We start from the raw sequence: 53715 nt of genomic DNA on the forward strand, positions 1-53715 counted from the left end.
TATCCCCTCATCTCCCTGTACTATCTTATTGGTTTTTCGAAATCAACTTGCCCAATAGAAATATCTCCAGATAACACTTTTGTCTCAAACTCATCTATAGTTTCATTTAACTTAATTACTATGTCTGAAATAATCTCGCTATCTAGGTACATAGACATTGGGAATATTAAAAACGCTGTATGATTTATATCCCCAGGATAAATTTTATACTCAGGTACTATACTTATCAAAGGAACTACTTTTCCAGCATTAACTTCATCCCAACAATACTGCATAAATGCTTTTGCTATACTTTCATAGCTTCCATTATATTTTTTCTCTATTCTATTAAAATCAATATCAAATACAATTTCCCATCCTAAAGACTTATTTAATATGGATATTTTTTCACTTTCTTCTAATTTAGTTTTTAATTCTTCACTTATATCTTTTAATTTAATTAAGTAATCTTGAAAGCCTGTTCTTCCCAATCTATTCATAGCTATCCAAGAGTTTACTATACCTGTTGCAGGTCTTGAATTTTCAAAAGTATATCTATATGCTCTAAAGTTACCAAATTCATAGTCATCTTCTCCATATGAGTACTTCCCATCATTTAGATAGTCAAAATTATCATCTGTCTTTGATATAAACATACTTGTTGAATAAGGGCATAAACCGTTTTTATGCATATCAACTCCGAAAGAATCGAAGTTAGAAACCCCTTCTATTCGTTTAACTACTTCCATAATTTTATTCCTAATTTTTTCATTTGGAATTTTTTCATTTAGTTCAGATTCACTAACTCCTATAAAATTCATCCATAGCCATCCTATAACACTATCTAAATGAAAATATGGGAAATAGTCTTGATTACTATTTTCAAACAGCTCTTTTACATTTTTATATACACTCACTGTATCATCACAGGCAAAGTTAATAGTAGTTCCTCCTGCACATATAATTGCAGCTACCTTTTTCCCATTTTTATGTTGTTCTTCTATGGTTTCTAATAAATTTTTAATATTCATCTTCCAACCATCTTCTGATTTTATCCTTATACAATTGTCTGATCCTAATCCTAATATTGAGCATACATGTTCAACACAATAATGTGAAGATTCATTAGTTAATACTACTAGATTTTTATCTATTCCCTTATTTCTAGAATCTGGATCTATTTTTGATATTGCAGACTTTACAGCATATAAAAGTGTTAATTTTCCACCGTTACAAGCTACTCCATGAGCATCGTTCCATCCAGCTAATTTACCTAACATCCTAGCAATTTTTTGTTCAAATAATAATACTTTTCCCCCAAATGAATCCATTAAACTATTTGTATTATATAATTGAGTAATTGTAGATGCTGCCACAGTATCTATTAATGGCGATGGCACCATATTAAATAAAGAATATGGTGATTGAGTTCTAATACTACCTTCAAATAACTCTGCTAAATTTTCAAATACTTCTTCTGAAGATGCTCCTTTCTCAGGTATAGCTACTTCATCTAATATTTCGTTATATGAAAATGTATTAACTTTAAATTTAGGATTTAAATCTTTGTTATTTAAATGTTCATGTATTGCTGAAATTTTTTGTAATAACACATCAAAATTACTTTCATTTGATTTTAAGAACTCCTTTTCTAGCTCCATGGAATTTAATAGTGATGCTGACCCCATATCATTTTCTTCCCTAATTAAAATTGTTGATTCCAATGTTATTCCCCCTATTCGTTGTTTATTCTTAAAATATTTTTTCCCTTTCACTGTAATGGTAGTCCCTTTTACCTTCAATTGTCTACCAATAAATTATATTTTTTTTATAAAAAAATAAATTTATATATTTAATTTAATTTTAAAACAAATAATATAGACATAAAATTGTATGGCGGACGAAGAAACCTCCAAGATAAACCAATTTTAGAAAACACACTATTTGATATGGCATCAATTACTAAAACATATACAATGCTAATTATCTATAAACTATTCGAACTAAAAATAATAAGTCCAAAGGCTAGTGAAATTAAAGAGTTATATTATAAGGGAGCATATACAAAAGATGCTGTAGAATGTGATGTTGTTGGAATAGTTGATAATAATGAAATAATATTAGATATAAATGGTGAGTTACATAGCATACATCCAGATTATTTATTAGATATGCAGAAAAAAGAAAGATTTATTATTAGAGCATTATAACATTAAAAAAGGACAAGCTCATAATGCATTACAGGATGTTTTGGATTTATTAGAGTTATTAAAAGTTGTAAAGCCAGAAAGATGGTCAGCTTTAAGTACATCAAGATCACTTCCAAAGAAGGATAATAAAGAAGATAAGGGTGACAGTAAAAGCACAGCAAAGTCTAATAATTTTAGAAAGTTTGCAAAGGATAAGAACAAGGTTGCAGAAGAAAAGGAAATGATTGAGTTTGCTAAAAATAATTTAATAAAGGATATATTTAATAAAAAGAAAATAGTTTTTACTGGTGACATGTCTAAAAGTAGAGCAGAAATGAGAGCTACGGCTATAAGATATGGAGCAGAATCTCCAACAAGTATAAGTGGGAAAACAAATATCCTTGTTATAGGTGAAGAGGCAGGTAAGAGTAAATTAGAAAAGGCTAAGCAACTTGGAATAGAAATAATTAACGAAGAAGAGTTTTGGAATATTATTAATAAAGAAACAGCCATGGAATAGAATAAAATTTTAATTATATAATTGTTGGAAAAGTAGTGCTCATAAAGAATAAGGTTTTGAGAACTACTTTTAGGTTTAAATGAATTATTGATTTTCTTAATTAATCTTTTATCAAAGTTAGCTTTTACTACAATAGATATTATTATAATTAAATTACATATTTTATTATACTATCTGGAAATACCTCTCTTATGTTTGAAATAAAAAATTCTTTCATTTCAGATAGTTCTTCTTTAGAATATACATATTTACCATATCCAAATTGGCCATATTTAAATTTTCTATCTTCATCATTCATAGGCAAAGTTGTTTCAGGAAATATTTCAAGTATTCTATTTTTAGCTTTAGTTGTATATCTATGAGATATAACTTCAAATATAATAGGATCATTAAAATCACTAGGTAATTTATTTTTTATACTTTCAATTAAAGATCTATATTCATTTTGCCAATTATCATAAAGAAAAACTGGGGCAATTATAAATCCAATTTTGTATCCAGCTTTAGCAACCTTTACAGCAGCTTCAATTCGTGCATTGCTAGATGCAGTATAGTGCTCATAAGTATCTATTACTTTAGGGGTATTTATACTAAATCTAATTTCAGTATGATTATTATGCTTTGCATCTAATAGAGTATCTACATCATTATATTTAGTTACAAATCTAAATCTCCCATGTTCTTCTTTTCCCATAAATTCTATTGTTTTTCTTAAAGCATTAGTATATGGTTCAAGGGGAATTGGGTCAGAAGTTGCTGCGCCTTCAAATATAGTTATTGCTGGCAATCTTTCTTCTATATATTGTTTTGCTTTATTTAATATATCATCAATATTAGTAAAAACTCTTACAAATGGTTTATCGCCTAATTGTGTATTTAAATAACAATATTCACATCTACCCATACATCCACTAACTAATGGTAATTGATAATTAGCAGAAGGTTTACAAGTTTGGAACTTTAAAGTTTTACGTTCACCTACAACTAATGTTTGTTTTCCAGATCTATATTGATCAAATAAATTATCACCAGGTATATGAGTTTTAATTTTGTTAGAAGTAGCATTTATAATTTCAATATTAGGATTATCTTTTATTTTATTATAAATATTTTCACCAACTTCAGTATCTAAGGAACCTTTTTCAAATATAACTCTTTTAGGAATAAACATTGTTTTACCTCTTATTGTATTATAATTTTATTTTTAGTTTTTATTAAAATTTAATTTAAAATACTTATATATTTAAACAAAATTTAAGTTCTTCTGCAGTTAAATTTCCAAGATAAATATTATTTAAATATTTACTCAAAAATTCATAGGCATTTTTCATATCATAAAGAGAAGTTTCAGGTGTATCCATCTTATATCTAGGAAAATATCTAGATAAGTGTAAAGTTATATTCTTATCAACAGACCCTAAAAACTCACCTAATTCCCTTAATGTTATATCATCTGTATTTTCATTAGGAATTAAAAGAGTAGTTACCTCAACATGGCAGCCCATTTCAGATGCAATTTTAATAGTATTTTCAACATCTTTTAATGCTCCAAAACAAAGCTTTTTATAATATTTATCATTACCTTTAAGATCAATATTTAATGCATCAACATAAGGTAATAGCTTTATTAATGGTTCTTCAGAAATAAATCCATTAGTAACAAGAACAGTTTTATGGTCTTTATTTATTTCCTTAATTGCTTTACAAACATCATAAACATATTCATACCAAATACTAGGCTCATTATAAGTAAAAGCAAGACCTAAATTATTATTAATCACCATCATCAATTTCTTTAAAGCGCTCAACTTTAAATCTCTCTAAAGAATAATTTTCATTTGGCATAATACCGCCTTTTTCCATAGCAATTGCAACTTGTTTATCAGCAGTATCTATTCCTTCTAGATTAGGTAATAACAAACCTCTTCTATGTCCACAAGATACTATAACACCATATTTTTTAGAATCTAATTCTTCAAAGGTAGTTTTTTCTGGTGGATATAAAAGGTCAACAGATATATCTATATCCATAAGTTCTTCTTTTCTAAGGGGTGAAAATCTTGGATCATTTAAAGCTGCACTAATAGAATTATTTATTATTTCTTCAGCAATAGAATTTGTAGTAGGTTCAGTTGTTCCAATACATCCTCTTAAATCACCATTAATTTTAAGGGAAACAAATACGCCTTTTTTATCATTTAACAATTTAGATATATCATCATAATTGCTATTAATTAGCTCATCTACAGTTAATAGCCTACCATTATTAAAGTAGTAATTAAGATTTAATCTTGCAAGACGAGTATAAACATTACCTTCTTTTATCCTTCTTTCATTTTCCTTATTTTTATCTTTTAGAAGTTCACTATATAAATCAGCATTTTTATTAGAAGATGGAGTAAATTCCATAATTCCATAACCAACTCCAAAAGGACCTTCATAACTTAATAATTTAGATGATATAGTATTGTCATTTATAGCACCAGCTAATATATAAAGTGATCTTAAGCCACATTCACCAGCTTCGCATATTAAATGTTTATCTAAAGTAAATAAGCTTTTTAAATCACCTTTTTCTAAAGTACTAATTAACTCTTTGTCAAATTCTGCACCAAGTGGTGTATAAGGATAAGGGCCATCTTTTGTTAATCTATGAGATAAGTCTCCAGAGGCTATGAAAACAGCTTTTTTATTAGTATCAAGAACAGCTTTATTTATACATTTACCAAAGTTCATAAGCTCTAAAGGAGAAAGCATTCCATAGGTGATATGAACTAGTTTGTAGTTCTTGTTATTGTCTACAAAATATAAAGGAACCATGGCACCATGGTCAAGTTCTAAATCTATATTATATAAATTTTCAGTATTTTCATCTAATGATGCAGTAGGAATGTCTTCCATAGATGCATTTTTTATAATTTGAGATGTAAGTTCTTTATCTATTTGAAAATCTAATTTAACATTTGGTGCATTAAATATTTTTCACTATAGATTTTTTATTATTAAAACTAAATTTTTAGAAATAATATATAAAGAAGACTAAGGAAGAGGGGAGATAAATGGAAAATAAAAGGAAAAATAATTTAGGAACAGAGCCAATAAGCAAATTATTAAATAATTTTGCAATTCCAAGTATAATAGCAATGCTTGTTAGTGCATTATACAATATTGTGGATCAGTTTTTTATTGGAAGAAGTGTCGGTGAGCTTGGAAATGCTGCAACTAATATAACATTTCCTTTAACTACATCATGTATCGCTATAGCGTTATTATTAGGAATCGGAGCAGCGTCAGCTTTTAATTTAACATTAGGAGAGGGGAATAGGGAAAAGGCATTATATTATATAGGAAATTCAGCTTTTTTATTATTTGCTTCTGGAGTAGTATTATGTGTCATAATTGAGATTTTTTTAGAACCTATGCTTATATTTTTTGGTTCTCCCGCTAATGTTTTAGGTTATGCTAAAAACTATACAAGGGTAACTGCAATTGGTTTTCCATTTTTAATATTTTCTACAGGTGGAGGACATTTGATAAGAGCTGATGGAAGCCCTAAATATAGTATGCTCTGTAATTTATCAGGGGCTATAATTAATATTATCTTAGATCCTATATTTATATTTGGCTTAAATATGGGAATGGTGGGAGCAGGTTTAGCTACAATTATAGGACAAATTTTTGGTGCAGCATTAGCTTTAAGATATATTTTTAAATATAAAACAGGAAAGATAGAAAAGAAGCATTTAATACCAAAATGGAATTTTGCTAGTAAAATAATTTCTTTAGGAGCAGCACCATGTTTTAATCAGCTTGCTATGATGATTGTACAAATTGTAATGAATAAGTCTTTAACATATTATGGTGCATTATCTGTCTATGGAGAATCAATACCATTAGCATGTGCAGGAATTATTGCTAAGGTAAATCAGATTTATATGTCAATAGTCATTGGTCTTTCACAAGGCCTTCAACCTATAGTAAGTTTCAATTATGGAGCAGGGAAATATGATAGAGTAAAGAAAGCATATTCTACAGCTATAAGTTATGGTGTAATAGTATCAGTAATAGCATTTCTTGTATTTCAATTTTTGCCAAGACAGATAGTATCCATTTTTGGTTCAGGGTCAGAGACTTATTATACTTTTGCAGTAAAATATTTTAGGATATTTTTATTTTTCACATTTTTAAATTGTTTCCAACCTATATCATCAAACTTTTTTACTGCTATAGGGAAGCCAAAGAAGGGGATATTTCTATCATTAACAAGGCAAATATTATTTTTACTTCCTTTAATAGTTATTTTACCAATGGTTATTGGTATTGATGGAATAATGTATTCAGGTCCTATTGCTGACTTTATAGCAGGCGTTGTATCTATGGTAATGATATATATTGAATTTAAAAATATAGGTAGTAATATGGGATTTGAAAGGAAAATAGTATAATTAAGAATCTTCATAGAAAAATTTAAAAGTAGTATCTATGACCTAAGTGGTAGATACTACTTTAAATTAGAGAGTTGGAACGCTTTTTATTTAATTTTGAGCGTCTTTTAGTGCATAATTTACTGTAGTTTTAGATTTATTTAAAGATTTTTTATTTATTGCTTTAGCAATACGCATTGCAGCGTATGTTAAAAACACTAAACTATATATTAAAACGTTTAATATATACTGTGAGTTACCAGCTTTGGCTAATGGAGTCATTATAAGCATTACATGTACATAAATTAATCCATAAAAAATATAAGCAAGTCTTTGAAGTTTCTTCCAAGATTTGTACTTCATTTTCTTTCTTATACTTGGGAAAGATGTAATCATAAGTGGAAGCATAATAACTATTAAAATTACACTTATAATTGCTGCTAAAAGCATATTTATTGACATTGATTTTGGGTTTGTAAATAATGTTACAAAATGATATCTACCAAAAACAATATTATGAGCAAGGGTAAGAATACTTGCTATAATAGATAACTCTGCCCTAATTGGCATTAAAATTTTCATTAATTTACTACCATTTTTTAATGCGCCTGTATACATAACTATTACAAAAATTGAAGTAGCAAAGGCGCTTTTTGTAAATAGAGGAAGTATATAAGTATTAGCAAAATGTGATAAATTTGAAAGAACCCCGCTATATGAAGCTATAACTAAAGCTATTGATATAAGTGCAGATATTACATAACAAAGTTTTGAGTGCTTTTTTATAAAATTACGGCCTATAAAAATAATAAATATTGTTATTATAATAGAAATTAAAAAGTTCATAATTACCTCCTAAATTTTTTAAATATCAACTTATAACATAAAAAAGTATATATAAAAGAAAAAATGAAATCAATAATTATTCTCAATTAAACAAATATAGTTAAAAAAAATATAAATATCGTTAAAGTGGCATTAAATGTAAGCTCCCCGGAGGTGGTTACATTTTTTAGAAATTTATAGTATAATAAAGGAAAATTATTAAGTAAAGGAGAAGCAAAGGATGATAGAAGTAAAAGATTTAACTGTAGGAAGTTTTGAAGGTGCTATTAATCTTATATATGAAGATAAATCTTCAAATAATAAAATAGTTGAAGGTTTGAAAGCTAAAAAAGTATTTGAAGGAAAAAGCGGACAAATATTTTATAGAACTACTGAAGAACTAAATTATGAAATTTTTGTAGGGCTTGGAAAATTTGATGAGTTAGAAAGAACAGATTTAGTAAATGCAGTAGCTAGGGGAATTAAACAAGCAGAAAAATTAAAAATAGAAGATTTAAGTATTAATTTTATAAAAGCTAATGGTTTATGTACTGGTGGAGTTACTAAGTCTATAGTACAAGGGGTAAAGTTAGCAAGTTATAAGTTTGATAAATATAAGCAAGGTAAAGAATCTTATGAACCAAAGGTAACTATAGTAGGTGGACCAAAAGAAAAGTTTGCAAAGATGAGAGAGAAAATAAAAGAGGCAAGCAATGTTGCTGATGGTATTATTTTAGCTCGTGATCTTGTAAATGAACCTGCTAATGTATTATATCCAGAAACTTTAGCAGAGAGAGCTGTAGAAGTAGGAAAAGAAAGCGGATTTGAAGTAGAAGTTTTTGATGAAAAGCAAATAGAAGAGTTAGGAATGAAAGCATTCTTAGAAGTTGGAAAAGGATCAGTGCATAAGCCAAGATTAATTGTTATGAGGTATATGGGTAATGCTAATAGTGATGAAAGAGTGGGACTTGTAGGTAAGGGTCTTACTTTTGATACTGGTGGATATTCTCTTAAGCCATCAACTTCTATGGATACTATGAAAAGTGATATGGGTGGAGCTGCAGCTGTTATCGGAACAATGAAAGCTCTTGCTAAAAATAAGGTAGAAAAAAATGTAGTTGCAGTAGTAGCAGCTTGTGAAAATGCTATTTCAGGTGGAAGCTATAAGCCAGGAGATATTATTGGTTCTATGGCAGGTAAAACTATTGAAGTTTTAAATACAGATGCAGAGGGTAGATTAACTTTAGTTGATGCTATAACTTATATTATTGAAAAGGAAAAAGTAGATAAGGTAGTAGATGTAGCAACTCTTACAGGAGCAGTATTAGTAGCCCTTGGATCTGAAATAACAGGAGTATTAAGTAATGATGATGCTTTTTATGAAGAGTTATTAGTTGCAGCAAATAGAACAGGAGAAAAATTCTGGAGATTACCTAATGATAAGTGCTTTAAAAAGTTATATAAGGGTGATTTTGCAGATCTTAAAAATACTGGTGGACGTTATGGTGGAACAATTACTGCAGGTATGTTTATTGAGGAGTTTGTACAAGATAAGCCTTGGTTACATTTAGATATTGCAGGAACTTCTTGGACTGATGGTGGAAATGATACTACACCAAAGGGAGGAACAGGAGCGCCAGTTGCAACTTTATATGAATTAGTTGTTAAGCATAAGTGTAAACATAAATAAAAATAAATTAAAAAAGAAGTCAAATTAATTTTGGCTTCTTTTTTAATAAATGAAAAGATATCTTTTCATTACTAAAATAAGAGTACATTAATTTCCGGTTAAAAGAAGTACATTTGTATTAATTTACAATTAAGTTTATTAATAATTATGAACATATAAGTACATATTTTAACATCCACAAAGCCTTAAATATATAATTACTTAAAAATATAATAAATATATAAAGTTTTTATTATATTTTTTAAAGAAGAGAGGAATTTTTATGGAAAGTTTCACGTTAAGAGAAGCAACAAAAGGAGACTCGACAATTATTGCAGAACTGGTATATAAAACAGAAGATGATCCTGAGCACGTCTGGGGTTATGGCAGTAAGGATGAAATAATTCATAGAATAAAATGGCTAGTAGAAAGTGAAGATTCTAGGTATTCATATAAGAATGTTGAAGTTGCAGAACTAGAGGGTAAGATTTGTGGAGCTATAATATTAATAAAAGGAAAAGATTTATCAAAGCTAGATTTAATAACAATTATAAAGTTAATTAAGTATATTAAAGGAATAAAAAATAAAATTAGATTTTTAAAAGATGTTATTTTAGAATTAGGGCTTAATGAGTGTGAGAAAAATGAGTTTTATATTGCTAATTTAGCTACTTTAGAAGAGTATAGAGGTAAGGGAATTGGAAAAGCTCTTATAAAATTAGCTGAAGAAAGTGCTAAAAAAGCAGGATATAAAAGTTGCTCTTTGTTAGCAAAAGATGCTGGTGTTAAAAGTTTTTATGAAAAGTTAAACTTTGTATTTGAAGAAGAAGAACCGTATTATTCTCATACTTTATATAGAATGATTAAAGTTATTTAATTTAATAGATAGTACTTTTTGAAATAGTGATTATATAGTGAAATAGTGATTATATAGTGAAATAAATAATCGCTATTTTTATATTGCAAATATAAATAAAAATGTAATATAATTGTAATTATTTATATATAAAGACAGAATTTTAGTATCAGAGGATGTAGAAATGAGAGTGTGTAAAGAAATTTTGGATAAAATGCCTATAGCTATGTTATATGTAAAATGTAGTTTTGGGAAAAATGAAGATTTAAATATGGAAATTGAATATGTTAATGATAAAATGCTTCTATTATTGGGTATGGATTACAAAGAAGTGATATATAAAGATTTTTTTGATGTTTTATCAGAGTATAAGGAAGATAAAGATTTTATTAAAATATTAAAGAATCCTAGTGGTAAGAATTCAAATTATACTAAGTACATTAAACAATTAAAGGATTTTATTAATATAATTATACAAAAAGAAGATGATAATCATTTTTCATTATACTTTGAAAATTGTATTGATAAACGTTTCTTAGAAGATATTCAGAGAAAAGATCAAATTTTCTTTATTAAGGATATAAAAAATAGATATGTTTATGCCAGTGAAAATTTTAAAGTGCTGTCTGGATGTGATAATGAAGATATTTATGGATTAGACGATATTAAAATATTTGGACAAGATAAAGGGAGAAAATATGCAAAATGTTGTGAAACATTTATAGAATCAAAAAAATTTTATCGCAGAGAAATTTGTAAATTAAAAGATAAGCTTTATTCACTTCATAGATATGCATTATATAATAATAATGAAGTAATTGGAGTTATAGGAATTCTTGAAGATATAATTGGGAAAATGGAAAAAATAAATGATGGCAATACGTTATCTTATATAACTAATAATATATCTGAGTATATAATTCTCAAGGATAGTCATGGAGTTTATTTAGATTGCAACAATAGTTTTTTAAAAGATTTAAGTCTTAATAGAGAAGAAGTTATAGGTAAAAAAATTAGGGATATTCCTAAATTAAATAATGTGGCTAAAAATACTACTAGCACAGATTTAGAGGTTGTTAATACAGGGCGTAAAAAAATATACAATGAGAAAGTTTTAATTAATGGAAAACATGTAGAGTTTGAAATAATTAAAGAACCGTTTATGGATAGTTATGGTAATTTAGTTGGCGTTATTGATACAGTAAGAGATATTTCTCATAGGAGTGAAATTGAAAGATTAAGGCTAGAGTTTTTTGCAAATTTATCACATGAGTTAAGAACTCCTTTAAATCTAATTTTTGGTTCATTACAAACTATAGACTTACTAGAGAAAGATTTATTAAATAATAATAGTAGATTAAAAAAGTATATTGAAATAATAAGTCAAAATTCCAAACGTCTATTAAAATTAGTTAATAATCTAATAGACTCAACTAAATTTGATTGTGAATATTATGAATATGAGCCTAAAAATTATGATATAGTACATTTTATAGAAAATATAGCTATGTCTGTTGCTGAATTTGCTAAACAAAATGATATCACTTTAACTTTCGATACAAATGTTGAAGAAAAAGTTATGGCCTTTGATTTGGAGAAGTTAGAGAGAACAATGCTTAACTTACTTTCTAATAGTATTAAGTATAATAATTCACCAGGAAAGATAGATGTTATATTAAAAGATTGTAATGAAACGTTTAATATAACTGTAAAGGATAGTGGAATTGGAATTCCAAATGATAAGTTGAAAGTTATTTTTGAAAGATTTAAGCAGGTAGAAAATAGGCTTAGAAAAAGAAGTGAGGGAAGTGGCATAGGTTTATCTCTTGTAAAAGATCTAATTAAAATACAAGGTGGTATAATAGAAGTTAAAAGTGAAGTTGGTGTTGGAAGTGAATTTACTATAAGGTTACCAGTTAAAGTTGTAAGTGATAATGGAGAGAGTAAAGAATCAAATTATAGAGATTTATCTGATAGTATGGTAACAAGAATGAATATAGAGTTTTCAGATATTTATATTTAAATATAAAATTTATTATTGAACAGTATAGAAGAATGGAATATGGTAGTTAGATATGAGTAAGCAATATTCAGAGTCATTAAGAATTGGAATTTTATTAGCATTAGCAGGTGGTTTTTTAGATGCATATACTTATTTATGCAGGGGAAAGGTATTTGCCAATGCTCAAACAGGAAATATGGTTATGCTAGGCATTAGTTTTTTAGAAGGTAATACTACTAATGTAATAAAATATATAATACCTATTATTGCTTTTGCAATTGGTGTTTTATTAGCTGAAATTATAAGGCATAGGTTATTAGAACATGAAAAAATTCATTGGAGACAAGCAGTATTAGCAATAGAGATAGTTTTGCTTATATTTGTAGCATTTATACCATATGATTATATTGCAAATACTTTAATTTCGTTAATTTGTGCAATGCAGGTAGAAAGTTTTAGAAAATTTCATGGGAATGCTTATGCCACTACAATGTGTACAGGTAATTTAAGAAGTGGAACAGAAAAATTAGTTATTTTTATAAAAAATAAAGATAGAAAGCATTTGAAAATAGCCCTTCAATATTATTTTATAATATTTATTTTTTGCTTTGGAGCTTTTATAGGCGGGATTTTTTCAAGAAATATAGGAAGAAAGGCTATATTAATTTCATGTATTCCACTAGTATTATCATTAGTTATAATGAGCTATAAAAGGGAATAAATTATTTAAATTATAATTAATTATTAACTTGAAAGTAGTAACAATTTGTAACCTTTAAGAATATTAATATATAAATAAATATTATAAAGTAGTACTTAAGCTAAGTGTAGCTAGAGTACTACTTTTGTACTTTTAAAACACAAAACTTACATAAAGTACGACTAAATTTTATTTTATTTGGAAATACTGATAAAAGCAGAAAGGGTAGAGAATGGAGGTCGTGGTAATGAAACAAAAGTGTGAGAAGTGTGAGAAATGTGGTAAAGATGCTATCTTTTTTGATGCTAATTTACAATTATGGTTGTGTGAGGATTGCGTTAAGAGGGAGTACAAAACCTTTGATTTAGAGGAGTTTATAGAGAAAAATGATAAAGATAGATATAGTGAAGAACTTAATAATATATTAATTGCTATGGAGAAATTATGTAACTCTATAAGTGAATCAAATAATAGAAGAATTGAAAGGCAATTTAAAAATAAACCATACTCAAAAGATTTAGATAAGTTACTATCTGCTATGACAAAAGAGAGATTGGGTAAGATTGCTGAAACTTTAGGTATTAGAAAAGTTTATAAATATAAAAAACAAGAATTAAAGGAGATGTTATTATCATCTTATAAAGATCTTATATTAGAAAAGTTTAAGCTTTTAGATGAAAAAGCATTTAAATCCTTAAGAAAATATTGTAAAAACAATGGAGAAAGAGTTATAGATAATATACCTAGTAATGAAGCAATTTATGTAGATTATTTTGTTGAACTTGGAGCCATATTTCCATTTGAAAATAAGGAAGGCAATAAAATGTTTTTAATGCCAACAGTAACTCAAGAACTTGTTAAATTATTAGAAGATTTTCAAATAAGACTTAAAATTAAAAATAATACTAAGATAATAAACTTGTATAGAGGTATGATTAGGGCTTATGGTTTATTGGAAGTATATAAAATTATTGAATTTATAAAGCAATATTTAGTAGAAGAATATGATTATCAGGAGTTAGTTGATATTTTAGAGGAAAGTTCTAAATATAGTGATGAATATATTGTTGAAGGTGCATTTGTATTCAATTCTAATATAGATAATTATGTTAGTCTTTATAATGATATTAATAGGAAAATGAAAAATAGTGATTACAGGAAGTTCTCTGAAGGTGAATTATTATCTTTATCTAAGAGTAATTGGGAAGTTGATAATAACTATGCAAGGGATTTTAAACGAAGATTCTTAAATTATTTTATTATGTCAGAAGAGGAAATAGATGAGTTTTTAAAGTTTTTATATGCCATAGCTCAGGAGAAAAGTTTAGATGAAATTTTAAATGAAATAAGAGGAATGATTCAAGAGGAAGAAGCAAAGGAAATAGGTGTAGATATAATTGAGAAATATGTTGTTAATGTACCTATTTGGACTAAAAAGGGAAGATGTATAAAGGAATTAAAAATTAAATAGTTATTTTAAAAACAGTAATTATTATATATGTATAATTACTGTTTTTTTATGAGTTTTATTTAATATGAATATAAGCATTAAACTGGATTATTAATGTTTATATTCATATTAAATTTAATTATTTTAAATATAGATAATATATTTAGAAAATATATTGACTTGTAGTTAACTTTAGGTAGTAAAATAATATATGTGGGGTATATGGAAAATTTATGAAATTTAAATACTAACACAAAATCTAAGGTATGAAGTGGGCAGGTTGTAGTTTATATTTATTTAGTTTACTTTTATATCATAAAAATGAGGTGAATATAAAGTGGAACAAAAAAAATTAGGTTTTGGACTTATGAGATTACCATTAAAGGATGCTAACAATCAAGAAAGTATTGATATGGAACAGCTAAATAAAATGGTTGACACTTTTATAGAAAGAGGATTCACATATTTTGATACTGCTTATATGTATCATTCCTTTAAAAGTGAAATTGCACTTAGAGAAGCTTTAGTAAAACGTCATAAAAGAGATACTTTTACAGTAGCAACTAAAATGCCAACAATGTTTTTAAAAAAAGAAGAGGATATGGAAAGAATTTTTAATGAACAGTTAGAAAAATGTGGTGTAGAGTATTTTGATTATTATTTACTTCATAATCTTGGAGTTGAACATTATGCTATTGCTAAAAAGTTAGGTTGTTTTGAATTTATAAATCAAAAGAAAGCTGAAGGAAAAGTCAAGAAGATAGGTTTTTCATTTCATTCAACAGCTGATGTTTTAGAAGAAATATTAAATGATCATCCAGAGGTAGACTTTGTTCAATTACAAATTAACTATATTGATTGGGAAGATGAGGGCATTCAATCTAGAAAATGTTATGAAGTAGCAAGAAAGCATAAGAAAGACATAATTGTTATGGAACCTGTTAAGGGAGGAACTTTAGCAAAAGTACCTGAAGATGCAGAGAAGTTATTTAAAGAGTATAGTCCTAATATGTCAATTCCATCTTGGGCAATTAGATTTGTGGCTAGCCAAGATGGTGTAATTATGGTTTTGAGTGGTATGTCTAATATGGAGCAATTATTAGATAATACAGGATATATGCAAGATTTTAAACCCTATTCTACTGAAGAGTATAATATAGTAAATAAAGTTGTTGAAATTATTAATGGGTCAACTTCAATTCCTTGTACAGCTTGTGAGTATTGTGTAGATGGATGTCCTAAGAATATTCCTATTCCAAAGTATTTTGCTTTGTTTAATGCAGAAAATCAATCTTTAAAAACAGGTTTTTCAACTCAAAAGGTTTATTATGATAATTATGCTAAGCTTTTTGGTAAGGCATCAGATTGTATAAGTTGTAAGAAGTGTGAAAAGAGTTGTCCTCAGCATATAAAGATAACTTCAAAATTAAAGGATGTTGCAAGGATGTTTGAAGGGTAATTTTTTGAAAGGTAATTTTATGCATAGATTTTATGCATAGATTTTATGGAGGGAAGCAGTATGGGTGGAATTATGGAAGCACGTGAGATATTAGAGAAGGTTAAGGCTGGAGAGATTTCTGTAGAAGAGGCAGAAGGGTATTTTAGAAGACAGCCTTTTGAAGAAATGGGTTATGCAAAGATTGATACTCATCGTAAGTTGAGGTCAGGTTTTGCTGAAGTTATTTTTTGTAGTGGAAAAACTAATGAACATTTATTAAATATATTTGAAAGATTGTATAAAGAAAATGGAGAAGTTTTTGGAACTAGAGCATCAGAGGAACAGTATAAGTTTATTAAAGAAAGATATCCAGAAGTAAAATATGATACTATTTCTCGTATTTTGAAAATAGAGAAAAAGGATAAAAAGAGAGTAGGAAAAATTGCAGTCTGTACAGCAGGAACAGCAGATATACCAGTGGCAGAAGAGGCAGCTCAAACTGCTGAGTATTTTGGAACAAATGTAGAGAGAATTTATGATGTGGGAGTTAGTGGAATTCATAGATTGTTTTCTAGGTTAGATGTAATTCAAAGTGCAAATTGTGTAGTAGCTGTTGCTGGTATGGAGGGGGCTCTTGCTAGTGTTTTAGGAGGGCTTGTAGATAAGCCTGTTATTGCTGTTCCCACATCTGTTGGATATGGTGCTAATATGAAAGGATTATCAGCTCTTTTAACTATGATTAATTCATGTGCAAATGGAATTGCTGTTGTTAATATTGATAATGGATATGGTGCTGGGTATATGGCAACGCAGATTAACAGATTGGGGGTAAAATAGTGAGTAACAAATTATATTTAGAATGTTATTCTGGGATAAGTGGGGATATGATGGTTGCAGCTCTTTTAGATTTAGGAGCTGATAAGAATATTTTAGATGAAGCTTTAAAAAGTCTTGATATAACAGGATTTCAAATTGAAATAAGCAGAGTACTGAAAAGTGGAATTGATGCTTGTGATTTCAATGTAATACTTGATTTTAACCATGAAAATCATGATCATGATATTAGATATTTGCATGGATATATTAATGGGTATACTTATAAAGAGGAAAAATATAGATGTAAGGATGGTCATTATGAACATGGAGAGAAAGAGAGTTTAGATGAAGAGATTATAGATAAAGGTAAACAGTACGGATATGGATATAAACAATGTGGACATGTTTCTAACCATGAATATAGAAGTATTAAAGAAATTAATACAATTATAAATAACTCTAATATTACAAGCAATGCAAAAAGAATTGCTAAAGATATTTTTACTATATTAGCGAAGGCTGAAGCAAAAGCTCATGGTGTAGATGTTGAGGATGTACATTTTCATGAGATAGGAGCAGTTGATTCTATAGTAGATATTGTGGCAACTGCAGTTTGCTTAGATAATCTTAATATTACAGAAGTGATAGTTCCTGTTTTATACGAGGGTAGAGGGTTTATTAGATGTCAGCATGGAGTTATTCCAATTCCTGTTCCAGCTGTTTCAAATATTGTTTCTGATAATGGATTGAATTTACATTTAACAACTTCAGAAGGAGAGTTTGTTACACCTACAGGTGCTGCAATTGTTGCATCTATAATTACTTCTAGTAATTTGCCAGAAAACTTTTCTATTAAAAAGATAGGAATTGGCGCTGGAAAAAGGAATTATGACAGGCCAAGTATATTAAGAGCTATGATAATTGAAGAAAATTCAATAGATGGTGATTATATATATAAACTTGAAAGTAATATTGATGATTGTACTGGAGAAGCCCTTGGATTTGTAATGGAAAGACTATTTGAAGCTGGAGCAAGAGACGTTTATTATACTCCTGTTTATATGAAGAAAAATCGTCCTGCATATCAACTAAATGTAATTTGTAAAAGAGAGGATATTGAGAAACTTGAAGAAATTATATTTAAGGAAACTACTACTATTGGAATCAGAAGACAGTCTATGGAAAGAAGTGTGTTAAAACGAGAGTTAATAAAAGTTCAAACAACTTTAGGTGAAGCACAAATAAAGGTTTGCCAACTACCTTCTGGAAAGAGATATTATCCAGAGTATAGTAGTGTTAAAGAGCTATGTAAAAATAGTGGTTTGTCATATCAAGAAGTATATCATCTTATAAAAAGAGAAGTAAAATAATGGGTGTTCCTCCGGGGTCAATCCAATATTTGGATTGACCCCGGAGGAACACCCTTTTTTTTACAATTCTAAAGCCATGTCTCCTTCTTTAATCCATTCTTTCTTACGCATAAATTCTGAAATTATAAATGTAAGAAGGGCTGGAAGTACAAAATGCATTACTATTATTTGTAAAACAACTATTTTAGATGAAGCTATTTGTGTCATTGTCTGATAAGCCATAATTTGTCCTACAAATCCTGCAGATCCCATACCAGATCCAGTTGCATTATTAGTCATCTTTAAGAATGTTGAAGAAATAGGACCTAATATTGCACTAGATATAATTGCAGGTAACCATATTACAGGCTTTTTAATTATATTAGGTATTTGAAGCATTGATGTCCCAACACCTTGAGCAAGAAGTCCGCCTAATCTATTTTCTCTATAACTTGCAACAGCAAAACCAACCATTTGGCAACAACATCCCACAACGGCAGCACCAGCAGTTATTCCATCAAGATTTAATATAACTCCAATAGCAGCAGAACTAATAGGAAGTGTTAATAAAATACCCATAATTACTGAAACTAAAATACCCATAATAAAAGGTTGTTGTTCCATAGCAAACATTATTATTGTTCCTAGCCAAGTCATAAATTGTGATATTGGGGGACTTAATAGTAATCCAACAATGGAACCAACTCCGATACTAATAAGTGGAGTTATTATAATATCAATTTTGGTTTTACCAGCAATAAGATGTCCAATTTCAATTCCTACTATAGCAGCAATAAAGGCACCTAAAGGTTCACCAGGACCAGCAAGTGTAATAACTCCAGTGTCAGAAATAATACTTCCAGCAAGTATCTTAGTAGCAAAGCCACCAACCATACCAGATACTGCTGCAGAAATTACTACAAGTGGAGTTTCTTTAAATTTATAAGCAACTCCAACACCTATTCCAGCACAAGTTGCTGCAGCTGCAAGTTTACCTATAAGAAATATGGTAGTGCCTACATTCCCATCTATAAGAGTACCTATTTGCTGTAATATAGTACCTATTATTAATGTGGAAAATAGTCCTAAGGACATGCCACTTAATCCATCAATAAATATATGATTTAGATATTGTTTTAAATTTTTCATAATTAATAAGCTCCCTTCAATTAACAAGTGTATATACACATGTAATATTAAGTTAAGTTTAACATAATTTGGGCTTAAAGGTCAATTTATTTTAAAATAGCCTATATAATCAGTTAAAAATAAAAAAATTACCATAAAATGTATGAGTCTCCGGGGCCAATCCAATATTTGGATTAACCCCGGAGGAATATTTTTAGAATAAAAAACAATATTCCTATGTAAAATTATAGTAAGAGTGATATATTTGGAGGAACTATATGTCATCAGATATTCAGGAAATAAGCAATTTGAAAGAGATTTTATGTAGGAAAAAAGTCTCTGCAATAAGGAAAAAATATTATAAGGCTGAAAATAGGGTTTGTAAAAAGATATTAAAAAGCAATGAGGGTGATTATGAATTTTTAATTAAGAGTAGTTTTGTAGAATTTAGAAAAAGATATTTTAGTAATCTTTATAATGTTATTAATAATATAGTAAATGATTCTATGGGAAGTATAGAAGGGCAAATGAGAGATTATATTTCTGAAAAGAAAAGAAGTAGAACTTTTGAAGTTATATCTTTAATAAAGAGTATTTTAGATAGAAATAATATAATATGGGCATTGCATAAGGAATATTTGGAGTGTAGAAAGGAATGTGAGTGTCCAGAAGCTATTACTATTGTTATTGGGCAGCAATATCAAAACTTAGCATTAAATATTTTTAATATGTTAGGATATGTGGAGAATGGACAGACTTTTGTAATTAACAATGTAAGGGTTAGGATAGCTTTTAGTTTTATTCTAGAGAATAATGTATATAATTTAACAAATGATAATATAAGATACTGTATATTAGAAGATGAATCATTGCCAATTTTAACTCCATAGAGAGATTACCTCTAGTTTTAAAAAAATACATATAAACTAGAGGTAAATGAACATTACTAATTTTAAATCTAATAAATAGAAAAAATTTTTAAAAATATATGGTAATATAAAAATAATATGATATAATAAATACATAATAAGAAAACGTATACAAATATAGGGTGGGAGGATTTAATATGGTTGAGGAATCAAAAGTTGTAGAAATAAATGAGGAATTAAAGGAAAAAAATGATAAAGTAAAATCATCTGAAAAAGAAGCTATACTTAAAGAATATGAAGATACATTAGGATATTAAGAAATTTTAAATTATAAGCTTATAAAAACTGATGGGTAAGGTTAATTATAAGTTATTTATGGTATTTAGGGTAAAACAATTATGGTATAAAAGGGGTATAAAATAAGATGTTGGATAGGATAAGCTATCTAACATCTTATTTTTATATTGAAAAAAATAGCATTATTCCGTAAAATACCAATTAGAAGTGTTAACTAAATTTATAATTTTAGAAATATTTTATTTAGGTATTTACTTTAGGAGGAATTAAAAATGCAAATGAAAAAAGAAATTAGTATTAATAAGGTAAAAAAGGATGCTGAAGATTTATTTAGAGGCGGATTTTTTTGTTCTGAAGCAGTAATGAGTAGTATTAGAAGTAATTTTGAGTTAGATATACCTGAAGTTGTGATTGCAATGGCATCTGGATTTCCTGTAGGAATAGGTAGATCAAAATGTTTATGTGGAGCTGTTTCTGGAGGAGTAATGGCATTAGGATTATTCTTTGGAAGAACAGTGCAAAATGATCCTAAAGTTGAAAAGAATCTAGAAGTGGCAAAAGAATTACATGATTATTTTAAAGTAGCTAATGGAAAGAATGCTTTATGTTGTCGCATATTAACAAAAGAATTTGATATGGGACAAGGTGAACACAAAGAGCAGTGTATTCATTTTACAGGATTAGTTGCTGGGAAAGTAGCAGAAATAGTAGTTAGAGAATTTAATTTAAAAAATATTGATGAATAACTTTAAAAAGGAGAAATTATGAGGATAAATAAAATACATCATGTGGCAATAATTTGCTCAAATTATGAAATATCAAAGAAATTTTATACTGAAATATTAGGACTTAAGATTATTAGAGAAGTATATAGAGAAGAAAGGGAATCTTATAAATTAGATTTGGAGCTTGGAGATAGTCAAATAGAGTTATTTTCCTTTAAAAATTCTCCTGAAAGAGTAAGTTATCCTGAGGCAAGGGGACTTAGACATCTTTCTTTTGAAGTTGATAATATAGAAGAAACTATTAGTTATTTAGAGAGTAATGGAGTAAAATGTGAGCCAATAAGAATAGATGAATTTACATTAAAAAGATTTACTTTTTTTGAAGATCCAGATAAATTACCTCTTGAATTATATGAAAAATAGAAGGCAATATTATACTTTAAATTGTTTTAATAGTCTCATTAATTTTTATTATAAAAATTAAACCCTATAAAGTTAAAGTTTATATCTCATTGGATATATAGGTTTATATTACCAATAAGATCATAACAAGATTCGACAAGTTATTTCTTGTATGTTTTGTATAATTAGCTTGTAAAGAGATAAAACTAGATTTTTATTAGGGGGACGGCTATGAGTACTAAAGATAAGTTAATTGAGTTATCAGAAGAAGCAGTAGAAATAATTAAGGAAGTAATGGATAGGACAGAAGAAGAAAGTCAATTAGTTAATGTAGATTATAACGAAAGTGGAGATACCATAAATTTTAAATTTGAGGATAATAGAATTGTTGAATACAGTTTAAGTGAGTTATGCTATATTTTTGAAGATGGTTTAGAGGGGTTTGAGATTTTTTCAATAAATAGATTTAGAGAATTTTATATTAAACTAAAAAAAATTCAATCACAAACTGAACTTTTATAGAAAAAAGCTAAATGCTTTAACTTAATTTTAAAATTATATAATTATTAGGCTGGTACATGAATGGAATACTAACGGCTTAGAGGTATTTTATTCAGAAAGGGATGTACCAGCTTTTTTTATTAAGGATTATTCTAAGGGGTTTAGATACTCTTTAATATTATCATAATTTAAAGTAAAAGCTTCTCCATCTTCAAGAATTATATGATTTCCACTATAAGGTTTACCATCTATTAAGAGAATAAAATTATTAACATTATAATTATAGCAATAAGTATACATTATACTATCTAAAATTCCACATTCAGGACCACTACCAAGATTTTTTATATTATCATAATAATCTTTAGATAAGTCTACAGTTAATGAATCATTATCTCTATCTATTTTTGCACTTTTAACATAAAGACTTTCTGGTAAGGTTGAAACGCCAGATTTTACTTCTTTTTTTAGTTCTTCTGTAAGTGCAGAAATTAATGCATTATCCTTTACTGGAATTACAGTATCTTTATAATAATAACAATTATCTGAACAGTGATAGTAAAAAATCCTACAGTTTTTATTAACAATAGTACACTCAGAAGTTTTATTATCAATATCCTCTTCAATATATTCTTCGGATGAAGAAGTATTTATTTCCTTGTCTGAGTTTGTTGAATTATTATTAGTAATATTAGAATTATTTTCTTGAGTTGTTGTTTTATCATTTACATTTGTACAGCTAAAAAGAAAGAAAGTTAATGATAATAAAGCAAAAAGGGTTAAGAGATACTTTTTCATTGATTACTCCTTAAAAATAAATTTCATTTTTACTATTATATGAATATGGAGCTATTAGTTATTATTATTATTATTATTATTATTTCAATATGTTATTTAAGATAAGATTAAAATTTATGTTATACTATCCATATACTAAAATTTGCATCATATAAGGAGAATAATATGTATTTAATTGATTATCACATTCACTCAAATAATTCTTTTGATAGTAAGGAAACTGTATTATCAGTTTGTGAAGCTGCAATTGAAAAGGGAATAAATGAAATATGTTTTACTGAACATTTTTCAGTTAAAGAAGGAATAAAAAGTTATGGATTTTTTAATTTAAAGAAATTTAGTGATGAAATAAAAGAGTGCAGAGAGATTTTTAAAGATAAACTTATAATAAGAGCTGGAATTGAAATTTGTGAACCACATGAAAATGAAGAGGAATTAAGAGAAATACTTGAAAATATACCTTTTGATTTTATTTTAGGGTCAGTACATAATTTTGATTATAATATTGGACTTGTAACATATATGAGTTGCCACTCTAAAGAAGAAAGTTACAGTAGATATTTTGAAGAAGTAAATAAAGTTTGTATGTCTCCTCACATTGATGTTGTAGCTCATTTAGATTTAATGAAGAGATATGCTTTTAATACTCATGGTAATTATGATTTTAATGAGTATAAGGAAACTATAGAGGAAGTATTAAATAATATAATCAAGGCTGGTAAAGGGATTGAAGTTAATACGTCTACATTAAGAGGAGTAGTTAATGAAACTATGCCATCTATAGATATTTTAAAAATGTATTATGATTTAGGTGGAAGAATAATAACTGTAGGATCTGATGCTCATAAGGCAGAAGATGTTGGTGCAGGAATTAGAGAAAGTATTGAAGTTTTAAAATCAATTGGATTTAAAGAAATTTATAAGTTTGAAAATAGAAAACCAATAGCCGTAGAAATTTAATAAGAGTTAATATTTTAAATTTAGAAGTTCCTTAAGGAGTTAAACAATTCCTTAAGGAACTTTTTTTATTAAAGTTAATTTTTATGGTTTTAGATAAAGAATAATTGAAAAAGTGATGGGACAATATTAAAAATAATATATTTACTGAATTTGGAAGAAAGGTGGATTTAAATAATGAATTTAGAGTTATTTAATTAATTATGAGGTTAATTGGCTTTAAAATGACTTTGAGAAATTTACTTAAGAGGAATACAATTTAATTAAGTAATTACTTAAATAAATCTCCAAATCTTCGATTTGGCTAAGATGAATTTACAACTCGGACAGTTTAGAGAGGAGTTGTTTCATAATTAAATTAAGAGGTACTTATGAAGGAGAAAGTTAAAGTTTTTAAAGCTATTGGAGATGAAACAAGATTAAAAATATTAATTTTATTATCTACTAAGAATATATGTGCAAAAGGAATTGCAAAGCATCTTGAGATTTCAGAAGCAGCAGTTTCACAGCATATAAAAGTTCTTAAAGAAGCTAATCTTATAATAGCTTATAAAAATGGATATTATGTTATGTACGAGTTAAATAATGAGGTTTTAGAGGAATCTAAAAATTTCATAGATATTCTTATTCATAAGGATGTAGATTTAATTAGTAAAAAATATAATATTAAAATTAGTGATTTTAGTACTGCTAGATGTAAGCAGGGCTGCAAAACAATGAAGGGTTGTTGCAGAAAAAAGTTTAAGGAGGAGTAAAAAATGAAAGTATGTTTTCCAGTTAAATCAAACGAAGGGTTAAATAGTGTTCCGTATAATCACTTTGGTAGTGCACCAGAGTTTGTAATTTGTGATTTAGAGTCTAATGATGTTAAATCAATAGGAAATGGTGATTTAGGCCATGAACATGGAAAATGTCAGCCTATTAAAGCTTTATCAGGTGAAGTAGTTGATGCAGTAGTTGTTGGAGGAATAGGTCAAGGTGCTATTGTAAAATTAAATTCAATGGGGATTAAGGTTTATCAAGCAGTTGAAGGATCTATAGGTGATAATATTGATTCTTTAAATAAGGGTGAATTAAAGGAATTTGATAGTAATCATACATGTAATCATGACGGATGTTCACACCATAATCATTAAAAAATTTTTCTAAATGAAATTGTCTCATAGAACATGTAAATAATAAGACTTCTTCAAGGGTAGTATGTTTTAGTATACCTGTGAAGAAGTTTTTTATTTGCAAACCTTTAACTTAAATTGGAAACGTAGTAAAATATATAATAAAAAATATAATTAATGAGGGTAAGATGAGTGAGGAATTTAAAGAGACAAAAGTTTATACAAAAGTAATAAATGATATTAAGGAAAAAATATTAAGTGGTGAATTAAAAAATGGAGATAGATTACCATCAGAAAGAGAAATGGCAGAAAGGTTAGATGTTTCGAGAACATCAATACGAGAAGCAATTAGAACTCTTGAAATTATGGGGTTAATTGAAAGTAAAAGAGGTTCTGGTAATTATATAACTAATAGCTTTGGAAATTCACTTTTTGAGCCATTATCAATAATGTTTATGCTGCAAGAGTATTCAACAGGTGATATTCATGAATTAAGAGAAACTCTTGAAATTGAATGCTGTAGAATGGCAAGCAGATTAATTTCTTATAAAGATATTAAGTTGTTAAAAGAAATTATTGATGATATGGATAAAACTTATGATGAGGATAAAAGTTTATTACTAGATATTAGATTTCATAATATAATTGTTAAATCTTCTAATAATCCTTTAATAATCAATGTTCTTAAGGCTATATCTCAACTTATGGACAAGTTTATTAAAGAGTCTAGAAAGATTATACTTTGTGAAGAGAATAACAGAAAAATTTTGTTAAATAGTCATAAGGAAATAGTATTATCACTTGAAGAAAGAAATGAAAGTAGAGCTATAATTTCAATGAAAAATCATTTTGATATAATTAAAAGAGCTTATGAAATTTAAGGTAAGAATTAATAGTGAAAAGTGAAGAGTGAAGAGTTAAGGGTGAAGCTGCTAAGGCAGTTTCTGGGGATATATATTTTTTAATTCAGCTAGGCTGAATTATTTCCTTAACTTTTCACTCTTACTTTTTCATTCTTCACTTAATAACTTTTCATTTTTTTATAAAAGCTTTTTTACGCATAAAAACGTTTACGTTAATTAAATAACAATTATTTACAAATGAAAAGTGTAGATTTATAATATAGATAATTGGTAATACCAATTTAAGGAAAATGAATGGGAGGATAAGATGAATATTCTTAAGCAATGGATTTTAGTTTTAATGGTTTATTTCTTAGGGGAAATTGTTTCAAAAGGCTTATCATTACCTATACCAGGCAATATTATGGGAATGATATTTCTATTTCTTTTCTTAGTTACAGGTATTATTAAATTAGAAAAAATAGAAAATGCAGCAAAATCTATATTAGATAATTTAGCATTTCTATTTATTCCGGCAGGTGTAGGGCTTATGAATTACTTTGGAATAATAAGTAATTATGTTGCTCAAATACTATTTATAGTTGTATTAACTACTTTTATCGTCATGTCATTTACAGGCTTAACAGTTCAGTTCGTTTCAAAAAGAATGGAAGCTACTTCAGCTAAGAAGAATAAAAATAAAGAAGCTACAGTTTCTTTAGAAAGGGTTGAATAGTATGGATATTTTCACTTCTAATATGTTTTTTGGAATTTTTATATCACTAGTTGCATATGAAATTGGACAAATTCTTTATAAAAAAACAAAACTACCAATATTTAATCCGCTTTTAATAGGAATAATTTTAGTAATTGCATTTTTAAAAATATTTAAAGTAGATTTTGAAATATATAATAAGGGTGGACAATTTATAAATATGTTTTTAGGCCCAGCAACAGTAATATTAGCAGTTCCACTTTATAAACAATTATCATTACTTAAGAAGAATTTCATACCTATTATTATTGGCATAACAATAGGATGTTTTGTAAGTGTTTTATCTATAATTTTATTAGCAAAAATATTTAATTTAAATAATGATCTTATTATTTCTTTATTACCAAAGTCAGTAACTACACCTATAGGTATTGAAATTTCAAATAGCCTTGGAGGGATAACGGGAGTAACTGTGTTAGCTGTTGTTATTACGGGAATAACAGGAGCAATTATTGCACCAATAGTATGTAAGATATGTAGAATAACTGATCCAGTTGCAAGAGGAATTGGCATAGGAACTGCTTCTCATGCTGTAGGAACTTCTAAAGCCTTGGAAATAGGAGAAACAGAAGGTGCTATGAGTTCATTATCAATAGGAATTGCAGGTCTTATTACAGTTGTAATTGCACCTTTATGTTTTAGTATTGTAAGTAAATTGTTTTAATTAATAATTTAGTTATAAAGTTATTTGCAAAGAAAATTGGTATTACCAATTTTAAAATATAACTTTTAAAATTGAAAATTGTACAAGGTATCTTAATTAGGTATATAAGGGAGGAGAAATTATGAATATTTTAGTTTGTATTAAACAAGTTCCAGGAACATCTAAGGTTGAGGTTGACCCAGTTACTGGAGTTTTAAAAAGAGATGGTGTTGATTCTAAAATGAATCCATATGATTTATATGCATTAGAAACAGCTTTTAAAATTTCAGAAAATAAGGGTGGTAAAATAAATGTTTTAACTATGGGACCACCTCAAGCTAAAGAAATTATTAAAGAAGCTTATTCAATGGGTGTTGATCATGGTGTACTTTTATCTGATAGAAAATTTGCAGGTGCAGATGTTTTAGCAACCTCTTATACTTTGTCTCAAGGTGTTAAAAGTATGGGAGAATTTGATTTAATAGTTTGTGGAAAGCAAACTACTGATGGTGATACTGCCCAAGTTGGTCCTGAAATGGCGGAGTATTTAAATATACCTCATGTTGCTAATGTTAGAAGAATAATAGAAGTTAAAGATGAATCTATTGTAGTTGAAATGGATATGCCAAATACATTAGAGATAGTAGATATTAAATTACCAGCTTTAATTACAGTAGAAAAAGGAATCTTTGAACCTAGATTACCTTCTTATAAGAAAAAAGTAGCAACAAAGGATAGAGATATAGATATTAAGAGTTTATGTGATTTTAAAGATCAAGATGAAAAGCATTATGGGTTAAATGGTTCCCCAACTCAAGTTGAAAGAATTTTCCCTCCTAAGGTTAATGATAAGAGAGAAATGTGGAAAGGTAGTAGCGAAGAAATAGTTAATAAAATTGAGAATACATTGAAGGAATTAAAATTTATTTAAGGGGGTAATTATTATGGGAAGATTAATAATTAATCAAGATAAAGTAGGTAATAAAGATGAATTAGTTAAGATATGTCCTTTTGGTGCTCTTGAAATTAAAGACGATAAGTTAGATATAAATAGTGGCTGTAAAATGTGTAAATTATGTGTAAGAAAAGGTCCAGAAGGTGCAGTAGTATTTATTGAAGATGAAAAGAAAGAAATAGATAAAAGTCTCTGGAATGGAATTGCTGTTTATGTAGATCATGTAGATGGAGAAATTCATCCTGTAACACTTGAGCTTATAGGAAAGGCAAGAGAGCTTGCAGATAAGGTACATCAAAAAGTTTATTGTATAGCTATGGGGGATAATATTGAAAATAGAGTTCATGAACTTTTACATTATGGTGTTGATAAGGTGTTTTTATATGATGATGAGGAATTGAAATTTTTTAGAATTGAACCTTATACTTCAGTAATTGAAGACTTTATAAATAATGTAAAACCAGCAGTGTTATTAGTTGGAGCAACAACTGTTGGTAGGTCATTAGCCCCAAGAGTTGCAACTAGATTTAGAACAGGTCTTACAGCAGATTGTACTATATTAGATATAAAAGAAAACACAGATTTAGTTCAAATAAGACCAGCCTTTGGTGGAAATATTATGGCTCAAATTGTTACACCAAACTCTAGACCACAACTTGCAACAGTTAGATATAAGGTTATGTCAGCTCCAGAAAGAAGTGAAAGTGAAAGTGGAGAAATAGTTAAATTATTTATAGGAAAGGAAAAATTAAAGTCTAATATTAATGTATTAGAAGTAGTTCCAAAATCTAAGGAAAAGGAAATAAGTGAGGCTGATGTTTTAGTTGTTGCAGGAAGAGGTGTAAAGAGTGAAAAGGATTTAGCAATGATTAAAGAATTAGCAGAACTTTTAGGTGGAGAGCTTGCAACTACTAGACCTTTAATTGAAGCAGGGTGGGTTGATGCAAAAAGACAAGTTGGTTTAAGTGGTAGAACTGTTAGACCAAAGCTTATTATTACTTGTGGTGTATCTGGTGCAGTTCAATTCACTGCAGGAATGAATAATTCTGATTATATATTTGCTATAAATTGTGATGAGAAAGCTCCAATATTTAAGGTTGCTCATTATGGAATAGTTGGAGATATTTATGATGTTATACCTATGTTAATTGAAAAGATTAAAAGTAATGTTTCTGGAGCAATAGAAGAAGTTGCTGTAAATAGTATTTAGCCAAGTTTTATTTAACTTTGAGGCAAAGATGAAAGGGGAGGAATTTATGATGGATTATAAGAGATTTTCTGTAGAGGATTATAATAATATATTAAGTTTAATTAATGATAGAGATAGAGTTTTATATGGTGAAAATATAAGTGAAGATTATAGTAGAGATGAGCTAGGCTCTGTAAGAGTTATGCCTAATGTTGTAGTACAAGCGTTAAGTAGTGAAGAGGTTTCTAAGGTAATGAAATATGCTTACGATAATAATATTCCAGTAACTCCAAGAGGTTCAGGAACAGGTCTTGTTGGATCCGCTGTACCTATTAAGGCTGGAATTGTTATTGATTTAAGTAAAATGAACAATATTTTAGAGTTAGATGAAGAAAATTTAACATTAACAGTTGAACCAGGGGTATTACTTATGGAAATAGGAAAATATGTAGAAGAGTTTGATTTGTTTTATCCACCAGACCCAGGAGAAAAAACTGCCACTATAGGAGGGAATATAAGTACTAATGCTGGTGGAATGAGAGCTGTAAAATATGGTGTTACTAGAGATTATGTAAGAGGTCTTGAAGTAGTTTTACCTAATGGAGAAATTATTAATGTTGGAGGAAAGGTAGTTAAAAATAGTTCTGGATATGCATTAAAGGATTTAATAGTAGGTTCTGAGGGAACTTTAGGAATTGTTACAAAAGCTATATTAAGATTATTACCCTTACCTAAAAAGGCAATTAGTCTTTTAATTCCTTTTGATACTTTAGATAATGCAATAGAAACTGTACCTAAGATAATTAAATCTAAATCTATACCAACAGCAATAGAGTTTATGCAAAGAGCTGCAATTATAGCTGCAGAGGAGTTTTTAAAGAAGCCATTTCCTGATAAATCATCAGATGCATATTTATTATTAACCTTTGATGGAAACTCAAAAGAAGAAATAGAAAGGGCTTATGAAGGTGTTGCTAATATTTGTTTAGAAAATGGTGCGTTAGATGTATTTATTTCTGATACTGAAGAAAGACAAGAAGCTATTTGGAGTGCTAGAGGTGCTTTCTTAGAAGCTATAAAAGCATTAACAACTGAAATGGATGAGGTTGATGTTGTTGTACCAAGAAATAAGGTTGCTGAATTTGTTAAGTTTACTCATGAAGTTGAAGAATCACAAGATATAAGAATAAAGAGTTTTGGTCATGCTGGTGATGGTAATCTTCATATTTATATATTAAGAGATGATTTAAATTCTGATGAATGGAATAATAAGCTTAATAATGTTATGGAAATTTTATATAAGAAATCAAGAGAACTAAGTGGCCAGGTTTCAGGAGAACATGGTATAGGCTTTGCTAAAAAATCATATTTAAATGAATCCTTACCAAAGCAATCTATAGAGATTATGAAGGGAATAAAACTTGCTTTTGATCCTAAAAATATTTTAAATCCAGGTAAAGTATGTCAGTAATAAAATAGATAAAATTGCTTCAAAGGAAATTAGCCAAACAATACAAAAAAGAACATACTTTCACTTTTAAGAAAGATATAGTAATATAGTAATATAAAATTATATTTTAAGACAATTATAAAAAGGATGTATTAAAACTACAATTCACTTAATATAAAATTGCGAACTAATTTATAGTTAAGGGGATTTGTTCAGTTAAAGAGTTTAATTTAGCTTTCGCTAATTAAACTCAGGTAAGGGTTTGCTAAAGCAAACGTTAAAGAGTTAAGCAGAATCCCCCTAAAGTTAACGACTTGTCATACAAATTTGTAGCAGGAATCGTTAACTATAAGTCGAAGAACTAAGAAAAACAGTGAAGAGAAAAAATGAAATATTAATTTGGAGGGAAGCATTGAAATTAAGCTGTAGAATTTAATAATTGATGTAGTAAAATTTGCGTTAAGAAGATTTTACTGTTTGACGCGCTAGCTAGTTTAGAATCTTTAGCAAGTTTTACGGAATCAATTATATAAATTCAAAGTGAAAATTTCACCGCTTCCCGGAAAAGTAATATTCCATTTTTCGTTCTCACTGTAGTTCGCAGTTTATTTCAATTGTGAAAATAGAGTTTTTAACATTTCTTTGACAGCGATAGGAGAGAGAAAGTATAGGAAGGGAAAAGAGCATATGATTGTAGGAACTACTGCAACGGCAACTATGGGAATTGGTTTTTTAATTACTAAGACTTTTGATAGTGCTGTATATTTAGCTCCTTTAATTATTGGTGGATTTATTGGATCATATATGCCTGATATTGATTCACATAATTCTAAAGCAAGACAAGTTTTTAATAAGCTATTAACATTTTCTATAATAGCAATAGTACTAGGATATATGTTAGGAATAGCATTAAGTGTAAGTGATGTATTAAATTTTTTAGAGAGTAATATTAAAAATTGTTTTGCAACAGTTATGTTTTGTATAACAACTGTATTAGGAAAATTATCTCCACATCGAATGTTTACTCATAAATGGTTAGGTACATTAATGTTTTGTGGAAGTGTATATTTAACAGGAAATATATATTTAGCATTAGGCTTTTCTATGGGATATATTTTACATATTGTTTGCGATAGATTTTCACCAAGAGGCAAGAATTTAAAATTCTTTGAGTTCAAATTACCTTGTAAAAACTCTAGGAATAAGACAATGATTACTTGGTAATGGGATTTTTAATAAATTAATTATTTAATTACATAGAATAATTAGAAAAAATAAAAGAATTAGCAACTATTTAGCGGCTAATTCTTTTATTTTTATATTTTTAGGTAAACTTGCTTTTAATGATTTAAGTATACCTTTTGGATCTTCAGTTATTATTGAACAAATAAGTAAATCATACTTAGTTGTAAGTTTTAGTTCATAAGTATTTCTCTTATCTTTCTTTTCAAGTAATAAGCTTTGAATTTCATTGAATTCACCATAATTATTTTTTACTACTACATAATTATCATATATTGCAAATTTAGTACAAGACAATTTTATGCAGAAGAAAACTAATATATTTATAAGTACAATTGCTATTAAGTAATAAGGTGTTATATTATTGATAAATATATAAATAGCAAATAGTATACTAACTACTAATAGAATAATAGATGGAATATAGGTGTTTAAAGAGTTAGTAGTATATTCAAATTTTAAATTAGATTTGTTTTTTAGCATTTTTTTATAATAAATAGAATACAAAACTGTTAAATAATAGGCTGGTATTACAGCGAAAATTATTAAAAATAATATAAGAACAAAATTATTCATAAAAGATCCTCCAGAAAAAGCTTTTCTTAAATTTATATATAAATAATATTTTATACCAGTAAGTTAATATTATCAATAAATATAAATAATTAAAAAGAATAGAGATATAAAAATAGAAAAAATAAAAAAATATTTATAAAGAAACAAAAATACAAAAAAACTACAAAAATACACATAAAAAGGTTTTCAAATGACATAAAATTATGTAAAATGGTAATTAAGAGGATATTAAGTTAATGGATTTATGTAAAATTTAATAAGAGAGGTTTAATGCTTATATGGAGAGGCAAAAAATTTTAAAACTAAGGGAAATTATAAATGTTTTTGCTATTATTATAATGTGTGGACTTTACACTCTTATAATAGATAATAGTTTTAATATTATTATTTTCTTGCAAATAGGAACATTAGTTACTTGTTGCTTATATGCGTCTAGTGCATTTATATTATTTTTAGATAAAAGGAGAAAAATCTTTAATTTATATAAATATTTATCATTAGGAGCTTTAGGTATGGGATTTTTAACAGTTTCTAATGTAATTCTATTAAATGTAAATTTAAGTATGCGATTAATATATAATTCGCTAAACAGAATGTTTTATATAATTTTCTTATTTGAGGTGATAATATTTATAATATCATTTATTAATATTAATAAGGAAAGGGAATTTAAAAGTATTTGTATTCATGTTACTATAGCGACATTTATATCTCAATATTTAATATTTAGAAGTAAATCGTATTTTTTTAAGGAATTATCATTAGTAGGTGTTAATAAAACTAAATTTATAATAGAAATTGTATTAGTATTGTTATATATATTATTGCTACGTGTGATTCAAAAAGAAGAAAAAAATTTTTCTAATGAAATATTTTTAGATTTTAAATTTTATGTATATTCTAGGATTATGTTAATAATATTTATAATTATTATGCCTAAGGAATATAATATTATTATGGTTTTAATATCTTATTTTATTAAGTTTATAGGCAACTATTGTATATTTAAGATTATTGCATTAGAAGTTGTTAGAAAACCTAATGAGTATTTATATAATGAATTAATAATTAAGTCTAATATGTTAGAAAAAAAACTAGATGAATTAAAAAGAAAAAATGAAATAGATGAGATAAATAAACAATTGCTTGTTAATATTTCCCACGAATTTAAAACACCAATAAATATTATTTACTCAGCAGTACAAATGCAAGATTTAAAGAAAGATTGTAATGATATAAATGCAATTTTAAAGTTTAATTCTGTAATTAAACAAAATTGTTACAGATTAATAAGATTAATAGATAATTTTATTGATTCAAGTAAGTTAACACAAAAAGATTATAATTTAGAATTAAAATGCTTAAATATAGTTTCAGTTGTTGAAAATACTACAATGTCAATATTATCTTTTGCAGAAATAGGTGGGATAGAAGTCGTTTTTGATACTGAAGAGGAAGAGTTATTTGTTTTAGCTGATAAGGATTTAATAGAGAGATGTATTTTAAATATACTATCAAATTCAATTAAATATAATAAAGGAACTAAGGGAAAAATAAATGTTTTAATTGGATTAAGAGGTGAAAATATTATTATAGAAATTGAGGATAATGGTATTGGTATACCTAAGGAAAAACAAAAGCATATTTTCAATAGATATGAAAGAATTAAGTCAAGTGAAGGTGAATATAAGGAAGGATCTGGTTTAGGTCTTAATATAGTTAAGCAAATAATAAATAAGTTTAATGGAGAAGTTAGACTTGAAAGCGAAGAAGGTATTGGAACGAAGGTAACACTTATTATACCTAAAGTAGATTATGATGAAGAAATATATGAAGAATACTCTGATGAGTATAACTTGAAAAATAATATTATTCAAAAAGTTAATTTAGAAATGTCTGATATATGTATGTAAGAAAAGTCATTAAGCTAATAAAATAATTAGTTTAATGACTTTTTTACAAGGGAAAAATTTTAAAAAAATATAATGGAAAATATTTACAAAAAGTATTTTAAGTTGTATAATATATTTATAGTAGTTGAAAGGAAAAAAACTTAAGGCTACTAAATATATAGTTTTTATAATAATAAAAACTAAAGGGGTGGTGCTTCTAAATGTCGTTATTGGATGATGTTCAGTTCGTGAACAAATATGATAGAGAGGAGGCGTGTATAGGGTTTAAAAATAGGCTTTTAAATAATGCTAAAATCAAACTTTATAAATGTTTTAAAGAAGGAGATGATCTAATCTATCTAATACATTAGTAAAGGGGGATAGAAGTTCGTTATTCATAAAATAGAGTTTTAAACATTTTTATTTGAAGATAATTTAATAATGTATATAAAAAGGAGCTACTTAATTTAGCTCCTTTTAATTTTAATATAAAAGGTGGATGATGTAAAAGTGGAGTATATATCTTTAGTAGCCAAAAAAATAAGACCTTTTTTAAATTTAATTATTTTTTTCTTAGTATTTACAATTTCTTTTTCAATAGTTATTGGAACTTTAAAGTATACAATTCCATTTATAATTGGATTAATAACAGCATCAATTTTAAAAAAGCCTACAGAGGCTATTATTAAAAAATTTAATATAGATGGAAACTTAGCTTCTAGTATCTGCATATTGTTTTTTTATGTAATTACAGTAACTTTATTAGGCTTTAGTATAGTTTATCTTTGTTCTGAAATTAAAGATTTAGCAACAGATGGTTATCAGTATTTATATGATAATGGATCAAATATAAATGTATTTATTCAAGATTCCTTATCAGCTTTTGAAAATATAGATGAATCTATTCTAGAAAGTTTAAGAAGTAATATAAATAAGTTTATATCAGATATATCCAATTATGCTTTAGATTTTAGTATGAATATTGTAAATTATATAATAGGTATAATTTCTGCTTTCCCATATATTGTATCAGTAATAATTTTTGCTATATTATCTACTTTTGTTTTTCTAAAAAAGTTTATTAAAAGGGATTCAGAACGTATAAAAAATATAGAATATATTAAGGAAAATGAACTTGATAAGTTTTTAGAGATTATAACAGAAATTAAAGATGTTGTTTTTAAGTATATAGGTACATATTCTATATTAATTTTATGTACATTTATAATTACATTTATAGGATTTAGTATTTTAAAAATACCATATACCCTATTATTAAGTTTAATTTGTATGATATTAGATTTATTACCGATTGTAGGTATGGTTTTGGTATTTTTACCTCTTGTAATTATTTATTTTTTTAGTGGAAAGTATATTACTGTTATATTTTTAATAATTTTATTTTGTGGAATTATGATTACTAGAAATATATTAGAGCCAAAGCTTTTGTCATCATCCTTAGAACTATCTCAGCTAAGTGTTTTAATTGCTATCTTTGTAGGATTAAATGCTGGAGGATTTAAAGGAATGATATATTTAATGGCTCTATTTATAAGCTTTAATTTTTATAAAAAATATGAAACTAATGATGAGAAAACTATGTTAAAAAAATGTGAAGATAAATCTGAAAAATAGATATAAAAATATTTATGCCTTTCTAAAATACTCTTTATTAAATAAATTTTTTGGTAATTATTTATTTAAAAAAGAGTATTTTTATGCATTAAATTTTAATTTATTAGTATATTTTTTAATATAGAGCTATAAAAGTTTATTAGGGGAAAATAATAATAAATGTAAATATTTACATAAAAAGTAATAAGTATTACAATATAACTAAATGGAATCTTATGAGAAAAAGAGTGAATCTTGTATGAAAATGTTTACAAAAATTAAATAGTATATTTATATAATTTAATATAAAAAATAAAATGAAGAGGAGTTTTAGGGGGGGATTATCTTGATGAAAGTTTTAATAGCTGATGATGAATTAGAAAGTAGAAAAAAAGATAAGGTAAATGAATTTTATGGTGAGAAAGGCCATTATTTAAAAGAAAATTTTCTTAAAAATTGGATGAACGGAAAAATTAGAAGCACAGAAATTAAAAGAAATATGGAGTATTTTAATATTAAATATACTAATTCAATGGCACTTATAGTAATTAAACCTTTAATAAAAAATAAAATAGAAATAGAGGAAGAGTGGGAGATAGGCTTACTAAGTTATGCTATATATAATATTGCAAATGATGTAATGAAAAAGTTTAAGTGTTTAAATGTGTTTATTGATTCTAAAAAACAAATTGTTATTTTATGTGATATAAATCCAATAAAATACTGGCATAGTATTGTTAATGAGTTAGAAAATTCTATTAATAAATCTCTTAAGGTAAATGTAGTTATATGTGCATCATTTTTACGTAATGATCCAGTTCAAGTTAATATTGTTTATAAATATTTATGTAATAGGTTAGTTGATAAGAGTAAAAAACCACCTATACTTATTGAGGTTCAAAAATATATAAATAGAAATTATAATAAAGAGGATTTGTCACTATCAGAAATAGCAAATAATTTAGGGGTTACTCAAACATATCTTACTAGATTATTTAAGAGAGAGCTTAAAATAACTTTTCATGAATATTTAACTAAGGTAAGAATAAAAAATGCAATAATTTTAATGAGAGATCCATCATTAAAATTATCTGAAATTGCAGAGTTAATTGGATATAGTACACAACATTATTTTATTAATGTATTTAAAAAATATGTTGGAATATCGCCTCAAGATTATAAATTAGGGATAGTAAACGAAAATAGATAGTAAGGTATTGATTAAATTAAATATAATTATATATAATAAAGAGCCGTAAAAGGCTCTTTTATATTTGTATTAATTTATATAAAATAATGTTATTATTCCAGTAGGAGTGTGATAAGTATGGCTAAAGAAAAGAATGTAAAAACAAATGCAATGAGGATACTAGATTCAAAAAAAGTAAATTATGAAATGATTGCTTATGATATTTTAGATGATAAAATAGATGGTATTTCTGTTGCAGAAAAAACTGGGCAAGATGTGAAAGAGGTTTACAAAACTTTAGTAACTCAAGGTTTAAGTAGAGAATTTTATGTTTTCGTTATACCAGTTGATAAAGAGTTAGATTTAAAGAAGGCAGCAAAAGTAGCTGGAGAAAAGAAAGTTGAAATGATTCATGTTAAAGATATAACTAAATATACAGGTTATATAAGAGGGGGATGTTCTCCTGTAGGAATGAAGAAACTTTATAAAACATTTATTTATGAAGAGGCTGAAAATTTAGAAAAGGTTTGTGTCAGTGGAGGAAAAAAGGGACTTCAGATTAAATTATCTCCAATGGATTTAATAGAAGTTGTAAATGGTACATTTGCAGATATTATACACTAATAAATTTTCTACATGAATATTTAATAAAAACTAGAGTGAAATATAAAAAATGTACAAATTTTACTAATAATAACCATAGTATTTGTAAATACTATGGTTATTATATTTTTAGAGGTGGAAGCAATGTTAAAGTGGAGAGATTTTTATTTAATGAAGGTTTATGATTCTAAAAATAAATATATTGGTGTTATTGAAGATATTTCTATAGATTTTAATAAAGGAACTATAGAGGGATTTGTAATTTCACCAGCTTCTATAATGAGAAAGCATACTTTTGTTTCTAGTGATGCAATAGTCTCTATAGATAAAACCATGAAAATTAAAGAAACATCAAAGATTAAGGGCCTTAAATTTAAAGAAATTAAATTTATTGATATCTTAAATGAAAATAAGATATTAATTGGTGTTCTTGAAGATTTAATAATAGATAAGGAAAGCTTTAATATAAAAGGATTAATTATTAGTTCAGGAATTTTTGATAAAATGTTTAAGGGAAAAGAAATTATTACATTAAAACATTGTATTTTATGTGATGATTATATTTTATACAATGGCAATGAGCGTATTAAGTTAAAAACTTTACCTCATAATTTAGGAGGCTCTAAGGATGTTAGCAAAGCATAAAAATTTGATTTATAAAACAATAATAGCAATAGTTTTTATAATATTTAGTATCATTGTATATAAGTATTTTACTCCTATAAGATATGTTGTTAATTTATTAGTGGTTTCATTTATAATTGCATATACTTTGAAACCTTTAAAAAATTGGCTAAGTGAAAGATTAAATATTTCTCCTAAAACAAGTTCTCTTTTAATTATATTATTATTTTTATTATCTTTTGTAGGACTTCTATACTGTATAGTTCCATCTATATTAAATGAAAGTGGAAATTTTGGAATTATGTTAGATAGTATAGAAGAATATATTTTAAATCTTGCAGTTAGATTTAAATTAGATAGGTTACCGATTTTTGAAACTATATATATACAAGTTGGCGAAAAAATAAATATGGTTTTAAGTAGTGCATCAACTAATTTAGTAGATAATATGATTTCTCTTGGTGAGAATATTATTGCTTTTGCAGTTGTCCCTATTACAACTTATTATTTACTAGCAGATGGACATTTGCTTTACAAAAAACTATTATTAATTTTTCCAACAGATAAAAGAGTTTTAATAAAAAATATAAATAATAATATCGATAAGATATTAAGTAGATATATATTAAGTCAGCTTTTACTATCATTAATAATTGGATTATTATCCTTTGTTTTATTATTAGTACTTAGAGTGAAGTTTCCATTAGTTTTATCTATAATAAATGCTATAGCTAATATAATTCCATACTTTGGACCTATTATCGGAGGTGTTCCTATAATTTTTATGGCACTTACAGGCTCTATTACAAAGGGAATACTAGCAGCTATAGGAGTAATTTTAATACAACAAGTAGAAGGTAACTTTTTAGCGCCTAAAATAACGGGGGATAGTACTAATATGCATCCTATAATAATTATTATTTTATTGATATTAGGAGAAAAAATGGGTGGAGTAATAGGGATGGTTCTAATTGTTCCTATTGCTGTGATTATTAAGGTTGTATATGATGATATAGATTATTATTTGTTTTAAATAAAATCTAAACATCTATTTTGGCTATTGAACTTTCAAATAAGTTCTAAGTTTTCATTGCTAGGATTAGTACTTGGTAAAGTTTGTTGACATAAATACTTAAATGAAATATAATTTTGTCATAAATATATAGCATAAAGCAATGAAGAGAATTAGTAAATATGATGTAAATATTAAGAGAGGAAGTGGATGGTGAAAACTTCTTATTTAGCATATTGAAGCTGTCTTGGAGCTTATTTTACTTTAAGTGATGTATATTCATATACATAATTAGGGTGGTACCGCGGAGATTATAAGTTTTCGTCCCTTTTTCTTTAGGGATGGAGACTTTTTTTATTGGTTGAATTACCCATAAAAAATAAATTTAAGATTTAGTTTAATTTAGAATTAAATTACTAATAGAAGAAATTGGAGGTAGAAGAAATCATGAAATTCATGGGAGCAAATGAATTAAGAGAAAGTTTTATTAGCTTTTTCGAATCTAAGGAACATTTAAGAATGGAAAGTTTTCCATTAGTACCTAAAAACGATAATAGTTTATTATTAATAAATGCAGGTATGGCACCACTTAAGCCATATTTCACAGGTATACAAAAACCACCAAAGACTAGAGTTACGACTTGTCAAAAGTGTATTAGAACTGGTGATATAGAAAATGTAGGAAAGACTTCAAGACATGGTACTTTCTTTGAAATGTTAGGTAACTTCTCATTTGGAGATTACTTCAAAAATGAAATTATTCCATGGTCATGGGAATATGTAACAGAAGTTTTAAAATTACCTAAGGATAAATTATATGTAACAATTTATTTAGAAGATGATGAGGCATATGAAATTTGGACTACTAAAACAGATATAGATCCAAACAGAATATTTAGATTAGGTAAAGATGATAACTTCTGGGAAGTTGGAACTGTTGGACCATGTGGACCTTGTACAGAAATTCACTTTGATAGAGGTGTAGATGTAGAACCTGTTACAAATGTGGATGATTTTGTAGCTGCTTCTGATGCTGATAGAATAGTTGAGTTCTGGAACTTAGTATTTATTCAATTTGATAAACAAGAAGATGGTAGCTATGCTCCATTAAAGAATAAAAATATAGATACTGGTATGGGACTTGAAAGAATTGCAACTATAATGCAAGGTGTTGATAACATATTTGAAATTGATACAGTAAAGAATATCTTAAATAAGGTATCAGCTTTATCAGGTGTAGAATATGGAAAAGATGCTAATAGCGATATTTCATTAAGAATAGTAACAGACCACGTTAAAGCTGTAACTATGCTTATATCTGATGGTGTTCAACCAAGTAACGAAGGTAGAGGATATGTTTTAAGAAGACTTTTAAGAAGAGCTGCAAGACATGGAAGATTACTTGGAATTAAGGGATTATTCTTAAAGGATGTTGTAGATGCTGTTGTTGAAAACTATGGTGGAAATTATCCAGTATTAGTTGAAAATAAGGATTATATAACTAAGATAATAACTTTAGAAGAAGAAAGATTTAATGAAACTATTGATGGTGGAATGAATATATTAAATGGTTATATTAAAGAATTAGAAGAAGCTAAATCTACAGTACTTTCTGGAGAAAAAGCATTTAAATTATATGATACTTATGGATTCCCACTAGAATTAACAGAAGAAATCCTTGAAGAAAAGGGAATGACTGTTGATCACGAAGAATTCAAAAAGGAAATGGAAGCACAAAGAGAAAGAGCTAGAAGTGCAAGAGGCGAAACTTCTTACATGGGAGCTGATGAAAATCCAATTAACAAAGTAAAAGCTGATATTGAAACTGAGTTTACTGGATATACTTCAACAGAAGGTGTTGGAAAAGTTGTAGTTTTAGCAACTGATGAAGAATTTGTTGATGAATTAACTGAAGGAAGCAAAGGTTATATCTTAACTGATAAGACTCCTTTCTATGCTGAGATGGGTGGTCAAATTGGTGATACTGGTATGATTGTTGGAGCTAACGGAACAGCTTATGTATATAATACTAAGAAAAATGTTGGTGGAAAGACTGTTCATTATGTTGAAGTTAAAACTGGAAGTATAAAGAGTGGTGAAGAAGTTACTTTAACTGTAGATAAGGCAAGAAGATCTAGTGTTTGTAAAAACCATACAGCAACTCATATGTTACAAGCTGCATTAAAAGAAATTGTTGGATCTCATGTTCACCAAGCAGGTTCTTTTGTTGATAATGAAAGATTAAGATTTGACTTTACTCACTTCCAAGCCATGACAGCTGAAGAAATTCAAAAGGTTGAAGATTTAGTTAATGATAAGATAATGGAAGTTGACGTTGTAGAAACTAAGCTTATGACAATTGAAGAGGCTAAGGAATCTGGAGCAACAGCATTATTTGATGAAAAATATGGTGATAAAGTAAGAGTAGTAGCTGCTGGAGAATTCTCTAAAGAACTTTGTGGTGGTACTCACGTATCTAATGTTGGAGAAATAGGATTATTTAAAATAGTTTCTGAAACTGGTGTAGCTGCTGGTATAAGAAGAATAGAAGCTTTAACAGGAAGAGCAGCTATAAAATATATGGAAGAAAAGCAAAGATTATTAAAAGAAGCTTGTGCAGCACTTAAGTGTACTGAAAAAGATGTTTTAAAGAAAATATCAACTCAAGGTGCAGAAATTAAAGAAAAAGATAAAGAAATTGCAGAGCTTAAATCAAAACTTACAAGTGGAGCTTTAGATGATATATTAAATTCAGCTAAGGAAATTAATGGAGTTAAATCAATTGCATATGCACTTGAAGGTGTAGATGGAAATGCTTTAAGAGATTTAGCTGATAAAATAAGAAGTAAGATGGGTTCAGGAGTTGTAGTATTAGTAAGTAAGTTAGGAGATAAGGTTAATTTAGTTACTATGGCAACTAAGGATGTATTAGATAAGGGAATACATGCAGGTAAGATTATTAAAGAAGTAGCTACTGTTGTTGGCGGTGGCGGAGGTGGAAGACCAGACATGGCTCAAGCCGGTGGTAAGAAGCCAGAAAGTATTCCACAAGCTATAGAAGCTGCATTCCAAACAATAGAAAATTTAGTAAAATAGTTTTTTGAGAGTATACAATTATGTTAATTTAGGTTATAATATAAATAATAAAGTTGTATAAAGATTTTCCAATGATTAAAAATAAATAAAAAACTTTCGTAAGGGGGTGAAGCTGCTAAGAAGCAGCGGACGATATGGATAATAATCTTGACAGAACAATGCAATTTGACTTAAACATTAACAAAGAAGATTTAACTAAATCAATTTTAAATGATGTATATACAGCATTGAAGGAAAAAGGATATAACCCAATAAATCAGTTGGTAGGTTATCTAATTTCAGGGGATCCTTCTTACATTACTAGTTATAACGGAGCAAGAGCTTTACTTAGAAAACTTGAAAGAGATGAAATACTTGAAGAGGTAATAAAATCTTATCTAGAAATAAAATAAAAGGTGCCCGTTAATCGGGCGCTTTTATTTATTAAAAATTATTTTTTTAAATAAATTAAACAAAAATTAAAAAATTATGAACACGTTTTACTAGTTCAAAATTAATTAAACAAAGGAGTTTCTATGAGAATATTAGGACTTGATATGGGATCAAAGACTATAGGAGTTGCATTAAGTGATCCGTTAGGATGGACAGCACAAGGAATTACAACAATAAGACGTACTAAAAAGGAACAAGATTTAGAAGAAGTGAATAAAATATGCAATGAATATGGTGTAGAAACTATAGTTGTTGGATTACCTAAAAATATGAATGGAACTATTGGAGAATCAGGAGAAAAAGCTCTAGAGTTTGCGGAGCTACTAAAAGAAAAGACAGGTTTACCAATAGAAATGTGGGATGAAAGATTAACAACAGTAGCGGCACATAGAGCAATGTTAGAAGCTGATCTTTCAAGAAATAAAAGAAAGAAAATTGTAGATAAAATAGCAGCAACATACATATTACAAGGATATCTTGATAAATTAAGATTAAGTAAGTAGTTAATGGGAAAGAGACTAAATAAGTAATTAAAAATATGAGATAATTAAGTTGTTTGCAGTTTTGATATTTTATGTAATAATATAATAAACAATTCAAATGAAAAAGGAGTTTGTAAAAATGGAAAAAGATTTAAAAACAATACAATTATTTGATGAAGATGGAAATGAGATAAATTTAAATGTAATAGCATTCTTTGATATGGTAAACCCTGAGACGGAAGAAAAAAGTGAGTATGTTATAGTTCAAGAACAAGGATATGAAGATGAAAATCCTTTTGCTTTAAAAGTAATAAAAGATGAAGAAGATAATGATATTTTTGAATTAATTGAAAATGAAGTAGAATTAGCTGCTATAGAAGAAGCTTATAATACTATTTTTATGGACGAAGAATAATTTAAAGAAATGAGGTGTTAAGTATATGAGCACAGTTAATATAGATATTGAATTATTGAAGGAAAACTTAAAACAAAAGGGCTATAAGTTAACGCCTCAAAGAAGAGCTATTGTAGATGTAATCATTGAAAAAGAGGGAGAACACTTAACCGCAGAAGAAATTTATGATGAAGTTAAGAAAATATGTCCTGATATAGGTTTAGCAACAGTATATAGAACTGTATTATTACTAGAGGAGATAGGCGTTATTTTTAAGTTAGATTTAAATGATGGATGTAGTAGATATGAACTTGTTCATAGTGAGGAAGAACATAGACATCATCACTTAGTATGTAATGAGTGTAAGGCTGTATTTGAAGTTCAAGATGATCTTTTAGATGAACTTGAAGAAAGAATTGAAAATACATACGGATTTAAGATTTTAGATCATAGTGTAAAATTCTTTGGAATATGTGCTAACTGTTGTAAAAAACAAAAAGGTGAATAAAAGGATATTTTAATATAGTATGTATATACTTTGAAATACATAGTGGAAAAGAGAAGGAGGGGACATATGAAGAATGAAAAGGCAAAGGTTAAGATTATTCCTTTAGGTGGGGTAAATGAAATCGGAAAAAATTTAACAGCAATAGAGTATAAAAATGATATAGTTGTAATAGATTGTGGACTTAAATTCCCAGATGAAGATATGTTCGGAATAGATTTAGTTATACCTGATATAACGTACCTTATAAAAAATAAGGAAAAAGTATCGGGAATATTCTTAACTCATGGTCACGAAGATCATATTGGAGCGTTACCATATGTTTTAAAACAATTAAATGTTCCAGTATATGGAACAAAATTAACGTTAGGAATAGTAGAAACTAAGCTTAAGGAACATGGATTATTAAGTTCAACAGAGCTTATAAGAGTAAAACCAAGAGATGTAATTAGATTAAATTCAGTATCCGTAGAGTTTATAAAAACTAATCACTCAATTGCTGACTCAGTTGCAATTGCAGTACACACGCCATTAGGTGTTGTACTTCATACAGGAGATTTTAAGGTGGATTATACACCTATTGACGGTGAAGCTATGGATTTTGCAAGATTTGCAGAATTAGGAAAAAAGGGAGTTCTTGCTATGATGGCAGACTCTACAAATGTTGAAAGAGCTGGGTATACAAACTCAGAAAAAATTGTTGGAGAAAGTTTAACGAGAATATTCGGAAAAACTAAAGGAAGAATAATTATTGCAACATTTGCCTCAAATATTCATAGAATTCAACAAATAATAGATGCTGCTTCAGTATATGGTAGAAAAGTTGCCGTTTCTGGAAGAAGTATGGAGAATATATTGAATGTAGCTATAGAATTAGGCTATATTGAAGTTGATAAGGATACTTTAGTATCTATTGATCAAATTAATAAATATAATAATGATCAGGTAGTTATTATAACTACTGGAAGTCAAGGTGAGCCAATGTCTGCATTGTCAAGAATGGCAGCATCAGAGCATAGAAAGGTAAATATTGTTGAAGGTGATACAATAATTATTTCGGCTACACCTATTCCAGGAAATGAAAAGCTTGTATCAAAAGTTATTAATCAATTATTTAAAAAGGGTGCAGAAGTTATATATGGCTCTCAAGAAAATATTCATGTTTCAGGTCATGCCTGTCAAGAAGAGCTAAAACTTATGCAAACATTAGTTAAACCAAAGAATTTTATTCCAGTTCATGGTGAATATAGACATCTAAAACAACATGGAGAACTAGCTATAAAATTAGGATTAGATCCTAAAAATGTAATTATTCCTGAAGTAGGGGATGTAATTGAAGTTACTAGAAGTGGCATTAAAAAGAATGGAAGCGTTGTTTCGGGACAAATATTTGTTGATGGACTTGGTGTTGGAGATGTTGGTAATATAGTATTAAGAGATAGAAAACATCTATCTCAAGATGGTATATTAACAGTAGTTGTGACTTTATCAAAAGAAAGTAAAACTATAGTAGCAGGTCCAGATGTTATCTCAAGAGGATTTGTTTATGTAAGGGAATCTGAAGGATTAATGGATGAAGCAAAAGATATTGTTAGAAATATTTTACTTGATTGTGAGGAAAAGAAAATTACTGATTGGGCAACATTAAAATCAAATGTAAGAGATGAGCTTAGAGCTTACCTTTACGAAAAAACTAAGAGAAAACCAATGATTTTACCAATTATTATGGAAATATAAGTACTAGTTGACAAGTAACAAAGATAATAGTAGAATAATTTAGAGATTTGGAAATTGGATACGAGTGTATCCAATTTTCTTTTTAAGTAAAATATTTATAGGTTTACAAAAGGAGAATCTAAATTTATAATTTAGTAATTTTAACTTTAAAAGATATAGCGTAGCATAGGTTTTATTACCTTTAGCCTGCTTTGTTCAAAAGTAAGATAAGCCTTTAAAATAAAAATTATGAATTTAATAGTAATATTTAAATTTATTAATAAAAGTTAATGGAGGAAATTAAATGGAATTAATAACTAGAGATGATATTAGAAATATAGCAATAATAGCTCACGTTGACCATGGTAAAACAACATTAGTTGATGCTATGTTTAAAGAAAGTCACGTATTTAGATCAAATGAAAAAATGGATGAAAGAGTAATGGACTCTAATGATTTAGAAAAAGAAAGAGGAATTACAATTCTTTCAAAGAATACTGCAGTTATGTATGATGGAATAAAAATAAACATCGTTGATACACCGGGACATGCTGATTTCGGTGGAGAAGTTGAACGTGTACTTAAGATGGTTGATTCAGTTTTACTTGTTGTTGATTCTTATGAAGGACCAATGCCACAAACAAAGTTCGTTTTAAAGAAAGCTCTAGAGCTAAAGTTAAAACCAATCGTTGTTATAAATAAGATAGACAAACCAAACGCTAGACCAGAAGAAGTTATTGATGAAGTATTTGACTTATTCCTAGAATTAGGAGCTGATGATGAGCAATTAGACTTCCCAATTATATATGCTTCTGCTAGAGAAGGTTTTGCAAGATATAATGTTGAAGATACAAATATGGGTATGGAACCATTATTTAAGACAATTATAGAACATGTTGAACCACCAAAGGGATATATAGATGGACCTTTCCAAATGCTAGTTACAACTTTAGATAGTAATGCATTCGTTGGTAAAATTGCTATAGGTAAAGTACATAGAGGAAAAGTTAAGAAAAATCAAAGCGTTGCTTTAGTTAGACAAGATGGAAGTAAAGCAAATTACAAAATAACAGCTGTATTTGGTTATAATGGATTAAAGAGAGAAGAAATTGAAGAAGCTGGACTTGGAGATATTATTGCAGTAAGTGGTATTATTGATGCTAATATTGGAGAAACTATAGCTGATTCTTCTAATCCAGAAGCTTTACCATTCGTTGAAATTGATGAACCAACACTTAACATGAACTTCATGGTTAATGATTCACCATTTGCAGGTAAAGAAGGGGAATTCGTTACTTCAAGACACTTAAGAGATAGATTAATGAAAGAATTAGAAACTAACGTAAGTTTAAGAGTTAAAGAAATAACTCCAGATTGTTTCGAAGTATCAGGAAGAGGGGAACTTCACTTATCAGTTCTTATTGAAACTATGAGAAGAGAAGGATTTGAGTTACAAGTTTCTAAGCCAAATGTTATCTTCAAAGAAGAAAATGGTAAAAAATTAGAACCAATGGAATACTTAACTATAGATGTACCAGAAGAATTCATGGGTGCTGTTATGGAAAAAATGGGACCAAGAAAAGCTGAAATGGTTAATATGACATCAGCAGTAAACGGATATACTAGATTAGAATTCGTAATTCCTGCAAGAGGTCTTATAGGATTCAGAAATGAATTCATGACAGATACAAAAGGTAATGGTATCATGAATCACGTATTTGAAGGATATGCTCCATATAAGGGAGAAATTGAATCAAGAAGCAGAGGTTCAATAGTATCATTCGAACAAGGTGAAGCAATTGCTTACGGATTATTTAATGCTCAAGAAAGAGGTAGATTATTTATAACTCCAGGTACACCAGTATACCAAGGTATGGTTGTTGGAGAATGTTCTAGAGCAGAAGATTTAGATATCAATGTTTGTAAAGGTAAAAAATTAACTAATACAAGAGCTTCAGGTTCTGATGATGCTGTTAAATTAGTGCCAGTTACTACTTTAACATTAGAGCAATCAATTGAATTTATCGGAAATGATGAGTTAGTTGAAGTTACTCCAGAAAGCATTAGAATTAGAAAGAGATACTTAGATGCTGCTGAAAGAAAGAGAATGATAAGTAGAAGTAAAAAATAATTATGTAAATTCTTTATAATTGCATATAAAAGTATTATAATAGTGAATAGCTAAGAAATTTAGCTATTCACTTTTAAATACAGGGGGTATTTATGAAAAGAAAGGCTAAAAATACCGGTAGAACTTTAAGAAAGAAAAAATCAAAGAATACTGGAAGACCTTTAATTGTTTTATTATTAATTATTGTAATAGCTTTAACTTCTATGTTTATATCAACAATTAATAAGCCTCTTAAAATTTCAGATTCACAAGTAGTAGATGTTAAAGAAGGCGATAGCTTTTATAGCATTATAAATAGTCTTTCTAATGAAAATAAAATTAAAAGTCCATTTATAATAAAAATTTATGCTAAGCTAACAGGCCTAGATTTAGAGGTGGTTCCAGGAAGTCATACCTTAGATAAGGGCATGTCTGTAAAGGATATAGCTAAAACTTTAAAGGATACCAATAATGCAAATGAAATAACATTAACTATTCCAGAAGGCTTTAATATAGAAGATATAGCAGCTAGAGTAGAAGAAAAGGGCATTTGTTCGAAAGATGAGTTTTTAAATGCAGTAAAAAGTTATCCATTGCCATCTTATGTAAAGGATAATTCAGATAAAAGATATAATTTAGAAGGTTTTTTATTCCCAGATACATATAACTTCGAAATTGGAGTTGAACCACAATACATAATAAAAACAATGATAAAGAGATTTGAAGAAGTGTGGAATGAAATAACACAAGGACTTGATATTAAAGAGGATAATATTGAAAATATAATTAATGTAGCATCTATTATTGAAAAGGAAGCAAGGGTAGATGAAGATAGACCTTTAATAGCTTCTGTAATTTATAATAGATTAAAACAAAATATGCCTTTGCAAATTGATGCAACGGTTATTTATGCACATGGATATTATATAGAGAATGTAAGGAATAGACATTTAGCAATTGAGTCAAAGTATAATACATATTTACATAAGGGATTACCAGTAGGTCCAATATGTAATCCGGGTGCACCATCTATAAAAGCTGCATTACATCCCTCTGATACAAATTATTTATTTTATCTATTAGCATCAGATGATGAACATTATTTTACTGATAATTATGATGACTTTTTAAAAAAGAAACAAGAATTAGGATATTAACATATACGGAGGTTTAGTATGAGTGGAATTACCTACGATTATATGGAAGAATATATAAGAGGATTAATACCAGAAAGTGAAGGAAGATTAAAAGAGTTAGAGGTATTTGCTAAAGAAAATGGTGTGCCTATAGCTCAAAAAGAAACAATAAAATTCCTAGAATTTATGGTTAGTATGAAAAAACCATTAAGAATATTAGAACTTGGTACTGCAATTGGTTATTCTGCAATTATAATGCATGATGCGGCAGGAACAAATCCTCATATAACTACCATAGAACGAAGCGAAGAAATGATAAAGTATGCAAAAGAAAATATAAAATCTTTTGGACTTGAAGATAAGATAGTTATTGAAGAAGGAGATTGTCTTGAAATACTAGAAAAATTACAAGAACCATATGATTTAATATTTATGGATGCAGGTAAGGGACATTATAATCACTTCTTACCACATTGCTTAAGACTTTTAAAAGATGATGGTATAATAATTGCTGATAATGTTTTATTTAGAGGCATGGTGGCAAGTGATGAATTAGTTAAGAGAAGAAAGATAACTATAGTTAAAAGAATGAGAACTTACTTAGAACTAGTATCACAAGATCCAGATTTAATAACATCAGTAATTCCTATGGGAGATGGAATTGCTATTACAAGAAGGAGGTAACAAGTATGAGAAAGCCTGAAATATTAGCACCAGCTGGTAATTTAGAAAAGCTAAAAATAGCTATAGATTACGGTGCAGATGCGGTATATATCGGTGGAGGTAAATTAAATCTTAGAGCCTTTTCAAATAATTTTTCAAATGAAGAAATGATTGAGGGAATTAAGTATTGTCATGATAGAGGTAAGAAAATTTATGTAACATTAAATGTCTTTGCAAGAAATCATGATTTACCTTCAGCAGGAGATTATATTAAGGGACTTTATGATATAGGTGTAGATGCAGTCATAGTAGCTGATCCATCACTAATTGCTATATGTAAAGAAGTTGCACCAGAATTAGAAATACATTTAAGTACTCAAGCAAATACTGTTAACTGGATGGCAACTAAATTCTGGTATGATTTAGGTGTTAAGAGAATAGTATTAGCTAGAGAATTAACATTTAAGGAAATAAATGAGATAACTGAAAATATTCCAAATGGATGTGATATAGAAGCCTTTATTCATGGTTCAATGTGTGTTGCATATTCTGGAAGATGTTTAATATCAAACTACATGATTAAAAGAGATGCCAACAAAGGTATCTGTGGAAATGTATGCAGATATAAATATCATTTAGTTGAAGAAACTAGACCAGGTGAATATTATCCTGTTATTGAAGATGACAATGGAACATATATAATGAATTCAAAAGACTTATGTATGATTCATCATATACCTGAACTTGTTAAGAGTGGTATTTATTCTTTCAAAATTGAGGGAAGAATGAAGAGTGAATTCTATGTAGCTTCTGTTGTTAAGGCATATAGAGAAGCTTTAGATAGTTATTGGGAAAATCCAAGCAACTATAAATTTAAAGATGAGTGGATGGATATGCTTAGAAAAGTAAGTCATAGACCATATCATACTGGTTTCTATTTAGGAATAAATGGAGAACAAAATTATGATGATGCAGGATATGTTAGAGATTATGAAATTGTTGGTATGGTAAAATCTTATGATCCTGAAACTAAAACTGCAACAGTACTTCAAAAGAATAGAATATTTGAAGGTGAAGAAGTTGAAGTTTTAAGACCAGATGTACCATATTTTAAGATTAAGATCGAAGATATGTATGATTTAGATAAAGATAGAAAAACTGATGTTGCAAATAGAGCACATATGATGTTTACTATTAAGGTAGATACACCATTAAAAGTTAATGATATGCTTGTAAAAGCAAACAATGTTATTAATATTAATAACAACTAAGGAGGCCTAACAAATGAATAAACCTATTTTAATAGGAATTACTGGAGGAACAGGATCTGGTAAGAGTACAATAGCTGATGCTTTATATTCTAATTTTTCAAAAGAGTGTATAGCAATGATACAACAAGATATGTATTATAAAGATCAAAGCCATTTATCAATGGAGGAAAGAGTTAAAACTAATTATGACCATCCAATGGCTTTCGATAATGATTTATTAGTTGAGCATTTAAAGAAATTAATAAAGGGAGAATCTATAGAAAAGCCAAGTTATGATTTTACTGTTCATAATAGAGCTAAAGAAACTACTACTGTAGAATCAAGAGATATAATTTTAGTTGAAGGTATCTTAATATTAGAAGATGAAAGAATAAGAGATCTTTTAGATATAAAAGTTTATGTAGATACTGATGCTGATATAAGAATTTTAAGAAGATTAGTAAGAGATATCAATGAAAGAGGAAGAACTGTTGAATCGGTAGTTGACCAATATTTAAGCATTGTTAGACCTATGCATCTTCAATTTACAGAGCCATCAAAGAAGTATGCTGATATAATTATTCCAGAAGGTGGACATAATTATGTTGCAATAGATTTATTAATGGCAAAAATTAGAGATATACTTAAGTAATTTGAATAAAACACCTCATTTTAGTCTAAAATTTAGCTAAAGGAGGTGTTTTTTTGTATAGATATAAAATTGATAATAAAAAATCACTAATTATTTGTATTGTATTTTTTAGCATTTTTATTGCTTTAACTATAAGATTATATATATTAATGATATATCCAACGACTTCTGTTCAAGGAGAACTTGAAAATCATCAAGTTGAATATACTAGTGATAGTAACTATAAGTTGTTTGATACAAATGGAAATAGTCTAATAAATTATAAAAATAAGTATATCATGGTTATTGATACTAAACCTTTTAAGTTAAACAATTATGAAGAAACATTACAAGATTTATTAGCGTTAAACTTTATAATGAAATCAGAAAATGAAGATTTTAATTTTACTGATATAATGAATCAAAGTGGTAAGCTTTATTACACTGTAACTAAAGAAACTTATGACAAAATAAATAGGTTAAATGATATAAAGGGAATATACACTTATGTTTATAATGAGTTAGACCTAAAAGAAAGATGGAGTGTAGAAAATATTATTGCATCCATAGATAAAGATAATGTATCTAAGGATTCCTTTGAAAGCGGTATTGTAGATATAATTAAAGATAACAAAAGGCCAACCATAGGTTTCTATCTAGATGAGAAATCTATATATAGAAGTAATGAGACTAATTATGGGAAAAACAATAAAAATATAAGGTTAACTATTGATGAAGAGTGGTCAAATAAAATAAAAGATGTCTTAAATAGTGATAATTATAGTAATTTAGATAATGTAGGTGTAGTTCTTTTAGAAGCTAGTACAGGAAAAATAAGAGCAATGGTTCAAAAAGACGAATCTGAAGCAAATATTAATTTAGGTATAGGGCAATTAGGATTTGAACCAGGCTCTATATTTAAAGTTATAACAGAGGCAATTGCTTTAAATGAAGGTTTAATTAATATGGATGATACCATTTATTGTAGCGGTAACATTTGTAGTAATGGAGGTAAATCATATGCTCATGGAAGTTTAACAATAAATGAAGCTTTCCAGGTTTCCTGTAATGATATATTTGCAAAGATAGGTGAATCTATAGGGTATGAAAGGATGCTAAAATATACTACTAATTTAGGATTATATAATAAGGTTTTAGGTTTAAGTGGAGAAAATAGAGAAGAGGCTGTAGGGGTAATGGCTAAACCAAGTGATGGAATTAGCAACTTTGCAATAGGTCAATGTATAACAGTAACACCACTTCAAATTGCAGGAGCTATTAATGCAGTAGTAAATGATGGAGTATATATTAAACCATATCTTATAGAGGCTATAGTTGATGAAGAAAATAATGTTATAGAAACTATTCAAAATGAGGAAAATAGAATATTTACCTCTACTACATCCAAATTAGTTAAAAATAGTATGCATGATGTTATTTGGAAAGGAACGGGCTCAGCAGCAAAGATAGAAGGGATAACTCAAGGAGGAAAGACAGGTACAGCTACAGGGGAAGGTGGTGCAACTACTCATGGCTGGTTTGCTGGATATTTTGAGTTAAATAATAAAATGTACACATTAGTAATTGTAGCACCAAATATAAATGGGGTAGATGCAAATGGAAATGATTTAGGTGGAGGAAATACAGCTGCACCTATTTATAGAGATATAATTAAATCATTAATG

At 27.6% G+C, this 53715-nt stretch carries 51 protein-coding genes and 1 other annotated feature; of the genes, 43 read left to right on the forward strand and 8 right to left on the reverse strand.

The genetic code is table 11. The features are described 5' to 3' along the window. Window positions 1–20 precede the first annotated feature (20 nt). Window positions 21–1703 carry a pyridoxal-dependent decarboxylase gene (locus tag Q0G30_RS07330; protein WP_021130075.1) on the reverse strand — a complete coding sequence of 561 codons (1683 nt, stop codon included), beginning with the start codon at window positions 1701–1703 and terminating at the stop codon, window positions 21–23. A gap of 165 nt (window positions 1704–1868) precedes the next feature. Between Q0G30_RS07330 and Q0G30_RS07335 the strand changes: the two genes are divergently transcribed. Both Q0G30_RS07335 and Q0G30_RS07340 read left to right on the forward strand, forming a co-directional pair. Further along, a complete protein-coding gene (locus tag Q0G30_RS07335) occupies window positions 1869–2189 on the forward strand; it encodes a hypothetical protein (protein ID WP_294388426.1) in 321 nt (106 codons plus the stop codon). Window positions 2190–2229: 40 nt separating this feature from the next. Next, window positions 2230–2688 (forward strand): BRCT domain-containing protein, encoded by a 459-nt coding sequence (locus Q0G30_RS07340; RefSeq protein ID WP_195964782.1) that lies wholly within the window; start codon window positions 2230–2232, stop codon window positions 2686–2688. 148 nt (window positions 2689–2836) lie between these two features. Here Q0G30_RS07340 and splB read toward each other — a convergent pair whose 3' ends face one another. The 3 genes from splB to amrA all read right to left on the reverse strand — a co-directional run bounded on the left by splB (window position 2837) and on the right by amrA (window position 5667). Further along, the gene (splB, locus tag Q0G30_RS07345; RefSeq protein ID WP_294388429.1) at window positions 2837–3859 is read right to left on the reverse strand and encodes a spore photoproduct lyase; all 1023 of its coding nucleotides are present in this window, start codon (window positions 3857–3859) and stop codon (window positions 2837–2839) included. A 64-nt stretch (window positions 3860–3923) separates the two neighbouring features. Further along, window positions 3924–4496: a radical SAM protein gene (locus Q0G30_RS07350; protein ID WP_294388433.1), complete on the reverse strand. Its 573-nt coding sequence runs from the start codon at window positions 4494–4496 to the stop codon at window positions 3924–3926. After that, the gene (gene amrA, locus Q0G30_RS07355; protein WP_294388537.1) at window positions 4462–5667 is read right to left on the reverse strand and encodes an AmmeMemoRadiSam system protein A; all 1206 of its coding nucleotides are present in this window, start codon (window positions 5665–5667) and stop codon (window positions 4462–4464) included. Before amrA ends, Q0G30_RS07350 begins: the two co-directional genes overlap by 35 nt. 80 nt (window positions 5668–5747) lie before the next feature. Here amrA and Q0G30_RS07360 point away from each other — a divergent pair, with 80 nt between their 5' ends. After that, the gene (locus tag Q0G30_RS07360; RefSeq protein WP_294388436.1) at window positions 5748–7133 is read left to right on the forward strand and encodes an MATE family efflux transporter; all 1386 of its coding nucleotides are present in this window, start codon (window positions 5748–5750) and stop codon (window positions 7131–7133) included. 90 nt (window positions 7134–7223) lie between these two features. On the opposite strand, the gene Q0G30_RS07365 is transcribed toward Q0G30_RS07360, so the two are convergent. After that, window positions 7224–7958, reverse strand: a complete 735-nt coding sequence (locus tag Q0G30_RS07365; protein ID WP_195467970.1) for a ferric reductase-like transmembrane domain-containing protein — start codon at window positions 7956–7958, stop codon at window positions 7224–7226. A gap of 220 nt (window positions 7959–8178) precedes the next feature. On the opposite strand from Q0G30_RS07365, the gene Q0G30_RS07370 reads away from it, so the two are divergent. From Q0G30_RS07370 to larC, 8 genes are all read left to right on the forward strand, one after another. Then, complete coding sequence (locus tag Q0G30_RS07370) at window positions 8179–9627, forward strand: leucyl aminopeptidase (protein WP_294388440.1); 1449 nt, start codon at window positions 8179–8181, stop codon at window positions 9625–9627. Window positions 9628–9889: 262 nt separating this feature from the next. Then, entirely contained in the window at window positions 9890–10483 is a 594-nt protein-coding gene (locus Q0G30_RS07375; protein ID WP_294388442.1) for a GNAT family N-acetyltransferase, read from the forward strand. Window positions 10484–10646: 163 nt separating this feature from the next. After that, window positions 10647–12485, forward strand: a complete 1839-nt coding sequence (locus Q0G30_RS07380) for a PAS domain-containing sensor histidine kinase (RefSeq protein WP_294388444.1) — start codon at window positions 10647–10649, stop codon at window positions 12483–12485. Window positions 12486–12537: 52 nt separating this feature from the next. After that, window positions 12538–13185, forward strand: coding sequence for a YoaK family protein (locus Q0G30_RS07385; protein WP_294388447.1), 648 nt, complete (start codon window positions 12538–12540; stop codon window positions 13183–13185). A 226-nt stretch (window positions 13186–13411) separates the two neighbouring features. Beyond that, the gene (locus tag Q0G30_RS07390) at window positions 13412–14635 is read left to right on the forward strand and encodes a hypothetical protein (RefSeq protein ID WP_294388450.1); all 1224 of its coding nucleotides are present in this window, start codon (window positions 13412–13414) and stop codon (window positions 14633–14635) included. A gap of 316 nt (window positions 14636–14951) precedes the next feature. Beyond that, window positions 14952–16073, forward strand: a complete 1122-nt coding sequence (locus Q0G30_RS07395; protein ID WP_294388455.1) for an aldo/keto reductase — start codon at window positions 14952–14954, stop codon at window positions 16071–16073. 72 nt (window positions 16074–16145) lie between these two features. Further along, window positions 16146–16889, forward strand: a complete 744-nt coding sequence (gene larB / locus Q0G30_RS07400) for a nickel pincer cofactor biosynthesis protein LarB (protein WP_294388539.1) — start codon at window positions 16146–16148, stop codon at window positions 16887–16889. After that, window positions 16889–18238 (forward strand): nickel pincer cofactor biosynthesis protein LarC, encoded by a 1350-nt coding sequence (gene larC, locus Q0G30_RS07405; RefSeq protein WP_294388457.1) that lies wholly within the window; start codon window positions 16889–16891, stop codon window positions 18236–18238. The genes larB and larC overlap by 1 nt, the downstream gene beginning before the upstream one ends. Before the next feature lie 60 nt (window positions 18239–18298). On the opposite strand, the gene Q0G30_RS07410 is transcribed toward larC, so the two are convergent. Next, window positions 18299–19366, reverse strand: a complete 1068-nt coding sequence (locus Q0G30_RS07410) for a PTS sugar transporter subunit IIC (protein WP_294388459.1) — start codon at window positions 19364–19366, stop codon at window positions 18299–18301. A gap of 257 nt (window positions 19367–19623) precedes the next feature. Between Q0G30_RS07410 and Q0G30_RS07415 the strand changes: the two genes are divergently transcribed. The 4 genes from Q0G30_RS07415 to Q0G30_RS07430 all read left to right on the forward strand — a co-directional run bounded on the left by Q0G30_RS07415 (window position 19624) and on the right by Q0G30_RS07430 (window position 22160). Continuing rightward, window positions 19624–20235, forward strand: coding sequence for a hypothetical protein (locus Q0G30_RS07415; protein ID WP_294388462.1), 612 nt, complete (start codon window positions 19624–19626; stop codon window positions 20233–20235). 548 nt (window positions 20236–20783) lie between these two features. Next, window positions 20784–21257, forward strand: a complete 474-nt coding sequence (locus Q0G30_RS07420; protein WP_294388465.1) for a C-GCAxxG-C-C family protein — start codon at window positions 20784–20786, stop codon at window positions 21255–21257. A gap of 18 nt (window positions 21258–21275) precedes the next feature. Further along, on the forward strand, window positions 21276–21659 hold the full coding sequence (locus Q0G30_RS07425) for a VOC family protein (RefSeq protein WP_195467979.1): 384 nt from the start codon (window positions 21276–21278) through the stop codon (window positions 21657–21659). Between the two features lie 210 nt (window positions 21660–21869). Next, a complete protein-coding gene (locus Q0G30_RS07430) occupies window positions 21870–22160 on the forward strand; it encodes a hypothetical protein (RefSeq protein WP_195467980.1) in 291 nt (96 codons plus the stop codon). Window positions 22161–22286: 126 nt separating this feature from the next. Here Q0G30_RS07430 and Q0G30_RS07435 read toward each other — a convergent pair whose 3' ends face one another. After that, window positions 22287–22937 carry a GerMN domain-containing protein gene (locus Q0G30_RS07435; protein WP_294388470.1) on the reverse strand — a complete coding sequence of 217 codons (651 nt, stop codon included), beginning with the start codon at window positions 22935–22937 and terminating at the stop codon, window positions 22287–22289. Between the two features lie 165 nt (window positions 22938–23102). Here Q0G30_RS07435 and Q0G30_RS07440 point away from each other — a divergent pair, with 165 nt between their 5' ends. From Q0G30_RS07440 to Q0G30_RS07485, 10 genes are all read left to right on the forward strand, one after another. Next, window positions 23103–23897, forward strand: a complete 795-nt coding sequence (locus Q0G30_RS07440) for a histidinol-phosphatase HisJ family protein (protein WP_294388473.1) — start codon at window positions 23103–23105, stop codon at window positions 23895–23897. A gap of 368 nt (window positions 23898–24265) precedes the next feature. Continuing rightward, the gene (locus tag Q0G30_RS07445) at window positions 24266–24649 is read left to right on the forward strand and encodes a metalloregulator ArsR/SmtB family transcription factor (protein WP_221701251.1); all 384 of its coding nucleotides are present in this window, start codon (window positions 24266–24268) and stop codon (window positions 24647–24649) included. A 3-nt stretch (window positions 24650–24652) separates the two neighbouring features. Beyond that, window positions 24653–25030: a NifB/NifX family molybdenum-iron cluster-binding protein gene (locus Q0G30_RS07450; RefSeq protein WP_221701252.1), complete on the forward strand. Its 378-nt coding sequence runs from the start codon at window positions 24653–24655 to the stop codon at window positions 25028–25030. 167 nt (window positions 25031–25197) lie between these two features. Beyond that, window positions 25198–25890: a FadR/GntR family transcriptional regulator gene (locus Q0G30_RS07455; protein WP_294388476.1), complete on the forward strand. Its 693-nt coding sequence runs from the start codon at window positions 25198–25200 to the stop codon at window positions 25888–25890. Between the two features lie 289 nt (window positions 25891–26179). Beyond that, the gene (locus Q0G30_RS07460; protein WP_294388479.1) at window positions 26180–26587 is read left to right on the forward strand and encodes a CidA/LrgA family protein; all 408 of its coding nucleotides are present in this window, start codon (window positions 26180–26182) and stop codon (window positions 26585–26587) included. A 1-nt stretch (window position 26588) separates the two neighbouring features. Next, window positions 26589–27290, forward strand: a complete 702-nt coding sequence (locus Q0G30_RS07465; RefSeq protein WP_294388482.1) for an LrgB family protein — start codon at window positions 26589–26591, stop codon at window positions 27288–27290. A gap of 121 nt (window positions 27291–27411) precedes the next feature. Beyond that, window positions 27412–28200 (forward strand): electron transfer flavoprotein subunit beta/FixA family protein, encoded by a 789-nt coding sequence (locus Q0G30_RS07470; protein WP_221701256.1) that lies wholly within the window; start codon window positions 27412–27414, stop codon window positions 28198–28200. Window positions 28201–28213: 13 nt separating this feature from the next. Then, window positions 28214–29434, forward strand: coding sequence for an electron transfer flavoprotein subunit alpha (locus tag Q0G30_RS07475; protein ID WP_294388484.1), 1221 nt, complete (start codon window positions 28214–28216; stop codon window positions 29432–29434). A gap of 49 nt (window positions 29435–29483) precedes the next feature. Then, complete coding sequence (locus Q0G30_RS07480) at window positions 29484–30884, forward strand: FAD-binding oxidoreductase (RefSeq protein WP_221701265.1); 1401 nt, start codon at window positions 29484–29486, stop codon at window positions 30882–30884. Between the two features lie 621 nt (window positions 30885–31505). Next, the gene (locus Q0G30_RS07485) at window positions 31506–32087 is read left to right on the forward strand and encodes a metal-dependent hydrolase (RefSeq protein WP_294388486.1); all 582 of its coding nucleotides are present in this window, start codon (window positions 31506–31508) and stop codon (window positions 32085–32087) included. Between the two features lie 66 nt (window positions 32088–32153). Here the strand turns inward: Q0G30_RS07485 and Q0G30_RS07490 are convergent, their stop codons facing one another. Beyond that, window positions 32154–32681 carry a hypothetical protein gene (locus tag Q0G30_RS07490; protein WP_294388488.1) on the reverse strand — a complete coding sequence of 176 codons (528 nt, stop codon included), beginning with the start codon at window positions 32679–32681 and terminating at the stop codon, window positions 32154–32156. A gap of 278 nt (window positions 32682–32959) precedes the next feature. On the opposite strand from Q0G30_RS07490, the gene Q0G30_RS07495 reads away from it, so the two are divergent. The 18 genes from Q0G30_RS07495 to Q0G30_RS07580 all read left to right on the forward strand — a co-directional run. Further along, window positions 32960–34594, forward strand: coding sequence for a HAMP domain-containing sensor histidine kinase (locus Q0G30_RS07495; RefSeq protein ID WP_294388491.1), 1635 nt, complete (start codon window positions 32960–32962; stop codon window positions 34592–34594). Between the two features lie 489 nt (window positions 34595–35083). Next, window positions 35084–36208 (forward strand): sporulation integral membrane protein YtvI, encoded by a 1125-nt coding sequence (ytvI, locus tag Q0G30_RS07500; protein WP_294388495.1) that lies wholly within the window; start codon window positions 35084–35086, stop codon window positions 36206–36208. Window positions 36209–36536: 328 nt separating this feature from the next. Further along, window positions 36537–37397: an AraC family transcriptional regulator gene (locus tag Q0G30_RS07505; protein WP_294388498.1), complete on the forward strand. Its 861-nt coding sequence runs from the start codon at window positions 36537–36539 to the stop codon at window positions 37395–37397. A 117-nt stretch (window positions 37398–37514) separates the two neighbouring features. Then, window positions 37515–38000, forward strand: a complete 486-nt coding sequence (gene ybaK, locus Q0G30_RS07510) for a Cys-tRNA(Pro) deacylase (protein WP_294388500.1) — start codon at window positions 37515–37517, stop codon at window positions 37998–38000. Between the two features lie 123 nt (window positions 38001–38123). Further along, window positions 38124–38624: a PRC-barrel domain-containing protein gene (locus tag Q0G30_RS07515; RefSeq protein WP_294388503.1), complete on the forward strand. Its 501-nt coding sequence runs from the start codon at window positions 38124–38126 to the stop codon at window positions 38622–38624. Continuing rightward, complete coding sequence (locus tag Q0G30_RS07520; RefSeq protein ID WP_294388506.1) at window positions 38608–39636, forward strand: AI-2E family transporter; 1029 nt, start codon at window positions 38608–38610, stop codon at window positions 39634–39636. Before Q0G30_RS07515 ends, Q0G30_RS07520 begins: the two co-directional genes overlap by 17 nt. 133 nt (window positions 39637–39769) lie before the next feature. Continuing rightward, window positions 39770–39947: a binding site (T-box leader), on the forward strand. A 115-nt stretch (window positions 39948–40062) separates the two neighbouring features. Further along, window positions 40063–42711, forward strand: a complete 2649-nt coding sequence (alaS, locus tag Q0G30_RS07525) for an alanine--tRNA ligase (RefSeq protein WP_294388510.1) — start codon at window positions 40063–40065, stop codon at window positions 42709–42711. A gap of 134 nt (window positions 42712–42845) precedes the next feature. Next, window positions 42846–43103 carry an IreB family regulatory phosphoprotein gene (locus Q0G30_RS07530; protein WP_133014261.1) on the forward strand — a complete coding sequence of 86 codons (258 nt, stop codon included), beginning with the start codon at window positions 42846–42848 and terminating at the stop codon, window positions 43101–43103. A 123-nt stretch (window positions 43104–43226) separates the two neighbouring features. Next, the gene (ruvX, locus tag Q0G30_RS07535; protein WP_294388512.1) at window positions 43227–43646 is read left to right on the forward strand and encodes a Holliday junction resolvase RuvX; all 420 of its coding nucleotides are present in this window, start codon (window positions 43227–43229) and stop codon (window positions 43644–43646) included. 118 nt (window positions 43647–43764) lie between these two features. Further along, window positions 43765–44040 carry a DUF1292 domain-containing protein gene (locus Q0G30_RS07540; RefSeq protein ID WP_294129286.1) on the forward strand — a complete coding sequence of 92 codons (276 nt, stop codon included), beginning with the start codon at window positions 43765–43767 and terminating at the stop codon, window positions 44038–44040. 25 nt (window positions 44041–44065) lie between these two features. Then, complete coding sequence (locus Q0G30_RS07545) at window positions 44066–44527, forward strand: Fur family transcriptional regulator (RefSeq protein ID WP_294388517.1); 462 nt, start codon at window positions 44066–44068, stop codon at window positions 44525–44527. 66 nt (window positions 44528–44593) lie between these two features. Next, a complete protein-coding gene (locus tag Q0G30_RS07550; RefSeq protein ID WP_294388519.1) occupies window positions 44594–46261 on the forward strand; it encodes a ribonuclease J in 1668 nt (555 codons plus the stop codon). A gap of 283 nt (window positions 46262–46544) precedes the next feature. Beyond that, a complete protein-coding gene (gene typA / locus Q0G30_RS07555) occupies window positions 46545–48371 on the forward strand; it encodes a translational GTPase TypA (RefSeq protein WP_294388521.1) in 1827 nt (608 codons plus the stop codon). Window positions 48372–48463: 92 nt separating this feature from the next. Continuing rightward, window positions 48464–49507 (forward strand): endolytic transglycosylase MltG, encoded by a 1044-nt coding sequence (mltG, locus tag Q0G30_RS07560; protein ID WP_294388523.1) that lies wholly within the window; start codon window positions 48464–48466, stop codon window positions 49505–49507. 18 nt (window positions 49508–49525) lie between these two features. Further along, window positions 49526–50170, forward strand: coding sequence for an O-methyltransferase (locus Q0G30_RS07565; RefSeq protein ID WP_294388526.1), 645 nt, complete (start codon window positions 49526–49528; stop codon window positions 50168–50170). Window positions 50171–50175: 5 nt separating this feature from the next. Beyond that, window positions 50176–51420 carry a U32 family peptidase gene (locus Q0G30_RS07570; RefSeq protein ID WP_294388529.1) on the forward strand — a complete coding sequence of 415 codons (1245 nt, stop codon included), beginning with the start codon at window positions 50176–50178 and terminating at the stop codon, window positions 51418–51420. Between the two features lie 13 nt (window positions 51421–51433). Beyond that, window positions 51434–52051 carry a uridine kinase gene (udk, locus tag Q0G30_RS07575; RefSeq protein WP_294388531.1) on the forward strand — a complete coding sequence of 206 codons (618 nt, stop codon included), beginning with the start codon at window positions 51434–51436 and terminating at the stop codon, window positions 52049–52051. A 53-nt stretch (window positions 52052–52104) separates the two neighbouring features. Then, window positions 52105–53715: penicillin-binding transpeptidase domain-containing protein (locus Q0G30_RS07580; RefSeq protein WP_294388534.1), on the forward strand; the 1611-nt coding region annotated here is incomplete at its 3' end.

Source organism: uncultured Clostridium sp. (assembly GCF_934754925.1).
GTDB lineage: Bacteria > Bacillota > Clostridia > Clostridiales > Clostridiaceae > Clostridium.

Excerpts from the sequence above, each read along its gene's own strand:
- splB (WP_294388429.1), bottom strand. The coding sequence starts at position 3,859 with ATGTTTATTCCTAAAAGAGTTATATTTGAAAAAGGTTCCTTAGATACT.
- Q0G30_RS07360 (WP_294388436.1), top strand. The coding sequence starts at position 5,748 with ATGGAAAATAAAAGGAAAAATAATTTAGGAACAGAGCCAATAAGCAAA.
- Q0G30_RS07365 (WP_195467970.1), bottom strand. The coding sequence starts at position 7,958 with ATGAACTTTTTAATTTCTATTATAATAACAATATTTATTATTTTTATA.
- Q0G30_RS07370 (WP_294388440.1), top strand. The coding sequence starts at position 8,179 with ATGATAGAAGTAAAAGATTTAACTGTAGGAAGTTTTGAAGGTGCTATT.
- Q0G30_RS07375 (WP_294388442.1), top strand. The coding sequence starts at position 9,890 with ATGGAAAGTTTCACGTTAAGAGAAGCAACAAAAGGAGACTCGACAATT.
- Q0G30_RS07380 (WP_294388444.1), top strand. The coding sequence starts at position 10,647 with ATGAGAGTGTGTAAAGAAATTTTGGATAAAATGCCTATAGCTATGTTA.
- Q0G30_RS07385 (WP_294388447.1), top strand. The coding sequence starts at position 12,538 with ATGAGTAAGCAATATTCAGAGTCATTAAGAATTGGAATTTTATTAGCA.
- Q0G30_RS07390 (WP_294388450.1), top strand. The coding sequence starts at position 13,412 with ATGAAACAAAAGTGTGAGAAGTGTGAGAAATGTGGTAAAGATGCTATC.
- larB (WP_294388539.1), top strand. The coding sequence starts at position 16,146 with ATGGAAGCACGTGAGATATTAGAGAAGGTTAAGGCTGGAGAGATTTCT.
- Q0G30_RS07410 (WP_294388459.1), bottom strand. The coding sequence starts at position 19,366 with ATGAAAAATTTAAAACAATATCTAAATCATATATTTATTGATGGATTA.
- Q0G30_RS07415 (WP_294388462.1), top strand. The coding sequence starts at position 19,624 with ATGTCATCAGATATTCAGGAAATAAGCAATTTGAAAGAGATTTTATGT.
- Q0G30_RS07420 (WP_294388465.1), top strand. The coding sequence starts at position 20,784 with ATGCAAATGAAAAAAGAAATTAGTATTAATAAGGTAAAAAAGGATGCT.
- Q0G30_RS07425 (WP_195467979.1), top strand. The coding sequence starts at position 21,276 with ATGAGGATAAATAAAATACATCATGTGGCAATAATTTGCTCAAATTAT.
- Q0G30_RS07430 (WP_195467980.1), top strand. The coding sequence starts at position 21,870 with ATGAGTACTAAAGATAAGTTAATTGAGTTATCAGAAGAAGCAGTAGAA.
- Q0G30_RS07435 (WP_294388470.1), bottom strand. The coding sequence starts at position 22,937 with ATGAAAAAGTATCTCTTAACCCTTTTTGCTTTATTATCATTAACTTTC.
- Q0G30_RS07440 (WP_294388473.1), top strand. The coding sequence starts at position 23,103 with ATGTATTTAATTGATTATCACATTCACTCAAATAATTCTTTTGATAGT.
- Q0G30_RS07445 (WP_221701251.1), top strand. The coding sequence starts at position 24,266 with ATGAAGGAGAAAGTTAAAGTTTTTAAAGCTATTGGAGATGAAACAAGA.
- Q0G30_RS07450 (WP_221701252.1), top strand. The coding sequence starts at position 24,653 with ATGAAAGTATGTTTTCCAGTTAAATCAAACGAAGGGTTAAATAGTGTT.
- Q0G30_RS07455 (WP_294388476.1), top strand. The coding sequence starts at position 25,198 with ATGAGTGAGGAATTTAAAGAGACAAAAGTTTATACAAAAGTAATAAAT.
- Q0G30_RS07460 (WP_294388479.1), top strand. The coding sequence starts at position 26,180 with ATGAATATTCTTAAGCAATGGATTTTAGTTTTAATGGTTTATTTCTTA.
- Q0G30_RS07465 (WP_294388482.1), top strand. The coding sequence starts at position 26,589 with ATGGATATTTTCACTTCTAATATGTTTTTTGGAATTTTTATATCACTA.
- Q0G30_RS07470 (WP_221701256.1), top strand. The coding sequence starts at position 27,412 with ATGAATATTTTAGTTTGTATTAAACAAGTTCCAGGAACATCTAAGGTT.
- Q0G30_RS07475 (WP_294388484.1), top strand. The coding sequence starts at position 28,214 with ATGGGAAGATTAATAATTAATCAAGATAAAGTAGGTAATAAAGATGAA.
- Q0G30_RS07480 (WP_221701265.1), top strand. The coding sequence starts at position 29,484 with ATGGATTATAAGAGATTTTCTGTAGAGGATTATAATAATATATTAAGT.
- Q0G30_RS07490 (WP_294388488.1), bottom strand. The coding sequence starts at position 32,681 with ATGAATAATTTTGTTCTTATATTATTTTTAATAATTTTCGCTGTAATA.
- Q0G30_RS07495 (WP_294388491.1), top strand. The coding sequence starts at position 32,960 with ATGGAGAGGCAAAAAATTTTAAAACTAAGGGAAATTATAAATGTTTTT.
- Q0G30_RS07505 (WP_294388498.1), top strand. The coding sequence starts at position 36,537 with ATGAAAGTTTTAATAGCTGATGATGAATTAGAAAGTAGAAAAAAAGAT.
- ybaK (WP_294388500.1), top strand. The coding sequence starts at position 37,515 with ATGGCTAAAGAAAAGAATGTAAAAACAAATGCAATGAGGATACTAGAT.
- Q0G30_RS07515 (WP_294388503.1), top strand. The coding sequence starts at position 38,124 with ATGTTAAAGTGGAGAGATTTTTATTTAATGAAGGTTTATGATTCTAAA.
- Q0G30_RS07520 (WP_294388506.1), top strand. The coding sequence starts at position 38,608 with ATGTTAGCAAAGCATAAAAATTTGATTTATAAAACAATAATAGCAATA.
- alaS (WP_294388510.1), top strand. The coding sequence starts at position 40,063 with ATGAAATTCATGGGAGCAAATGAATTAAGAGAAAGTTTTATTAGCTTT.
- Q0G30_RS07530 (WP_133014261.1), top strand. The coding sequence starts at position 42,846 with ATGGATAATAATCTTGACAGAACAATGCAATTTGACTTAAACATTAAC.
- ruvX (WP_294388512.1), top strand. The coding sequence starts at position 43,227 with ATGAGAATATTAGGACTTGATATGGGATCAAAGACTATAGGAGTTGCA.
- Q0G30_RS07540 (WP_294129286.1), top strand. The coding sequence starts at position 43,765 with ATGGAAAAAGATTTAAAAACAATACAATTATTTGATGAAGATGGAAAT.
- Q0G30_RS07545 (WP_294388517.1), top strand. The coding sequence starts at position 44,066 with ATGAGCACAGTTAATATAGATATTGAATTATTGAAGGAAAACTTAAAA.
- Q0G30_RS07550 (WP_294388519.1), top strand. The coding sequence starts at position 44,594 with ATGAAGAATGAAAAGGCAAAGGTTAAGATTATTCCTTTAGGTGGGGTA.
- typA (WP_294388521.1), top strand. The coding sequence starts at position 46,545 with ATGGAATTAATAACTAGAGATGATATTAGAAATATAGCAATAATAGCT.
- mltG (WP_294388523.1), top strand. The coding sequence starts at position 48,464 with ATGAAAAGAAAGGCTAAAAATACCGGTAGAACTTTAAGAAAGAAAAAA.
- Q0G30_RS07565 (WP_294388526.1), top strand. The coding sequence starts at position 49,526 with ATGAGTGGAATTACCTACGATTATATGGAAGAATATATAAGAGGATTA.
- Q0G30_RS07570 (WP_294388529.1), top strand. The coding sequence starts at position 50,176 with ATGAGAAAGCCTGAAATATTAGCACCAGCTGGTAATTTAGAAAAGCTA.
- udk (WP_294388531.1), top strand. The coding sequence starts at position 51,434 with ATGAATAAACCTATTTTAATAGGAATTACTGGAGGAACAGGATCTGGT.